Genomic DNA, 50,988 nt, shown 5'->3' with positions numbered 1-50,988 from the left:
CGGTCCCGGGCTGACAATTTCGACTGTAATGGACGTTCTTAAACGACTAGTCATTAAAGAACGTCCCTAACGACTACTTTGCTAGAGCATATTTCTTACCATTAGTCAAGCACCATCTGTTTAAACGAAATAGCCTCAACGCGAGCACATTTGTGTCTGTTTAAAACCGGCAATAATGAACAGCGTGCTCAATTCGGTCATGTAAATAGATCAGCTATCAATCCTCAGCAGCAAATCAGCCAAAATACTGGAATGTAATCAACTTGTAACAAAACAAGACGTTTAAACAAATAATGCTACCTTTTGCAGTTTTTCAAACAATTCTGCTGTATTTGCAGCTATACTCCATAACTGTCGTGTAGGAATTACGTAGACAAAAAGGAGGTTATGTGATGGTAAGTATTGTTCTTGCTAGCCATGGTGACTTGGCGGCTGGAATCAAGCAGACGGGCTCGATGGTCTTTGGCGATCAGCCGTCTGTTGCCGTGGTCTCGCTCGAGCCGAGCATGGGCCCCGACGACTTCCGTGCCAAGGTCGAGGAGGCAATCGCTTCCTTCGAGGACCAGGAGCAGGTGCTCTTCCTCGTTGATCTGTGGGGCGGCACGCCGTTCAACCAGATCAGCGGGCTCATCGAGGGCCACGATTCCTGGGCTATCGTCACCGGTGTCAACCTGCCTATGCTCATCGAGGCATATTCGCAGCGCTTTGACGCAAAGAACACTGCACATGCGATCGCAAAACATCTCGTGACTGAGGCTAAGGCCGGCGTGCGCGTCAAGCCCGAGTCTCTGGAGCCCGAGGAGAAGAAGCCGGCTGCGGCCGCCGCTGCTCCTGCGGGTGCCATTCCTCCGGGAACGGTGATCGGCGACGGGCACATCAAGATCGCCCACGTCCGTATCGACACGCGCCTGCTGCATGGTCAGGTGGCCACCACGTGGACCAAGCAGATCAACCCCAACCGCATCATCGTGGTCTCCGACGGCGTTGCTCACGACGAGCTCCGCAAGACCATGATCGAGCAGGCTGCCCCTCCGGGAGTCCACGCCAACGTCGTGCCTATCAAGAAGATGGCCGAGGTCGTCAAGGACACGCGCTTTGGCGACACCAAGGCGATGCTGCTGTTCGAGAACCCGCAGGATCTGCTCAGGGCCATCGAGGCCGGCGTCGACATCAAGGAAGCCAACATCGGTTCCATGGCCCACTCCAAGGGCAAGGTCGTCGTCACTAACGCTGTCGCTATGGGCGATGACGATGTCAAGACCATCGAGGCTCTCAAGGCCAAGGGCGTCAAGTTCGAGGTCCGCAAGGTTCCTTCGGATTCCTCCGAGGATCTCGACGCCATGTTGAAGAAAGCTAAGGCCGAACTGGCCGCTCAAGCATAGTAAAGGAGGGTCCGATACATGTCTGCAATCACTATTCTGCTTGTTGCGATTGTCGCGTTGCTTGCCGGTATGGAAGGCATTCTGGATGAGTTCCAGTTCCATCAGCCGCTCGTGGCATGCACGCTTATCGGTCTCGTAACCGGTCACCTTCAGGAGGGCATCCTCCTGGGCGGTTCGCTCCAGATGATGGCCCTTGGCTGGGCTAACGTCGGCGCCGCCGTCGCGCCTGACGCCGCTCTGGCCTCGGTCGCTTCTTCGATCATCATGGTGCTCGCCCTCAACGGCGGCGCCACCGATTCGGCCAAGGCCGTTACCGCCGCCATCGCCGTCGCCGTCCCGCTGTCGGTCGCTGGTCTGTTCCTGACCATGATCTGCCGTACCCTGGCTACCGCTATGGTTCACGCCATGGACGCCTGCGCCGAGAAGGGCGACTTCGCCGGCATCGAGCGTTGGCAGTACGCCGGCATCCTCATGCAGGGTGTTCGTATCGCCATCCCGGCAGTACTTCTGTGCATCATCCCGGCCGAGGCCGTTACCAACGCGCTTAACGCTATGCCCGATTGGCTGTCCGGCGGCATGGCTGTCGGCGGCGGCATGGTCGCTTCCGTCGGTTACGCCATGGTCATCAACATGATGGCCACCAAGGAGACCTGGCCGTTCTTCATCCTCGGCTTTGTCCTTGCTGCCATCCCTCAGCTCACGCTGATCGCCCTTGGCCTCATCGGCATCTCCCTTGCCCTCATCTACCTTGGCCTTAAGGATCTGGCCAAGCAGGGTGGCGGCATGGGCGGTGGCTCCGGTGACCCGCTCGGCGACATTCTGAACGATTACGAGTAGGAGGGGAGTGATACATATGGCAGAGAACAAGATTCAGCTCACCAAGGCTGACCGTAAGAAGGTTTGCTTCCGTCATCAGTTCCTTCAGGGCTCGTGGAACTACGAGCGTATGCAGAACGGCGGCTGGTGCTTCGCAATGATCCCTGCGATCAAGAAGCTCTACACCAGCAAGGATGACCAGATTGCCGCTCTTAAGCGCCACCTGGAGTTCTATAACACCCACCCCTATGTTTCCGCCCCCGTCATTGGCGTTACCCTCGCCCTCGAGGAGGAGCGCGCCAACGGTGCTCCGATTGACGACGTCGCCATTCAGGGCGTCAAGGTCGGTATGATGGGCCCGCTCGCCGGCGTCGGCGACCCCGCCTTCTGGTTCACCCTTCGCCCGATTCTGGGTGCACTGGGCGCTTCCCTGGCCCTGTCCGGCAGCATCGCCGGTCCGCTGCTGTTCTTCTTCGCGTGGAACATCATCCGTTACGCCTTCCTGTGGTACACGCAGGAGTTTGGCTACAAGGTCGGCTCCTCCATCGCCAAGGACCTCTCCGGCGGTCTGATGGGCAAGGTCACCGAGGGTGCTTCCATCCTGGGTATGTTCATCATCGGCGCCCTGGTCGAGCGCTGGGTGTCCATCTCCTTCACCCCGGTCGTCTCCAAGGTCACGCAGTCCGCTGGCGCCTATATCGACTGGGCCAACCTGCCCGCCGGTTCTGAGGGCATCAAGCAGGCATTGACGATGTACAGCTCTGTCGGTGCCAACGCACTCGACCCGGTGAAGGTCACCACGCTTCAGGCCAACCTCGATCAGCTCATCCCCGGCCTTGCCGCCGTGTGCCTGACCCTTCTGGTCTGCAAGCTCCTCAAGAAGAAGGTCAGCCCGATCGTCATCATCCTGGCTCTCTTCGCCGTCGGCATCATCGGTCGCGTCTGCGGCTTCATGTAAGCACGCTTCGGCTTAAGACCGAGAGTTGCTAGGCAAGGGCTTTTGAGCCATTGAAACGGGCCGCACCCGGTGGGTACACTGGATGCGGTCCGATTGTTTTTATTGGAGGGCGAGGCGCGTATGGCGCAATCTCAGAACAGCACGGTCGATCTGGCAACGCCGGCAACCTGCCTGATGGGGCTTACCAGTCACGGTAACGTGATGGTGGGCAATAAGGCGTTTGAGTACTATAACGAGCGTAATCCCGAGGATTATATCCAAATCCCGTGGGACGAGGTCGACTATATTGCCGCCGAGGTTTTGCGCGGCACCAAGAAGATTACGCGTTTTGCCATCTTTACCAAAGAGAATGGCCACTTTACGTTTTCGACGCGCAATGACAAGGAAACGCTTCGCGCGGTGCGTAAGTACATTGACGAGGACAAGCTCGTTCGTTCGCCCGACTTTATCGATGTGACGGCCAAGGGCGCCAAGAGCATCCCCTCCGTCATCAAGAACCTTTTCCACAAAGGCAACTAGCCATTAAAGAGCGCCCCCCTAAAGTGTGACGCGGTTTCCCATGAGGCTCGATCGGGAAAGTGCATCCCGGTTCGAGTGCCGATTGCGGGATGTAGTTTCCGGAACGGGCCCGTTTGGGAAACCGTGTCCCGTTTCGAGTCGAAATTCTGGGACACAGTTTCCCAGCGAGGTCCCATGGGGAAAGTCTGACCCAGAATTTGCCTGGATAGTGGGACGCACTTTCCGGAGGGCTGTTCCACCGCAACTTCGAAGAGTGGCTACACGCTGCATCACAACGTGTAAATCTGCTACACTAGTACAACATGCCTCCGTAGCTCAGGGGATAGAGCACCGCTCTCCTAAAGCGGGTGTCGACGGTTCGAATCCGCCCGGGGGCACCAGAGATTTGCCGAGCCCGGTACCGCTACGGTGCCGGGCTCTTCTGGTCTAAGGGCAGGGTTCGAGCCGTCGACACCCGCGTCACCAATTTCCCCGCGGGGGGAGTTTTCGAATCAGCCCGGGGACACCAGAGATTGATCGAGCCCGGTACACCGTCACGGTACCGGGCTCTTCTGGTTCATGTCATGTCAAAAACGAAGCGCCCGCTTGCTGGGGGAGCAAGCGGGCGCCTGTGAGCGAATATGTTTGCGGCGGGAGCCGTAATGGGCGGTGGGGCGGCGACTAGTTGGTCGTACCAGAATCGTCGCCCGTGCTCGTGCCCGAGCCAGAGCCCGAACCCGAGCCAGAAATCGAAACCGTCAGCGTAATCGTGTTGTCGGTGGACTGCTTGCCGGTGGGGGAGACGCCCGTAACGGTGGCGTTTTCGTTGCCGCTCACGGGGTTGCCGTTCTGGTCGCAGAACGCGATGTTGTAGAACCCGGCGTTGTTGAGCGCGGTGACGGCGGCGGAGATGCTCTTGCCGTACAGGTTACCCGGAACGCTGGCCTTGCCGGACTTCTTGGCAATGACGACGGTAATCGTGGCGCCGGGCTTCTGCTTGCCGCTGGGGTTCCAGCTGATCACGGTTCCCTCGGTAACTGAGTCGTTCTCCTGGTAGCTCACGTCGACGCCAAAGCCTGCCATATCGAGGGCGTTGCGCGCCTGGGCCTCGGTCATGTCGGTCAGGTCGGGGACGGACGTGGTATCAGGACCGCTGGAGACCTTGTACGAGATGGTCGTGCCCTTCTCGACTTCCTTACCGGGTTCGGTGCCCTGCTCAAAGACCTGGCCCTCATCGGCCTCGTTGGCCTCCTCGGAGGCGTTGCCCTTCAGGCCAACGCTTGCCAGCGCGGCTTCTGCCTGGTCCTTGGTCAGGCCGACAAGCCGGGGAACCTCAACCTTCTCGGAGGGCTTGGGGCCCTTGGAGATTACCAGGTTCACCTTGGTGCCCTTGGCCTTCTTGGTTTTGCCGTTGGGCGTCTGCTCGGCGACCTTGCCCTCGTCGATATCGTCGTTGTAGCTTTGGTCGATGGTGCCGACCTCGAGGCCGGCTTCCTTGATCTGCTCGACGGCAGTCTGCTGGTCCTTGCCCAGCACATCGGGCACGGTGACCTGCTCGCCGCCAAAGAGTCCTGTGGCAAAGGCCACCACGATACCGATGACGGCAACGGCTGCCACCACGGCGGCGATGATCTTGTTCTTGTTGGATTTGGGCTTTTCGACCTCGTAGGAGCCGGTGGAGCCCGAAACCGAGCTACGGGCGGTATTCTGGCCGCTCACGCCCGAGACGGGACGCACCATGGCGCGCGTCTGATCGGAAAGCTCGCGAGTCTTGGTGGCGCCCAGCTCGCCGGGGGCACCGATGATGCGCGTGGGCTCCGAGATGTTGACGGCACGGCCCGACAGGTAGCTGTTGAGCACCTGACGAAGCTCTTCGGCGGTCTGGAAGCGGTTTGCCGGGTCCTTCTCCATGCACTTGAGGATGATGCGCTCAAGGTCGGCGTCGACACCGGAGTTGATCTGGCTCGGTGGAATAGGCAGCTCGTTGACCTGCTTGAGTGCGACCGAGATAGCGTCGTCACCGTCAAAGGGAACGCGGCCGGTGGCACACTCATACATCACGACGCCCAGCGAGTAGATATCCGAGGTGGGGCCGAGGTCCTGACCACGGGTCTGCTCGGGGCTGACGTAGTGGGCGGTTCCCAGCACGTTGTTGTCTTGCGTGAGGTGGCTGTTCTTGGCGCGCGCGATGCCAAAGTCCATCACCTTGATGTTGCCGTCTGGCAGCACCATGATGTTCTGCGGCTTAATGTCGCGGTGGATGATCTCGTGCTTGTGGGCGACCGAAAGCGCGGAGCTGATCTGCGAGCCGATCTGGGCGACCTTCTTGGGGTCGAGGGCGCCGTGGCTCTTGATGCCGCTCTTAAGGTCGGTGCCGCGCAGGTACTCCATGACGATGTAATAGGTGTCGCCGTCCTTGCCCCAATCGTAGACGCCCACGATATAGGGGGAGGAGAGACCGGCTGCTGCCTGGGCCTCCTGCTTAAAGCGTGCGGCGAAGGTTGCGTCGCCAGCATACTGCGGCAGCATGATCTTGACGGCTACCGTGCGGTCGAGGACCTGGTCCTGCGCACGGTAGACGGTCGCCATACCGCCTGTCCCCACCTTATCCTTGAGGAGGTATCTTCCCCCGAGGACCCTCTGTTCCATTCCTGCTCCTAACATAACTATTCGCTCAACGATGTGTGTAGTACCTACGATGTGGCCGCTGGGGCCGTGTGGCGCGTTGCCGCTAACTCTTCGGCCGCGGCGCGCCTCGGGTGTCCGATTCGATCATGGGCATCACGCTCCCTGTGCGGCGAGCGCCGCGGTCAGGACGATGCCGGCAATCTTGGCCGCCTTGACGTCGTGTTTGTCGTAATCCTCCAAGGCCACCGAGATGGCGACCGTGGGTGAATCGTAAGGTGCAAAGCCAACGAACATCGAGTTGACGTTGGTGCCGCCGGTCTCGGCCGAGCCGGTCTTGCCGGCGACCTTGACGCCGGGGACCTGGGCATCGGTGCCGGTACCGGACTGGACGACGGCGAGCATGGCCTGCTTGACCTGGTCGGCCGTGGCGGAGCTGACGGCCTGACCCAGCGAGCGGGACTGCGTGGTCTTGACCACAGTTCCGTCCGGGGCGAGTACCTGGGCTACAAAGTACGGGTCCATGACCACGCCACTGTTAGCGATGGCGGCGGCAATCACGGCGTTTTGCATGACGGTGGTCTGCGGCCCGGGCGTGTGGTCCATGCCGACAGGCTGGCCGGCGCCGGCCCAGGCGGTCTCCCACTCGGTCATGAGCGACGGGTCGGCCATGATGGAGGCCGCGGAGGTCAGGTCTTGGCCGAGCTTTTGGCCGTAGCCAAAGGCGTTGGCAAACTGCACGAGCGTGTTTGCGCCAACTTCGTTTGCCACCTGGCCAAAGACGACGTTGGAAGACACGGCAAAGGCCTGCTGCAGGCTGATGGTGCCGTAGCTCTCGTTGGCATAGTTGGTGACCGGTGCGTTGCCGATGTCCATGGAGCCGGGCGCCTGGTAGGTGCTGGTAAGGCTGGCGGTGCCGGTCTCGAGTGCCGCGGAAAGCGTAACGACCTTAAACGTGGAGCCCGGCGTGTACAGCGCGTCCATGGCGCGATTGTACATGGAGCCGTCCTCGCCGCCGCCCGCCTGCAGCAGGGCGTCGATGTTGGTGTTATCATAGGTGGGCGAGCTGGCGCATGCGAGCACCGCACCGGTACGCGGGTCGATGACCACTACAGCGCCCTTAAAGCCCTTGAGCGCCTGCTCGGCCGCCGTCTGGATACGCGAGTCGATGGTGAGCTTGGCGGTGTTGCCCGGCTGGGTCTGGCCCGCGAGCGAAGCGATGGCGTTGTTCCAGCTGGAGTAATCCTTAGAGCCGGTGAGCGTGTCGTTCATGACACTCTCGATGGCGGTGGTGCCATACTGCTGGCTCACGTAGCCAACCACGTGCGCTGCCAGGTTGCCGTTGGGGTAGGAGCGTACGTAGGTGCCGTCCTCCTGCTGCAGCGACTCGGCCAGCGTCACGCCGTCGGACGTGATGATGGAACCGCGCTGGATGTACTTGGAGCGGGCGATAGTGTGGTTGTTGGTCGGCATATCCTGATAGTCCTTGGCCTTGATGACCTGGACATAGGTGAGGTTGCCGATAAGGATGGCGAACAGCGCCGTAAAGGCGAGCACCGCACGGGTTAGACGGTTGGCGAGCGCAACGCGGCCGAGCACACCGGATTCAGGCGTGTCGAGCAGGCGACGGCGCATGCGCGAGCCGACGGAATGGCTGCCGCTGCCGTAGGAAGACGAGGTGGCAAAGCGCGTGCCCGTCGGGGCGGCGGCAGATGCGACCTGATCATCGGTGATGGCGGCCATAGTGCCGGTGCCGGTAAGCTCGGCCTCGCGTCCGGTCGCCTCGTCACCGGCGCGCAGCAGGAGCGCGACGATGATAAAGCTTGCCAGCAGCGAGGAACCGCCCTGGCTCATAAAGGGTAGGGTGACGCCGGTCAGCGGGATCAGGCGGGTAACGCCGCCCACGATTAAAAAGGCCTGGAAGCTGATGGCGGCCGTAAGGCCCGTGGCGCTAAAGGCGGCGAGGTCGGATTTAGCGCGGGCAGCCGTGGTGAGGCCACGCACGGCAAAGAGCATAAACAGGATGAGCACGGCGCCGCCGCCCAAAAGGCCCATCTCCTCGCCGATGGCCGAGAAGATAAAGTCGGACTCGACGACAGGGATGTTGTTGGCCATGCCGTTGCCGATACCAACACCGACCAGACCGCCATCGGCAAGCGAGAAGAGCGACTGGACGATCTGGTAGCCCTGGCCCTGGGCGTCCTTAAACGGATCGACCCAAACCTGGAAACGCACCTGAACGTGAGACAGGAACTTGTAGGCGCCCACGGCTCCAACGGCTAAGAGCGCAAGGCCGATAACGACATACGAGAATCGTCCCGTGGCAACGTAGAGCATCAGCAAGAAGATGGTGTAGAACAGCACGGCCGAACCCAGATCGCGTTCGAAGACGACGACGAGCAGGCACACACCCCACACGGCAAACAGCGGCAGCAGCAGTCGCAGGCGAGGGATCTTAAAGCCCAGGATCTTGCGGTTGGAGATGGAGAGCAGCTCGCGGTTCTCGGCCAGGTACCCGGCCAGGAACAGCACGATAAAGACCTTGGCGAACTCGCCGGGCTGGATGGTAAAGCCCGCGATGCGAATCCACAGCTTGGAGCCCGAGATCGTGGTGCCGATAAAGATAGGCAGCATCAACAGAATGATGCCGATAATGCCAAAGGTGTACTTGTAGCGCATGACTACGTCGAGGTTCTTAACCAACGCGAGCGTTCCCACCATCAGGGCCACCGAGACAAACAGGATGATGAGCTGTGAGATGGCGAGAGCGGGGGCGAGACGCGTCACGAACGTGATGCCGATGCCCGAAAGCACAAAGACAATGGGCAGGATGGCGGGGTCGGCACCGGGCGCCAAGATGCGCACGGCAATGTGGGCCGCGGCAAAGGCGGCAAAGAGGCCGATCGGTACGGCGAGCGTCTCAAAGGAGATGGCAGCGCCCGTGGTGAGGACGTACATCGCATACAGCAGGATGACGGGGAACGCCGAGGCGATGAGCAAGAGCAGCTCGGTGTTGCGGCGACTCATAAGCGGCACTCCCTTTCTAGTTCTTTTCGGAGGCTTCGGCCTCGGCGGACTGTTCGGCGGTTTTCTCGGAATCTGATTCGGAGGTCGATCCCTGGTCGGTGTTGTCGCGAATCGTTTGCGCGTCGATCACCTGGCGGGTCTGCTCCTCGTCGATCTGGTGGCGGTACTTGGATATCGTGTCCTGCGCATCGTCGACACTTGTTTGCGGAATGCCCGCCTTGAGGCGGTTTTGCGTGTCTTCGGGCAGGTCGGACAGCTTGATACTGGTTTCGCTTTCGAGCCAGTGGAGCTTGAGTCCGAGCGGCTTGCCGGGCAGGCCGCGCCAGACGGCGACATTGCCCTGGTAGGTACCCAGGTAGTACGAGCCGGTGACACCCGTGTAGGCCCAGATGGCAGCCGCCAGCACCAAGACGAGACCTAAGACGACGCCGATGGTGACGTTGCGGCGACGCACGCGTTGCGCCTCGCGCATAACGCCATCGTCAACCAGGTCAACGACTACTACGGTCACGTTGTCGTGGCCGCCGGCGGCAAGCGCCGCGTCCACTAGGTTGTCGACGCAGATTTGCGCGGTTGAGGACTGCGTGGCGATGTTCTCGATATCGCTATCGGGAATCATGCTCGAAAGGCCGTCGGAGCACAGGATCAGGCGGTCGCCTTCCTCGATATGCAGAGTGAAGTGGTCGGCATACATGGCGGGGTCCGAGCCCAGCGCACGGGTGATGACCGAGCGGTTGGGGTGGACGCGAGCCTCGTCTGCCGTAATCTCACCGGCGTCCACGAGCTCCTCCACGTAGGAGTGGTCGCGGGTCACGCGGATGAGCGTGCCCTCGTGGAGCAGGTAGGCGCGAGAGTCACCCACGTGGGCGATGGCGAGCGTGTCGTTTTCGATATAGGCGCAAGTGGCTGTGCAGCCCATGCCGGGCTTGCCCAGGCCGTTCAGGGCCGCCTCGATTACGGCGGCGTTGGCTGCCTCGACGGCTGCGGCCAGGCGTGCTGCGTCGGCGGACTGCGGGGCCGTCTTGGCAATAGTCTCGACGGCAATGGAAGAGGCTACCTCGCCGGCGGCGTGACCGCCCATGCCGTCGCATACGCAAAAGAGCGGCGACTGCACCAGGTAGGAATCCTCATTGTGCGGGCGTACGCAGCCAACGTCAGAGCGGGCGCCCCACATGAGTTGCGTGGTGGTGCCGGCATCATAGGTCGAGTCGGTCTCGATGCGCTCCTCGGTCAGGGGCTCAAAGCTCATGGTCGAGCCGGGGTCTTTGAGCTTGGTCTCAACGGCGGCAACGTCGATCTCGGCTGTGTCACCGGGAGAGACGGTGTCGGTCTCGGCGTTTGATTCGGAATCGCCGGTGTCCGGGGAGCCGGGCTCCTCGGGCGCGCGGGCGGTCGACTCGTCGTCTTGCGGGCTGACGTCTATAGGCTCGGGCGCCGGCGTAGACGCGGGCGCAACCTCGGATGCCGGGGCTATGGGAAACGCCGGCGCGGCGGGCTCGGGTGCCGCAAACACCGCAGCGCTCTCGTTGATTGCCGCGGCGACGGGCTCTGCAAAGTGAGCCGGCGCCGGGGTTGCTTCGGGCGCTGTGGGCTGTTCCGCAGCATGTGCGCCGATGGGCGCCGCTACGGCATCCTCTTCGTCCTCGTTATCGGCGAGATCCGAAATATCATGCGTTACATGCGAAAGAGGCAGGGAGAACACGGTGTCCTCGGGTTCCACGGGTGCGGAGCCCGCCGGAGCGGCGTGGGCCGGCGCAGCTGTGGCGGCAGCCGGTGCCTCGGTCATAGTTGCGGACTTGTTCTCCTCGTCGATCATCGACGGTTCACCTTCATGACCACGTCGCCAATCTGGACTTCGTCGCCCTCACGCAGCGTCGCGGGCTCCACGAGCTGGCGGCCGTTGACGAGCGTGCCGTTAAGCGAGTTGAGGTCCTCGATGATGAGCGCCGGGCCCTGCAGCGAAAAGCGCGCATGCGAGGCCGAGACGAACGGTTCGTTGATGCAGATGTCCGAAGATGGCGAGCGACCGACGATGACGGGGCCGAGCATGTCTACGTGGATGCCACGGATGCCGCGCGGGCCCTTGTCCACATCGATCGTCCAGATAGCCGAGTCGCGGCGCTGTCCGCGCACAAGTCCCACGCCGGTCTTCATGACGGCGAACAGGAAGATATAGAGCAGGGCGACCAGGACGATGCGGCCTGCAAAAAGGACGATATCGATGTTCATAAGCGACTATCCCCTAAATTCAAAGGTGCTCAGGCCAAACGTCAGCAGATCGCCGTTGCGCAGCGGGCAGCGCGTAATGCGGCGGTTGTTGACGAGCGTGCCGTTGGTGGAATTGAGGTCCTCGATCGACCAATCCGAGCCCGTAAAGGTGAGCTGGGCGTGGCGGCGCGACACGTTGGGGTCGCGCAGGGCAATATCGGAAACCGAGCGCTCGCGACCGATAGTCACCTGTGCGGAGGTGATGCTATGGCTCTCGCCGCTCACGACGTCGACGAGCTGGGCGAGCGGGCGCTGCGGGGCGCGAGTGCTCGCCATGTTGGAGGCGATGTCGGCTGCGGCGCCTAGGCCCACGGCGGCACCGGTCGCGGCGGCTCCGCCCATGCCGGCAAGCGCGTCGCGCGAGACGGTCTGCGGCACCGGGATGGGTGCTGCGGCGGGGTCGGGGACGCTAGGCGCGAAGGGGTCTGCCACGGCAAGCGGGTCGGGAGCGGCGGCGCGAGGCGTCGGCTGCTGCTGGGGCATGGCGGCGGGGCGCTGCTGCTGCGGGGCAGCAAACTGCTGCTGGCCGGCGCGCGGGGCGCTGGCGGCACGGCTTGCCGCGGAGTTGTTTTGGCCCAGACCGTTTTGATAGGCGCGCTCTTCTTCGTACAGGCGGCCGAGCGTGGGGGCATCGACGTTCTCGGCAAAGACCGAGAACTTGCCGGCGCGCAGCTGCGGATCGATCATAAAGCGCACGAGGGGCTCGCCGACAAAGACATAGCGGCGCTTTTCGGCCTGCGCCTTCACAAACTCGCGGACCTCGCGCGAAAGCTCGGGGTAGAACGGGGCGAGCATGGGATCGTCGTCGGCGGCGATCAGGATGGTATAGAGTGCCGGCGCCGTGTTGACGCCGTTGATCACCAGAGTCTGATCCTCCATGTCGCGAGCGGCCTGCTTGGCAAGCTTCTTAAAGGAGAACGGGGCACGGGTGGCACCGAAGATGCCGGCCACGTGGTCCTCGAAGATGTTCAGGAAGTTCACGAAAGATCACTCTCCGTATAGGTTCTTTGGTATCCGAGCAAATATAGGCATATCCCAACGATTATAGAGGATAGGGTTCCCGCAACCGCCGCCTTGGCGACGACCGCGGCTGCAAGGCTGGCAATTTCCATATGGTGTGCAAGACAGGACGCCGCTGCGCAGCCGATGCCGGCGACAGCGATGGCGGCGATTACGGCAAGGTTTGAGCCCTGATCGGCACGCTTGGCATGGGCGTTGAGCAGCGCAGATGACGCCGCGGCAGTTGCCGCTACCAGCACAAAGGCAGCCCAAAGGAGTGGGTCTCCCAGCGCTGCGGCAACGTTACCGAGCCCCAGCACGCCTCCGGCTGAAAGCGCGACCGTGGCCAGACGGGCGAAAAGTGCGCCCATGCCCGTTGCCGCGGCGGCGCTTGCCGGGCCGAGCCAAAATGACGCGACGCCGGCGGTGACCCCAGCTGCCAGGAAGGTATTGCCGGTCAGACAGCCAAGCGCGAGTGCACAGGTGAGTGCGGCGCTCGCGGCAGCCTCGGTGCGACCCCAGGCGATCCACCAACCGGACATGGCGGCGGCAAAGATCACCGCAACGGGCAACATCGACAGGACGCCCTGTGCCTGCATGGTGGCGTTTGCCATGAGCACCAAAAAGCCCACAGCCGAGATGGCCGAGCCAATCTGGGGGGCCAGGCCGGCCGCCGCTCCGATCGCGATAGCCGCAATGACCAGGCCGGGAAGCGCCGCGACGCCGGCCGTCTGCATCAGCAAAAAGCTAAAGGCGCCGCACGTTAGCGCCGAGATAGCGTGCATGGCGTAGTCGCGCGCATGGCTCCAGCGCGTGCCTGCCCAGCCGAGTGCGGGGTCGACTTCGATGGTGTCGTCCTCGTAGTGCGACGGCTCGATATCGTCGAGCTCCTGCTCGTCATCCGAAAGTTCGCCAACCATTTGCTCCAGGCTGCGACGGCCTTCGCGCACGCTGCCCAGACCGGCAAGGAGCTGGTCGCAAAATGCCTCGATGCTGTTGGGGCGGTCCTGCGGCATGGGGGAGAGCGCGCTCATGAGCGCGGCCTCGGCTCCCGGGGGAAAGTGTGGTATCAGCTCGCTGGGATAGGTGGCGCCGCCGATGATGCGGCCGAGCGAGTCGGCGGGCGTGGCCGCCATAAAAGGAGCGCTGCCGCACAGGCCCTCGTAGATCACACAGGCGAGGGCAAAGACATCGGCGCGCTCGTCGACCGTGCCGGTCTCGATATCGAGCTGCTCGGGCGGCATGTAGCCGATGGTGCCGCCGCGTGAGCCGCCAAAGCCACCGGCGGACGACAGCCGCGCCATGCCAAAGTCGGTGAGCTTTACATTGCCCGAGTGGTCGATGAGCACGTTGGCGGGCTTAATGTCCAGGTGGAGTACGCCATTACTGTGGGCGAAGGTGAGCGCCTGGCCCAGGGCATCGGCAATGGCCGCGGCCTCGTCAAAGGTAAGTGAGTGGCCGTCCGCGCGGTGCAAAAACTCGGCCAGCGACATGCCATCGACATATTCCATAACCAGGTAGGCATAGGCTGTGTCGTGCGTAAAGTCGATGACCTGCACGATGTTGGGATGTTGAAGCATGGCGGCAGTGTGCGCCTCGCGCAGGACATCCATGATGTCGCTAGCGGGCATGCCGGCACCGTTGATAAGGGGGATGCGTTTAATGGCGACGCGGCGGCGCAGGTGCGTGTCGCGGCAGATCTCGATGGAGCCAAAACCGCCGGTCGCAAGTGTCTCGAGCGGCTGGTACCGCTTGAGCAGCTCGCGAGAGCTGGTGCCCTCCAAAGGAACGTCCGGCGAGAACCGGGCGGTATGTTGCGAGAAAAGCGGCATGGCCAACCCTCGTGCGTTTAAAGTTCGTTTGCGAGCGGCGGGCGCGGGGCCGAGCCGTTCGCGGTGGCATAGATGCTGCTAGTGTAGCACGCTCGGGCAGATGGCGAGGAAACGGGGATGAGGTGGTCCGATCGATTCGGGCCGTTTCGGCTCGTTCGGAAAGCGCACCCCAGTTTTCAGCCAAATAATGGGATGCGCCTTCCAAATGGGGTGGGCTGCGGAAACTGCATCCCAGAATATTGGCCTGGAACGGGACGGACTTTCCGAATCGGCGCTCAAAAGGAAACCGCATCCCGCTTTGGGGCGGGGGCTGCGGACAAAAGCCGGACCGTGACCTGGCTCGGATTGGAGTTAGCGTGAATCGTTGATGTTGGCCGGTGTGGGCATGGAGATAGATGAGCGGATCGAGCGATATAATGACATGCTATGGAGGCCATATGCTTTTTTCCCGCCGTTCTGCTACGTCTGCCTGCGCCATTGCGCTTGTCGTAATGGCGGTCACCCCTTATCACCGGTTTTCATCTTCAATCGGCCTAGCGTCAGGTGCAATGACCTGGCTCGTTATCCTGGGCGCATGCCTCGCGGCGTTTGTTCATGGTGCTGCGCTATGCAAGGGGGGAATGAGAAGGCCGAGGCATCTCGGTGCCATCGGTGTTTTCCTTGGTGTTATTGCAACGGTTCCCGAATGGGCCGACCTGGCTTTCTATGCTCGCGGAGACTCTATTCCAATCGTGTTTGCACCGATTTGGTTGTTACATGGCGTTTCGTGTGTCTCGTGCTTTGTTGGGTCGCTGCTTCTCTCATATGTTATTTGGGGCACGGCGGACTCTCCTTTGACGCAGAGGTCGACACGGACTGACGAAAGGGAAACTCGTCACCCGCAGGACGCGATTTTTACAGAAACAATAGCCGTCATGTCTTGCCTGCTGTTTTGCTGTCGAGTTTCATGGAGAGTCGTTCCCGAGCCATGGGGGATGCCCCCTGTAACGGCCGCGTCAATTGGCCTTGCGCTTTTAATTCCGTTGGTCTATCTCGCATTGACTGTGGCCCCGCCGTTTTGCCGCCCTCGTGCCTTTGGCCATGGGCGGCGCGACGTGTTTGCCTGTTCTGTGCTCGTAGCAGTTCCTATTGGTCTTATTCCGGCTGTTGAGGCGGCATACTTCGCAAGCGATGCCGTGGTCATTGCATTGCTGGCGATGGGGTCCGTTATCGCTGCTGCCTTCGTATGCATGTTGCTAAGGGGGAAACGGGACAACAATTCGGATATCGCCTGTGCGTCCGACCCATTCGATGCGGGGGCGTTTTCCCCCGCCCTGTCGCCTAGAGAAGAGCAGTTTGTTCGACTGCTGCTCAAAGGGAAAACGCCGGCGGAAATTGCCAAGGAGACGGATACGAAGCCATCGACGGTGAGAACAACGCTTCACCGAGCATACGGGAAGGCGTCGGTTGCGGGCTCACGCGAGCTCGTGGCGCTGTTTGCGGGTGAGGGCGATACTGTAGGGCATGAGCTACCGCAGCGGCATGCTGACGATATAGTGGCATCAGCTCGAACGCGCCGGCTGTTTCGATACCTGCTCACATTATTCTTTATCCTCCTTGCGGCGGGGCCCTTGGTAATGGCGGATAGCGATTGGGGGTCCGGTGTTTCGCGGGCTGTCGCCTTTTCCCTCTTAAGCTACGCATTGGGTCTCGGACTGCTTCTGTCGCTACGCTACGCGGGTGGAAAAGCGAATCGTGGCGCTGCGCTGGATAGAGCGGGTGAAGCGATTTGGCTCGGAAGCCCGTACGTATGGGCGGTGCTATCTGCTGTGGAATGGTCTTTTATCTATATCGCGGCATTGATGTGCATACGCGTTCCGTTGATGGCTGTGCCGGTCCTGTTTTGCGGCGTGGCGTCTACGGCTTCGCTCGCTGTTGGGCTGCGTCCGTTTAAGGTGCATGCCCATGCTCGGGCTATCGTGCCGTTGGTGTCAATGGGCATGGTTGCCTTAATCTATGCGGTCGCTAGGGGGCGAATCCATGGACTTGCGGTGCTGACGGGGGTGCTGCTCACATATATAGTGATGCGAAGCTGTCCGCAGCGCAAAATGCTTGGGATATGGATGCTTTGCTTCGGGGCGACGGCTCCTGTTTGGGCTGTCTTGCTCAATATGGTGCAGGATCTGACGGTTTTCGAGCCGTTGTTCCTCGCGTCGTTGTTGGGGCAAAGTTCGGCTGTCAATGTCGTCGTGGCAACGGTGATTGTTTGCTGGTCTGTGCCCATGTTCGTTACGCACATCGCGCTCGCCCGCTCGGTTGAGGACGAGAAGGCCGTCTTGGAGTACCGGGCGAACGGGTCCACCGAAACGGCCCGCGTGCGCCAGCTGGCCCTGCTTACGTCGCGCTCCCTTTCTGATGTTCAGTCGCAAATTTTGCTGATGACGGCAGAGGGGGCAACGACAAAGGCCATTGCGGAGGATGTCGGTTACGCTGCATCTACGGTGCAAGCGCTGCGGTCTGCATCTTACCGCCAGTTGAAGATCAAGAATAAGGCGGAGCTAATTTTATTGTTATCGCAGGTAAATAACGTGTAAACGCCTGAGCAATCAACTCAATAGCGGGTGTTTACAGACATCTTTCTCTATTCATGCGAAGGTTGCCGTGCGTCGACGCATTGTTAACCGCTTTTGATTGGAGAAGGCCATGATTAAGCCAAGGAGCGCTATTGCTCGAATCGGAGTCGGCTTGGTGATTGCAGCTGGTCTGTCCCTAGGGGTTCCCGCTGCATCGTTTGCACAAGAGGAGTTTGACACCTCTCAGGTTTCCAGCATTACTCAAAACGCCGATACGGGAATTACGACCTGTACGAACAATGCCGATAAGGCATTTAGTTTTCAATGTGCCGGGACGAGTGCAACTGGCTACCGTCAAAAGGATGATTCCTCATCGCTCTATCTGGATATCCAGGGCCATACGGGAAATCCGCTTCGGTTATATACAGACGGTGCGTATAACACAAGCGGTAGCGGCAGCATGAATTGTACTCAGGGAACGTATCGTTCGAATCACAAGGGACAGTGGGAAATGTATAACCTCGTCCGTGAGAACGGGCGATCTGCGGCGCGACTGACTGCATGGGCGGAGTCTGGCTACGGCACTGTTATTGGTGTATGGAGCCCCGACTGCGTCGGGCATTTTCACAAGCTTCCCGCATAGTTGTTTGAAATGGCTCCCTTCCGGCTTTCTGGGTCGGAAGGGGGAGGAGGACGTATGAACCAAAAGCTCGCAAGATACGAACTGTCGAAAACGATTAGACGTCCAGCTTTTATCCTTGCTCTCTTGATTGCGGTCGCAGTTGCAATAGCTGCCGCGCTGGAGCCGTGGGCAAATTTGGAAAAAGAGCGCCACAACCTTCTTTCTTTTGGTTACGGCGTTGGCGTGCAAGCCGAAAATTATCTCGGTCAAACACGTGAAAGCAGCTTCGGTAACTGGATTGTTGTGAGCGCGAACGCGCCACTGTCTGCGTCGGTGTTTTTCTATGCACTGCCCCTGCTTGCAATGTTGGCTGGATCTTGGTCGTGTCTCTTTGAGCGTTTGAGTGGTTATGACATGCAGATATGCACGCGCGTTTCCAGAAAGGCGTACGTGAACGTAAAGATGCTGTCTGCTTTCCTCTCCGCGTTTACAGTGACTGCCATTCCTCTGCTCGTCAATTTCCTGATCGTCTCGATGCTTTTTCCTGCGTATCTTCCTCGGGTCGATGAGTCGACTTACGTAGGACTTTACCTGCATAGCTACTTCTCCGGTCTATTTTATTCGCATCCTTTGTCATATGTGCTCGCATACACGCTGTTCGATGCTGTCACGCTCGGGACTTTATCCATGGCTGTAACTGGCTTCTCAATTTTGTTTCGTAGCAGAATCAAAGCGATAATTGTCCCGTATCTGCTAATGGTTGCGTGGCATTTTGCAAATGGCTGGATCTTCGGCGTAATGGCTTGTGTGGGGTTTAACTGCAATATCCTCAACAGCATCAGGTCGGAATCGCTGAATAACTGGCCAGACATTCGAGCCGGTTTTGCGGAAATCATATTATTGACCCTTGCTTCGTTGGCTTTTTCTGGGGCGTGGAAAAGACGCGAGGTGGTCTGATGCTGTTTAGGCTGGTCGCCGCGGACCTGAGGACCGTTTTGAAGAAGAACATCATCACTTTTATTGCAATTGCGGCAGTGACCGTTGCGAACTTGGTGTACGCCTACGGATTGTCTTCTGTGTATGGGGTTAGAACGGATACCTTGGGGTTTGCGGATAATCTTGCGCTCGTGTTTGCCGGATCTGCTCCGTTTGAGCCTAGGCCCGGGGTCATGTTTGTGCCTCCGCTAGGATGGCTATTTCTCATTCTGCTTATTCTCTATACAACACTCGACTATCCGACCGAATCGTTGCACGGGTTTGGTTTGCAAGCGCTTGTTCGATGCCGGGCAAGAACCCTTTGGTGGGTCTCGCGTTTTATCTTGGTGGCGGCAGTAACGGCATTTTCACTGCTCGTGGTGGTTTGCTCTGTTGTGATTTGGAGCTTGGTGGTGAGCTCCTCGTTCAGCGCGGTCATTCATGGTGAGTCGCTTCAACTGGCTAATTTGGCGCCGTGGTTTCTCAAAGCTGCCGAGGCAGATGCGCTGCCGTTTTTCATAGGTCTCTTATTTGCTTTTGAGGCGCTTGCGTTTGCGCAGGCAGCGGTTGGGTTTGTGCTTGGGTCGTCAGTCTCGTTTGTGGTTTTAATGAGCTACCTGATCTGCTCGGCATATGCACGACATTGGGCGCTATTGGGTAACGCCTTGATGCTGTTGCGCTGGGGTGGAATTGTCAAAGAGGGAATCGCGGCGGGCTCGAGTGTCTTGTCATCAATTGGGCTTATGTCGTTATGCCTATCGTTGGGTGGACTGTGGTTTCGAAGGGCCGACCTTATAGAAAAGGGGGACAAGATATGAGTGTGATCGTAAGGGGCGTATCGAAGCGCATGGGTAAAAACGATGTCCTGCGCAACGTGTCCATCGAGGTTGACCCTGGGACTGTGGTCGGGCTTCAGGGGATAAACGGTTCGGGTAAGACCATGCTCATGCGAGCGGTTTGCGGGTTGATCAAGCCTACCGAAGGCGAAATCTCTATCGATGGCCAAAGGCTTGGGGCGGACATCTCGTTCCCGCCGAGTCTGGGGATGTTGATCGAGGCGCCTTCCTTTTTGGGATATCTGTCTGGCTACGACAATCTGAAGCTCATCGCTCAGATCAAGGGCGTTGCCACCCCCGAGGACATTCGCTCTGCCCTGCGGCTCGTGGGGCTCGATGCAGACGAAAAAAAGAAGTTCCGAGCATACTCGCTTGGGATGAAGCAGCGTCTGGGGATAGCTGCGGCAATTATGGAGAAGCCGAAGCTGCTTGTTCTCGATGAGCCAACGAATGCCCTCGACGAAGCGGGCGTTGAAATGCTCAAGCGCGTTGTGGCGATGGCGGCATCAACGGGTCGTGAGGTCCTTCTGTCCAGCCATGACGGAGAGGTGCTCGAGGAACTGGCCGATCGGGTTTACTGCATGCGCGACGGTGCCGTTGTGAAAGTTCGGGAAAGGTCGTGAGCGCGATGAAGAAGACCCTGTGGACGAGAAGATCGGCGCTCGCGCTTTTTTGCTGTGCTGCTGCCGGCCTTGCGGGCATGAGGGTGAGCGTCGTTAACGGGAACCGGACGGTCATTCCTGAGAAATATTACGCGGAGGGCGAATGGCTCTCGATGGATGGAGCGTTTCTGGGGTCGAAGGATGTGGTGACTGATGGGTATTCGTTTTGCATAGACGGGGCAGAGTTGCTCACGCCGCGCGAGTATCTCAAACGAGCACATGACGATTATTCAAAATATGGCACCGTGGATACGAAAACGAGACTGAAGGATGCCGACATCACGTGCGTTATCGCCGTAAAGATGCGTGTCAGAAATAGGGATAATATCGACGGTGGAATCAAAGCGTATGTTTGGCATCTGGTTCCGGAGTCTGCGCCAAACTATGATTTTGTAGTCAATACCGATCTGATAACGCAAGCCATGCCGGTCCTTGGCGGCTCTGCTGCGTTTGCCGTGGAGGTTGGGGCAGAAAACGAGTTGCTCGTCCCATTTATGATGCAGAACACCAACGACTATTTCGAAGGTTACGAGACCGTCCGTTTTGAGAAAGCATTTCCCGGGACTTACACGATGAAGATGACCGATCTGCCGGAGCGGAGGCTCTTAAGGTTTGAAGTGAAATAGCTCGAGAGCAAGGCAAAACGGGTCCATTGGCGGTACGCGCGCCCGATTCCAGGCGCCCCGGCCCGGAATCGGGCGCGGGACGAGGCGCCTTCGGTGTCGGCCGGCCTACCGCTTCTTCTTGCTCTTCTTCTGCTTGCGCTGCTTGCCCTTGGTCTCCTGGGGCTTGTCGCCCTGTTTTGCTTCGGCAGCGGCCTTTTCTGCCTTCATCTTCTTGCGTTTGGTCTCGATGCGGAGTTTTTTGTTGATGCGCGCCTTAAGGAAGGGACCGAACTGCTCGGCATCGCCGCGGACAAAGGTGTCCTTAGGGATCGTCACGCCCTGGTCGGCGAACATGGCCACAAAGATGCGCTCGCCGTCGAGCACGTGGTCGAGCTTTTCAAACGGGAAGAACTGCGACTTGCCGCTCGTGCCCCAAACCATCAGGCCGTCCTCGTTGGCGGCGACGCGGCGATAGCGGCCACCCATGGACTCGTCGGCCTCAACGGCGTCGATAAAGTCGCGGGCGAGGGTGTGGTGCAGGTTTTTGCTCCACCAGGCCAAAAAGGCGCCGAATACGATCAGGACGACGCCAAACTTGATCCAGTTACCGCCGGCCAACAGCATGCCAATACCGAGCAGCGCGGCAATTGCCGCGGCGACATACAGCGAGCCGCGACGCCTGGGCGAGGCGACCAGGCGGGCGAAGTCGGTGACGAGGTCGTTTTCGTATTGGTACTCGTTGAGGTACAGGATGCCGTCGTCGGCTGCGGCCTGCTCCTCGAGCGCGACCTCGACCTGGTCGGCTGCTTCGGAGGGAACGAGGTTGCTCTCTGCGTCTGCCATGCTCTTTGGACTCCTATCGCGGCGGGCTCGCCGTACGGGTTATTATGGAATGCAGTATGCCGTGCGACCGCATGGCCGCCGCGGCAACAAGACTCAGTATACCCCGGGGAGCACCCATGGAATCGTTGTACCGAAAGTATCGCCCGCTCACCTTTGACTCCGTGGTGGGCCAGCAGCATATCGTCTCGACGCTCGAGCACGCCATCACCGAGGGGCGCCTGTCCCACGCCTACCTGTTCTGCGGACCGCGCGGCACGGGCAAGACCACCATGGCGCGCATTCTGGCCAAGGCGCTGCTGTGCCGCAATGCCGAGGCGGCGCGCGCCGAGGGTGCAAGCGGCTGCATGCCCGACGGTACTTGCGAGGAGTGCGAGCTCATTGCCGAGGGTAACCACCCCGATGTCTACGAGCTCGATGCCGCCTCCCGCACGGGCGTGGACAATGTGCGCGAGGAAATCATCAACTCCGTCAACTTTGCCCCGGTGCGCGGCAAGTACAAGATCTATATCATCGACGAGGTCCACATGCTCACGACGGCGGCGTTCAACGCGCTGCTCAAGACGCTCGAGGAGCCGCCGGCACACGTGATCTTTGTGCTGTGCACCACCGACCCGCAAAAGATTCTGGAGACCATCCTCTCGCGCTGCCAGCGTTTCGATTTCCATCGCATCGGCAACGAGGATATCGAGCGTCGCCTGGCATACGTGTGCGAGCAGGAGGGCTTCGATTACGACGATGAGGCGCTGGCTATCGTGGCGCGCCATGCCAAGGGCGGTATGCGCGACGCGTTGTCCACGCTGGAGCAGCTGAGCGTCTTTGGCAACGGTTCTGTGCATGCGGACGACGCCCGCTCGCTTTTAGGCGAGGTTTCGGACCAGATTCTGGGCGAGTTTTCCCGCGCCATTGCCGATCGCGATGTTGCCGAGCTCTATGGACTGATCCGTGCGCAGGTCGAGGAAGGAAACGACCTGCTGGAGCTGACGCGCGACCTGGTGGCGCATGTGCGTGACGTGTACGTTGCCTGCGTTGCCGGTGCCCGTGCCGAGCTGTTTGAGGGCGGCTCCGAGCAGGCCGAGGCGCTTGCTGCCGAGGCCGCTGCCTTTGGCGAGCATCCTGCCGACCGCCTGGCCCGTGTGCTGACGGTGCTCGACGATGCCGCACTGGAGATGAGGGGCGCGAGCGACGTGCGCCTGGTGCTCGAGATCGCCTGCACGCGCCTGGCACGTCCCGAGGCCGATTTAACGATTGAGGCATTGGCCGAGCGCGTGGCCCGCTTGGAGGCCATGGTTGCCAACGGCGCCGTGCCGGCGAGCGTGGCTGCTGCTCAGGCCGCCGCGCCTGCAGCATCCGTACCCGCTGCTGCCCAACAGCCGACGCTCATTTCGGGCGCTCGTGCTGCCGCTCCGGCGGCATCCGCTGCCCCCGCTGCTACGTCCGCGCGCCAGGGCGGTATGCCTTGGGACCGTGGTGCTGCTGTTCCGGCTGCCCAGCCTGCGTCCCGTTCTGCGTCCGTGTCAGCTTCCAAGCCTGCAGCGCCTGCACCTCAGCCTGCGCCGACTCCGACGCCTCAGCCCGTTGCGGCTCCCGCGCCTGCCACCGCTCCGGCACCTAAGCCCCAGTCCAACAATGCCGCCCAGGTTGCCGCCGCCGGTACTGCCGAGACGCCCGCGGTCGAGGATGCCGGAGAGCTGCAGCGCAAATGGGCCGAGGTTGTCGAGCGTGTCAAGGCGCGTCAGGCTTCCTACGCGGGGCTTTTGCTCAATGCCCGCGCCACGGCTGACGACGGCTCCAGGCTCACGGTCTCGTTCCCCGCGGGCTCGACCTTTGCCATCAAGATGCTTGGACGCGCCGACACGCAGTCGGTGGTCCTGCCGACAGTCAGTGTGGTCTTCGGTCGTCGTACCGTCGACTATGTCCTGGATGGGGGTGGCACGCCGGCTCCTCAACATGAGGAGCATTCTCCATCTGCACGGGCTGCGGTATCTGCGGACCCGCAACCCGTGTCCTCGGCGGCCCCTGCATCCTCGAGCGCCAGCGCGACGCAGCCAAAAGCAGCACCGATAGCGGCGCCGACCCCGTCGGCGCCTAAGCCCGTCATGGCCAAACCGGCTGCTCCGACACCCGCGCCCAAGCCTGCCTCGCCCGCGCCCAAGTCGTCTGACCTGGGCAAAGCCCCCTGGCTGCGCTCCGACAACCCCGCCGGCGCTCCTGCCACGGGCAAGCTCCCGACCGAGCCCGCGCCCCGAGCGCCCGAGCGCGCGTCCGCTCCCAAGGCTCAGCCCGCCGCGCCGTCTGCGCCATGGGAATCCGAGCAGGTTCCCTACGACGATGCCATGGTTGGCGGTTTTGTTGCCGATGCTGGTGGGGACGATCTGTCTCCGTTCGACGTGCCGGGTGCGGCGTCCGCGCCCAAGTCCGCTGCAACTGCCCCCAAAGAGGAGGACGCTCCTGCAGCTCCCTGGGAGTCCAACTCCGGTGCGGGCGGCCCCTTCGGCCATCAGGGTGCAGCCCCGAGCATCCCGCAGACCGAGGACGAGGCCAAAGCCCTCATCCGCAGCGTCTTCGGCCAGTCCACCATCTTCAAGCCGGTGGAGTAGCTGCGCAGGCGGGTATACTGCTCAAGAAGAGAACCCTTTGAACGGAGCGAGCTTATGATGTGGGAATATGTCCGCCTCGAGGACGATACGCAGGTTTCGTATTCCGAAGTCCGGGAGGACAACACGGTGAAGGTTGTTGTGGAGCGCCCGCGCGATTGGGGTTTTGACACGGCGGAGTGTATCTTGCCGGCATTCAATTGGGTGTCACACGAGGGCTTTAGCGAAGCGAACCTCAAAGAACTCGATGATTTCGTGCGCAACAATGCCCCGCCCATCCTGCGTTTTGCCTACGAAGGCGGACGAGTCTATGCCTAGTCTCTTCCGACTCGGCCATATATCACTTTCTTTTGTCCGGGCGCATCTGTATTTCGGACATGTGTAGTGTGGTGCCGCGTATATCGCATTCGAGCAGACAGGCGCGTGACGGTCGGCCTAGGATGCTGAGGTCGATACGATACGTCGCATGGCTGTCCGTGTACTCGACTTGCTCGGCGTTGACGGTTGCTCCGATTGTAAATAAAGAGCCCAGTTCGGCATCGACAATCTTGGAGTCCTTTATCTTGACCTTGAACTCTTGGTAGAGGGACGGGCTGTTGTAGTAAATGGTTCGGGTTCCGTCGGTGCATTCATCGGTCGTCTCCCATTTGACGACGGGCTGGTCCGAGCTGGCTATCAGCAGTTCTGCTCCAAAAGCTATGGCATGGGTGATGATAACCAGTAATACCCAGACGACAAAGAGATAGAGAACCACATATGCAACGGGGTGTTTTGAGCGGATGTTTTGGAGTACGGCTGGGACATTCACGAGGGCACCTCCAAATCGTCATCTATGACAATCAAATTATACCCAGCCGCCATGCGTGCCGCCTCGAGCAGCGGCTCGGCATTTTGCCATGTAGCCTTGTAGCCCTACGCATAAACTGCCTGGTTCCAGCTCTGCTAGATGTAGCTTGAGATAATTAAGCAACCTTGCATAATTCGACCTTGCATAATCTTGGGCGTGCGTCACGTTCAAGGACATGTATATCGACTGAGGTAGCGTGTCCGCCCCGCTTGCTTGCCCCGCGCCGTGGTACGATTTTTGAGTTTGAAAGTCCCGTCGCGCTCCGGCTGCCCTTGCAGCTTGTCGCGCGGCCGCACGTAAAGGAGCCATCATGGCCGGTATGAACATGCAGCAAATGATGAAGCAGGCTCGCAAGATGCAGGAGCAGCTTGCCGCCGCGCAGGAAAACCTTAAGTCCCAGACCGTCGACGCCTCTGCCGGCGGCGGCATGGTCAAGGTGACCGTTAACGGCGAGATGGAGCTCGTCAACCTCACCATCGACCCCGATGCCCTCGATCCCGAGGACGTCGATATGCTGCAGGACATGATCATGGCTGCCGTCAACGAGGCCGTCCGCGGTGTCAACGAGCTCGCCAACAAGCAGATGGGCGCCATCACCGGCGGCCTCAACATCCCGGGCATGCCGTTCTAAGACGCGCATATATATGAGTGCCAACCATAGCCTGCAAAAATTGCTCGATGAGCTGGGCCGCCTGCCGGGCATTGGCCCCAAGTCGGCTCAGCGCATCGCCTATTACCTGCTCGAGGCCGATGCCGAGGAAGCGCGTCGCCTGGCCGAGGCCATCCTGGAGGTTAAGCAGGAGGTTCACTTTTGCAGCCGCTGTTTTAACTACGCCACGGCCGACGAGTGCTCCATCTGCCAGGATTCGATGCGCGATACCACTCGCATTTGCGTGGTGGGCGAGCCGCGCGATGTCCAGGCGATTGAGCGCACGGGCAGCTACCATGGTCTCTACCACGTATTGGGCGGCGTGATCAGTCCCATGGACAAGATTGGCCCCGAGCAGCTGCACATTCGTGAGCTGTTGGCGCGCTTGGGGCACGAGGATATCACCGAGGTCATTATCGCCACCAACCCCAATATCGAGGGCGAGACCACGGCGAGCTACCTGGCGCGTACCATTAAGCCGCTGGGCGTTGAGGTGTCGCGTCTGGCGAGCGGCCTTCCCGTGGGCGGCGACCTGGAGTATGCCGACGAGCTTACGCTTGGGCGCGCCATCGAGGCCCGTCGCACGATTTAGGTGGCGAGCCTGCTCCTGCCGTATGTCTTCATCGCGACGCACGGGGTAGTCATAATTCTCCGTGCGACTATAAGTTTGTTGTGCAACAAAGATGCTTTGTATCCGCTTATCGCATGGATGCTTCCACTCGCATCCTTAATTTGCCCATTCGTTGCGCAACCTTTTGGGTTCGCTGATACACTCAAATATGGATTCGAATGAATGCGCCGCTCCCGAGCGGCGTGTTTTTGTTGGAGGAGAACGCATGCGGCCCGGTGGCACTCAGACAAAGCGCGGCGCCGCGGTGCGCATGCGACGCCGACTGGGCTTGGCGCCGCGGGCGTACGCACTGCTGTCTTGCTCGCTGGTGCTGGTCATAGCTGGCGTTTCTGCCTATGGCATGACCGTGCCGTCCATGATGCAGGCACATGCCGCACGCGAACCGCGCGTGGGGCATGAGGTCAAAAGTGACCTGGGGACCACGACTGGATATGCTTGGGCAAGTGTGGTCGCGCATATTGTGTTTGGCACCGGCGACGCGGACGGCGCCGAGGCCCCGGACAACGAAGTCACGCTTGCCAATGGCAAAACCATCGTGCTCACCAACACCAAGATCATCGATCGGTTGTCCAACAATAGCGTGGCGGCAACGGTGAATAAGGTCGAGCAGCAGAAGGAGCAGGACGCCCAGCAGTCCGGAAAGCCCGGTAGCTCGGATACTTCTGGCTCCGGCTCGGATTCGTCGAGTTCGGGCGGTGGCTCTGGGTCGGGTTCCTCTGCCGGAGGGTCTGGAAACGGCGGCTCGACGGGCGGCAACACTGACAACGATGCAAACTCCGGGGGCCTTTCCGCTGCTGAGGAAGAGAGCATTCACAGCTGGCTTGTGACCAAGTACAACATGCTCGACGGCTATGTTTCTCGTGCCAATGACGTGGTCTCGACCTATAACTCTACGGGAGATCCCAGGCCGTGCGACAGCCTGGTCGGGGAGATGTTTGTCATTCGAGCCGAGTTCGGTCGTCAGACATTCTCGCCCCGGTCAAAGTGGTATCAGCAGTATGCCAATCTGTGGGGCTGTTACACCAACCTATGTCAATGGGTCGGCCATTACGGCGATGATGACGTCGCGCTCGGTAACTTCAACAATAACGTGGCGGCGCTTGCCCTATGATGACCGATCTTGCATCCACCACACCACAATCGCTCGGTCGCGATCCCATGGTCGGCCTGCGCCTGGCGCGTGTCGACGGGTTTGAGCCGGCCATTGCGCTCGGTCAGGACGAACTGCCTGCCTATCTGCGTCGTTTTACGATACTGTTTGCCGACGATGCCACCATGCGCCGTGGCGGTATCGGCCGCGTGATGCGTGCCGTCAACGCCCAAGGCGAGGCCGTGGCACTCAAGCAGCTCATCTTGCCAACGTGCGATGAGTTTGACGATGCCGCCGCCCATGAGGCGCTGGTCGCCAAGTTCAAAGCGGCGTTTCGCGAGGAATACGAATGCCATCGCGCCCTTTCGGGCCTTAAGGGCTTTCCCCGCCTCTATGGCTGGGGCGAGGTCGACGGTGTGCCTGCAATTGTCATGGAATGGGTCGAGGGCGAGACGCTCGCCCGCTTGCGCTCGCGCTTTGCCGTGGACGATGCCGGCCGCCTATCGCCGCTTGTGGCGGCGCGTCTGGGTCGCGACCTGTTCGATCTGCTCTGCCGTATGAGCCTGGTGGGCGAGGGCTTTGCCCACCGCGATATCTCGCCCGCTAATATTATGGTGCGTACGGCGCGTCTACCGCTTGACCGGCAGCTTGCCGAGGGCACCTTTGACCTGTGCCTGATCGACTTTGGCTCGTCGCTGGCGCTTGAGCCTGCGTCGGCCGTGGCCGGTACCGGCGGCAAGGCGTCGTTTACGGAGCGCTATGCCACGCTGCGTCGCGCGACGGTTGCCTATGCCCCGCCCGAGATGCTCACCGACGATATTCCCGACCTGCGCGCTTTGCGTATGTCGCCGGCGATCGACGTCTATGCCGCAGCAAGCACGGTTTACGAGCTCATTGCCGGCGCCGCGCCATACGAAGCCGCGCCGAGCACTTCGGGCACCTCGGGTTCGCGCAAAAAGACGCGCGACATCGCCAGCCCCTACCGTCTCAAGATGGACACGCTGCCCGACTATCCCATTGGTGCCCATGCGCCCGGTTGCGATTTGACTCAGCTGCTTCGTCGTGAGCCCGATGTGGCGCTCGCTGCGGCCGAGCAGGCCCAGCAGCTGGGGCTTGAGCCGGATTCCGAGGAGCTACGCGATGCGCTGGCGTTTGTCGATGCCCAGCTGTTCGACGTGGTGATGGCCTGTCTGTCCAGCCATCAAAAAGATCGTCCCGAGCCGGCGGCGGTCGAGGCGGCGCTCTCGGCGTTTTGTGACCACTATGCGCAAAATGTCGGTCGTTCGCTCCGCGGCGAGCCGCTCACGCCGTGCCCCATGGATGCGTCTGGCCGCGCGGTTCGTCGCGCGCTGATGGTCGGCGCGACGGTCGTCTGTGGCGTGGTTTGGGCTGTGGTCGTGGTTTCGGCCGCGCTGCTGGCGTCGGGCGCTCGCGTGACGGCGACTTTGGGATCGCTCGTGTGGTCTGGGTCGCTACCGGGTATTATTGCCGCACTGGCGTTGGCGCTGCCAGGCATAGCCGGCGTTGCCGCGGGGGCACTTGCGCGCGATCGGCGCTCGGGCTTCCTGCAGGGTGTGCTTGCGCTTTCTGCCTGCGAGGTTCCGGTGCTGGTTGTGGCTGCATGTAGCGTATTTTCCCAACGCGCCGTGATGGGCGGCCTTGTTGCCGCTCTGGTTGCAACCTATACGCTTACGTGGTTTTTGCTTGCGATGGGCTTTGCCTTTGAACTTCCCGTTTCGGCACCGCGACGCACAAAAGCCCAGATGGCGACTCCGCTTGCCGGTGGAGCCGCAGCTGTCCGTACTTTTGGCGGACCTGTCGAAGTATCGTCCGATTCTATTTCTACGACCAAGGAGGCCTAGGTCATGGCATCTCAAGTTGAGCTCACCCCATGCGGGGCCATGTTTGACATCTTTAAGCGCGCAGCGCATCTGAGCCATATCGAGCTGTGCGGCTTGGTGCTTTCGTCCCGTCCGCTCGCCGACGGCCGCAGCCCGCAGAGCCGAGCCGCCGATCGCTCTTGGGTTTCCCGCTTTATCGTTCGCGCGCCGGTCGGCACGCTTCAGCAGCGCTACTTTGCCGAATACGGTACCTCGGCTGCGCGTATTATGTCGCAACTGGCCCTGCGCCAGCGCAATCCCATGGACTCCACGGCTGTAATCAATATGGTGTGCGGTCCTGCAGGTGAACCGATGGTACGCGCGCTCGAAGAGTGCCACCAGGACACGAATCTCTATCGCAACGCGCTCGATCGCCTGTCCCAGGCGGCGGAACTCATGCCCGCCGAGCGCGCCGAGGTCGTGCTGGTGCTGTTTGTCGCCGTCGGTTGTTCGGCGGATGTGCGGTCCTCGGTGAACTATGCCATCGACTACGCGAACGCGACCTGCGGCGGAGGCACATCCACGCCGCGTTCGCTTGGCATGTCGCTGACTGCGGGCGAACGCGAACCCGCCCCGGCGCACCCTTTGGGCTTGCTGCGCGTGCAAAACAGTTTTGTCGTGAGCGCCCCGCGCTGGATTCAGCCGAGTGAGCAGGGTGTTGAGATTGGCGCGCTGGCCACTGGTGAGGGCGATATTACCGACGTCGGCGACGATGTCTCGGCCCGCCATGCCCATATCTGGTGCGATGCTCAAAATATCTGGCACGTCGAGGACTTGTCGTCCACCAACGGAACCGTGGTGGTAAACGGGGCCACGCGCGTTTGCATTCAGGTCGAGCCCGGCCGTTCCGCCCAGCTCAATCCCGGCGACGAGCTCAAGCTCGGCGAATCCACTACCTATGCCATCCTCTTCGGTGCCCTCTAGCCGGCAGTTAAGGACGTTCCTTTTCTGCCGGCACTTGGGGACACTCCTCGGCGCGCCAGAGCCGGTCGCCTGGGGATGGAGAGGCCATTTTGGCCCTTGGCGGTCAGTCGGGGCGAAACTAGAAGATCTTTCCGATTCGCGGCTGTTCATGCTTGTAGAGCATCTAAAACAATAGGATGTTATTCTGGAATATGCCGGGTGCGTGAACTTGCCTGTCTTAGCCTTAATAAGGTATAGGGGAGTTTGGCTCAGGGGTTCCGTGTTGTTCTTCAGCGCAGTATTGTGGGACAGATTTGCTGAGATTGGCGCCTTACACCGCAGAGCGCACGGAAGGCTCTCGATTTGTGTTCTGGCCCCAGAATACAGGGCCTGATACTTACCAACTGTGGCATGGATGTAACATCTGTAGAAATCAACCCTTTTGTTGTCGACCTTTGTAAGAAAAACACTGCCATCAACTCTTTGGATGACGAAACTAGGGTGCTTGAGGGGAGCCTTTACTCCCCTCTGAGAGATGACTCATGTTTTTCGCTTGTCGTTGTGAATCCTCCGTTACTGCCGATTCCGGATGAGATTCCTTATCCCTTCGTTTGAGATGGAGGACAATCGGGTCTGGATAAAACACTTCGTATTCTTAAGGGTGGCGATACGCATTTAGAGAAAAACGGTAAATACTGCTAATAGGGGTGACGACGATGGTGCGGGGGCGACCCGCGATGCTCTCATCAATGCGTCGGATACTTGGGAAATCAGGTCTAGATGCATGTATGATGATGCTGTGTGGCTATTCAATTAATCCGCGTTCCGAATGGGTGCAGGGTATAGCTGCGACATCGTATGCTTTTGACCCGGCGCGATACTCAGATATTTCTGAGGCGGTTGACGAAGTTTATACGCACTATGCCGCGCAAGGCGTTTCGGAAGTTTGCACATCTACGTTACGGGCTTAGGTTTCTTCAAGCGAGCAGGCCGGTTGCGTTATTTCGAGCGATTTTTCTAGTCTAGACGACAAAAGGCAAAGGATTTGATGGGTATAAAACGCGGACGTTTGTGGGCGGATGCTCAAATCTATTGTGGCAATCGGGCGGTTGAAAAAGATATTTCAACCGCCCGATTGCCAGGTTCGTCGGAGGAGATGTCCGATTCCGACTCTCTTGTAGGAAGAGCTTGAGATCGTATTGGCCCAAGGCAATCTTAAAGCAGTCTCATTGGCAAATCTTCGCTCCTGTTGTGTTGAGGTGTAAGGTATCAGTGATTGATGTTTTGTGGCGGGTAGATTGGGGCCTTCCTTGATTCGATGCGTTCTCTCGAGGTTCATCAGAGCAAAAGGGGCTTTCGTCTTCATTGCTATCACGGTGATTGGAACCGCTCTCTCCTATGCCATGCCATACGTGAACGGGAAATTCTTAGATTTTCTTCTCGGTAACCGCAGCGAAAGAGACGCCGTACTCTTCGCGCTCCTGGTTGCGTCAATAGGAGTTTTCTCCACCCTCTTTACTTATTTTGCAGGAACACTTTCCATTCGCATAACCACGAGACTTTCCTTTGATCTTCTCAGGGAGGCCGTCTTGCGTTTTGAAAGAGACGATTACTTGGTGAGTCGGACCATCGATCCAGCCTATACAACGCAACGGATTATTTCCGACTCTAGCGTGGTCTCATCCTTCGTTTTGGCGAATTTTATCAGTGCGCCGCTGTCCATTGTAGCCATTCCCATCGTATTGCTTATCATATGGTCAATTGATTCAACTCTCGCGGTGTTTTCCATCATTCTCCTCATCGTGTATTTCTGTGTAATTACTGGGTTGAGGAAACTTTTGTATAGGGTCACGTATGAGAAGAAAGAGGCGGACAGCGCCTTTTACGCCGCAATTGCATCGCAGCTTAATCAGATTCTCAACATTCAACTGACATCTTCGTACGGCAAGAGCGAACAAGCGCTCGACGCTGGGTTTAAGAGCTATTTTCCCAAAGTTTTGCGCTCCGGAAAGCTATCATATTCTCTGACATCGCTCGATGGTCTTTTCGCAGCGTTGTTTCAAGCGGTGATACTTGTTGTTTCCGGAGTACGAATCATTAACGGAACTATGTCAATAGGCGAGTACACTATCATCGGTACATACTTCGCGGTTCTCTTTAAGACTTTGAAAAGTATGATGTCATTGTTCAAATCCTATCAAGATGCCAAAGCATCATGGGATAGGACGGCTATCGCGACGAGAGAAAAGGAGAGATCGGGGTGGAATCGGACCGATTTAGCTAAACTCGATGAAATAAATGACATTTCGGTATCTGATTTGGAATTCTCGGTTGCCCTTCCAGACGGATCTGTCCGAGAGGTCCTCGGCGGGTTTTCTTTCAAGTTTTCCGGTCCTGGTACATATTGCATAGTTGGGGAAAACGGAAGAGGCAAGACGTCACTTCTTTACTTGATGCTCGGGCTATACTCATCGAAAGGCAAAGTAAAATACAACGGCGTGCCAATCGAAGAATGCGACTTGGATTACATACGTGCGAGAGAGATATCGTGCTGCCCACAGTCGTGCTTCGCGCCGGACGAAACGGTGAAAGAGCTGTTAGAGTATTTCGACACGCCCTTTTCTTCCTATCACCGGGGTGTAGATGGCCTACTTTCGCTGGAAAACAGCGTGAAGGAGTTGCTCGGGAAACGTTGCTCCGCGCTTTCGGGCGGTGAGCTGCGCCGAGTGTACTTATGGTCGGCGATTTCACGCAAGTCGTCAGTTTTGGTACTCGACGAGCCCACGACTGGGTTAGACGCTGTAAGCCGCGCCGAGCTTGCGGCCTATGTTAAGCGCAACAAGCAAAGCCAGCTGATCATCATTGTCTCTCACGATGACGAGATGGTCGGCGCGGTAGAAGGGGTAGTGGATTTAGGCAGCATGTACCGGGGTAAATGCTGACAAGTGTAGTGCTACCCAACTGACAGAGATAACAAAAAAGCGATGCAGATGCACGTAGCATTCAGTCGGTTCGGACTCGGTGCCTTCACGCCATCGCAACGCTTTCAGATATAGTTCTCATTCTCTTACTAAAGGAAACTTTAGTCTACGTTGTCTTGTCGAGACAGAGGTGAAGCGAAGTGTTGTCGCGACGTATCTTATTCCAGGTGGCTCAGTATCATCGTGAGAATCACACCAAAGTGTACTTACAATTCTCGTGTCCCACGGACAACATGAGCTGAGCATTGAGGTTCCACCCTTTGCTGCAACTACACGGGGTTGGACGGCAATGAATATGCCGGGCCGCATGCCACGCGCAGCGGGGGTCCATGCCCCAGTATGTTGCCTACAGCAGCCTCGATGTCCACGCACACATCATCTCTGCCTTCGTGTTCAATCCGTTTGCCGGAGAGTGCGAGGGTTACAAGGCCGTAGAATACGAGCCGAACAAATGAAATGCGGTATCGACGCATAGGATTAAACTGACGATTGCTTTGCACCGAAAATACGCCCGGAAAGCCGCTATGGGTGGCGGCCCGGGTTAAATTGAGAGGCCCGTCCGATCACTTTCATGTGACGAACGGTCGGGCTTCTTATTCCACTTGCCAATGCTCGGCTCATATTGGAAGAAAGCTACGCTAATGTTTGCGTGATACTCCTATTTTTTCCGAAGAAAGAATCGGATAATGAAGAATAACAATAAAAAAGGTGCCAGATATAAAGCAAGTACAAAGGTTAATCCAACGAGACCTTGCAATAATGGCATAACTCCTCCCAGACACGAGATTTTGGTATTTGTCCCCATCTTATTTTGAATTGGACCAAATAGTTCCTAGACACAAAAACTACTCGTCAACTGGATCGCACCAATCTGCTGGCAAAACACAGCTTGATTCTTTATCGACATAGCACCAATCCGCAACAGGGCACTCGGCGATGTCGTAAAAATTGCATATATCAACTCCAAGACAACAAGGCTCAACGGGAGTATGTTCATTTGAACCAACAGGATGGATATGCTTCATAACAGCTCCTCACCTTAATCCAATTAGAGACTACGTTTGATCAATGCCACAGTGATCTACAACGCAGATGCTGCCGCCATCCATGTCATAGTCGCAGTAATCGTATGCACCACAGCCATCTGCTTTATCATAAACAGTACAGATGTCAGTAATGCCCAAGAGGCAGTCAAAAGACATCGGCTTCACGCCTGCCTCGTCGCCACTTCCTGGATTAATCGGATGAATATGCTTCACGACTACCTCCCTTTGAGTGCAGAAAAACCTCAATATTGTGTATAACAAACCAAGATGTCTAGTTCACCATATTTCTAGAATGGTTTCGGCGAACGTAGCAATAAGCTTCGCAGACGGTAATCAGAAGAACGAACACCTCCACAATGGTGACAGCAATGCGCTGAACCGCTTATTCCGATACAGTAGCTTCTCGTTGATTTTTCTCCTGCGAAGATGAGTGGCGGGAAATAAGGTCAAAAGCCATCTCGTAGCACATTTTTCTATATTCACATGATGCAGGGTGTAGACTCTTGGGCAAGTAGCCGTGCTCGTCTGCAGCCTCCCAGCTACAGCCCCCACCACAGAAAGACCGAGCCCAACAGTCCGTACAGTCAATTCTTTTTTCGACACCCTGACTCCAGTTTTCAATATACCTAGTTTCGTCAATTCCGGTGACGATGTTGCCCATTTTGAATCGCATCATCCCGACAAACCTGTGACAGGGGTATACGTCCCCTTCGGGAGTCACGGAAATAAAACGCCTGCCAGCCCCGCATCCGACAAAGGCGATCCTGTTGCTCATAATCAAATCAACTGCAGTTTTCAATGTTCTAAACAAGGGCTTTTCCCCTTGATCAATCTGTTTGAGATATTGATCCGCCAAATCTATTAGGCCCGCCCTGATTTTGTTTAATGAGTGTTCGTCGAGTTTGATATTCTCATCGAATGAGCTCACGGGCGAGAAGTAAATCCTTCTGAAGCCCATCTCTTTAAACTGAAGATAGTCTTCAACAAGGTTACAGTTATTATTTGTTAAGGTCGCTCTTGCGCCGAAGGGGAACGACTCGGAAAAACGACGAACGTTTTTGTCGATATCGGAGAAAGAGCCGCCTCCCGTCTTGTACGGGCGCGATGCATCGTGCTTGCATCCTGTACCATCGAGACTAATCAGAACAGAAAACCCGTGCTCCTTGAAAGAATTCACAGCAGTGTCATTCAAAAGCGTTCCGTTGGTCGTAATAGAATAGGTAAAGTTTCTATTGGGGTATATTCTTTTTGAATAGTCGACCGTTTTCCATATCAGCGGCTCGTTAATCATGGGTTCCCCACCAAAAAAGACGATTGCAAGCGTTTCGTTTTCCGATGAACTTGCGACGAGGTAGTCGACCGCCTTGAAGGCTATCTCGTCTGTCATCAGCAGAGGAGACGTTCCATAATCTCCTTTACCGGCAAAACAGTAACTACAACCAAGGTTGCATGCATGTGAAACGTGGAGTTCGATGGATCTAAGTTTTCGAGGCGTGTCTTTTGTTAAGAAAGTCCGCTCAGACAATCGTTGATACTCATCAATGTCGTCTTCAAGTTCTGCTATGGTCGTTTGGTCGTAGCCTTTCGCAGCAAGTGACTTTGTTAGCAACTTCGAGTTGACCGTTCTTCCCGATGCTTCAAATATGCGAAGCGCATCTTCTGATGCTTGGTCAACCTGAAAGCAATTGCGAGTGACCTCATCGAAGCAGTAACGACGATCACTTACTGAGAAAAAATGCATACGTTCCTCAATTTCATGCTGGACTGGCACTAACCTTGTTTATTGTTACGCAGCTATAAAAAACCACCAGCGGGGATTCGGTGTGCGGCCCAATCGGACTCCCAAAAGGTTCTATTTGAGACTGGCAAGCTTTGTGTTGTTGGCACTTCGACAGCGCTCTTTATTCCAACATGGAGCCTCGCAGTTTGAGTCGACTTGCCTCTGGAAGGTCCGATCTCAACTTGATTTAGGATGAAAACAGATTACAGGCGCGCTCCTCTAGAAAGAAAGGAAACCAATCGCCGCCTTTCACCAGGAAAGTTTTTATAGCCCACCTCGAGCAAAATGAAAGATGCGAGAGCGATTGGGGAACAACGCGAATCTCCCCTTTTGGGTGGGAGCGAGCCTTCAGCCACCGGCGAACGACTCGCCCTGGTCAGAATCTGGAAGTGGTGCCGGGCCGCTTGGGCCTCCCCGGTGACTTCGTGGGGCTTACCTGCCTGACGTCGAGGAGTACATCCGCAAGATTCGTTCCCTATGCCGTTTGCTCTCACGCCCGCCTTGGTTCCAAGTCGGGCGAGCACGAGGTCGCGCCGGCGCATCCGCTGGGACTGCTGCGCGTGCAAAACGGCTACGCGGTGAGCGTCCCGCGCTGGATTCAGCCGAGTGAGGAAGGCGTCGAGATCGGCGCGCTGGCAACGGGGGAGGGCGGCATCACCGATGTGGGCGATGACGTTTCGGCTCGCCATGCCCACGTGTGGTGCGATGACCAAAATGTCTGGTACGTTGAGGACCTGTCGTCCACCAACGGAACCGTGGTGGTAAACGACGCGACGAACGTCTGCACCCAGGTCGAGCCCGGCCGCTCCGCCCAGCTCAACCCCGGTGACGAGCTCAAGCTCGGAGAATCCACAACCTACGCCATCCTCCTCGGCGCCCTCTGACTCATCTCCTAAATAAGTTGCGGTGAAATAGGGGCTGTTTAAGGCTACGGCCGGCAAAAACAGTTCCTATTTCACCGCAGCTGCCATTTGGTCCCTCGGTGACGGAAGGATCAATTTTGCCCTTGATGGTCACCCAAGGTAAACCTTTACCGCCCGCCTATATTTGCCGAAATTACACTTGACGGCGGGGTACAATAAACCCGCATGCGGATTTCCGTTGCGGGCGCTTCCCATCGCCGGGGCGTGCCCGGGAGCATCCGGCATGCGGCCTTTGCGGCGCTCGGTCATGTGCAAGACGGGTAGCTGGGCTTGTGGAGCGCGTGCAGCCCTCCTCGCCTCGGCATGCCTTCTCTCCACGCCATGTACCTGCTGCTGAGCCTGCCTGCCAGATGATTGGAAGCAACAGCGAAAATCCCATCACGCCAACATCCCGGCGATCGCCGGGGCCTGTATACCTATATGAGAGGAGAGGGGTATATGGCGCGTAAGTTTAAGTCTATGGACGGCAACGAGGCGGCCGCATATGTTTCGTATGCGTACACCGAGGTAGCGGGAATCTATCCCATTACGCCGTCCAGCCCGATGGCCGACCATGTCGACCAGTGGGCGGCCCAGGGTCGCAAGAATATCTTCGGCACCCCGGTCAAGGTCGTCGAGATGGAGTCCGAGGCAGGTGCAGCCGGTACCGTTCACGGTTCGCTGGGCGCCGGTGCTCTGACCACCACCTACACGGCTTCTCAGGGTCTGCTCCTGATGATCCCGAACATGTACAAGATCGCGGGCGAGCAGCTCCCGGGCGTCTTCCACGTCTCCGCGCGTTGCGTCGCTTCCCACGCCCTGAACATCTTTGGCGATCACTCCGACGTCATGGCCTGCCGCCAGACCGGTTTCGCCATGCTCGCCGAGGGCAACGTCCAGGAGGTCATGGACCTCTCGCCGGTGGCTCACCTTGCCGCCATCGAGGGTAAGACCCCGTTCCTTAACTTCTTCGACGGCTTCCGCACCAGCCACGAGATCCAGAAGGTCGCCATGTGGGACTACAAGGATCTGGCCGAGATGTGCGACATGGACGCCGTCCAGGCTTTCCGCGACCACGCGCTCAACCCTGAGCACCCGCACACCCGCGGCAGCCACGAGAACGGCGATATCTTCTTCCAGAACCGTGAGGCCTGCAACAAGGTCTACGACGAGCTTCCCGCCGTCGTCGAGGGCTACATGAAGAAGATCAACGAGAAGCTCGGCACCGATTACGGCCTGTTCAACTACTACGGCGCTCCCGATGCTGATCGCGTCGTCGTGTGCATGGGCTCCTTCTGCGACGTGCTCGAGGAAGTCATCGACTACCTCAACGCTCACGGCGAGAAGGTCGGCCTGGTCAAGGTTCGCCTGTTCCGCCCGTTCTCCATCAAGCACTTTGTGGACGTTCTCCCCGAGACCGTCCAGAAGATCGCCGTCATGGACCGTACCAAGGAGCCGGGTTCCATCGGCGAGCCGCTCTACCAGGACGTCGTCTCCGCTCTCTACGAGGCCGGCAAGACGGGCATCAAGGTCGTCGGCGGCCGTTATGGCCTGGGCAGCAAGGACACGCCTCCCGCGTCCGCGTTCGCTGTCTTCGAGGAGCTCAAGAAGGACGAGCCCAAGCGCGAGTTCACCATCGGCATTGTCGATGACGTGACCAACCTGAGCCTGCCCGAGGCCGAGGATGCGCCCAACACCGCAGCCCCCGGCACCATCGAGTGCAAGTTCTGGGGTCTGGGTGGCGACGGTACCGTCGGCGCCAACAAGAACTCGATCAAGATCATCGGCGACCACACCGACAAGTACGTCCAGGCCTACTTCCAGTACGACTCCAAGAAGACCGGCGGCGTCACTGTCTCGCACCTGCGCTTTGGTGATTCCCCGATCCGCTCGCCGTACTACGTGACCAAGGCCGACTTTGTCGCTTGCCACAACCCCAGCTACATCGTTAAGGGCTTCAAGATGGTCCGCGACGTCAAGCCGGGCGGCACCTTCCTGGTCAACTGCCAGTGGAGCGACGAGGAGTTCGCCGAGCACATGCCCGCCGTGGCCAAGCGCTACATCGCGAACAACAACGTCAACGTCTACCTGATCGACGCTATCGACCTGGCGGCCAAGGTCGGCATGGGCAAGCGCACCAACACGGTGCTCCAGTCCGCCTTCTTCGCGCTGGCCAAGGTCCTGCCCGCCGAGAACGCCCTGCAGTACATGAAGGACGCGGCTACCAAGTCCTACATGAAGAAGGGCCAGGCTATCGTCGACGCCAACCACAAGGCCATCGATGCCGGCGCTACCGCCTTCCGTAAGTTCGAGGTTCCGGCCGACTGGGCTACCGCCGAGGATGCCGCTCCCGTCGAGCTCTCCGAGGAGACCAAGTCCGCTATCGCCCAGCAGGTCAAGAACCTGCTCGAGCCCATCGATCGCATGGACGGCGACAGCCTGCCTGTTTCCGCCTTCGTCGATTGCGCCGACGGCCAGTTTGAGCTGGGCGCCTCCGCATACGAGAAGCGCGGCGTCGCCGTGGTCGTTCCCCACTGGGACGAGACCAAGTGCATCCAGTGCAACCAGTGCGCCTACGTGTGCCCGCATGCCACCATCCGTCCGTTTGCGATGACCGAGGACGAGGCTGCCGCCGCGCCCGAGGCTACCCGCACGCTCGACGCCATGGGCCCCAAGGCCAAGGGCATGAAGTTCACCATGGCTGTGTCCCCGCTCGACTGCATGGGTTGCACCAACTGCGTCAAGGTCTGCCCCAAGGGCGCCCTCGAGATGGTTCCCACCGAGCAGGAGATGGACCAGCAGCCCGTTTGGGACTACATGGTCGAGAACGTCTCCGAGAAGAAGGAGCTCATCGCGGCCAACGTCAAGGGCAGCCAGTTTAAGCAGCCCTACCTGGAGTTCTCTGGCTCCTGCGCCGGCTGCGCCGAGACCGCCTATGCACGTCTGGTGACCCAGGTCGCCGGCGACCGCATGTTCATCTCCAACGCCACTGGCTGCTCCTCCATTTGGGGCAACCCCGCTGCCACCGCTCCTTACTGCAAGGACAAGGACGGTCACGGCCCGGCGTGGAACAACTCCCTGTTCGAGGACAATGCCGAGCACGGTCTGGGCATGGCCGTTGGCTACGAGGCCGTTCAGCGCAAGCTGATCGCCGCTACCCAGGACATCATCGCTGCCGATGGTCCGTCCGATGAGCTCAAGGCTGCCGGCCAGGCTTGGATCGACTCCGTCAACGACGCCGAGGCCTCCAAGACCGCTGCCGCTGCCTACGTTGCCGAGCTCGAGAAGTGCGGCTGCGATGCTTCCAAGGCGATCCTCGCCGACAAGGCTTACCTCACCAAGAAGTCCTTCTGGATCTTCGGCGGCGACGGCTGGGCCTACGACATCGGCTTCGGCGGCCTGGATCACGTCCTGGCTTCCGGCCACAACGTCAACGTCTTCGTCTTCGACACCGAGGTCTACTCCAACACTGGCGGTCAGGCCTCCAAGGCTTCGAACCTGGGCCAGGTCGCTCAGTTCGCCGCTGCCGGTAAGGTGACCAAGAAGAAGTCTCTGGCCGAGATTGCCATGAGCTACGGCTACGTCTACGTGGCGCAGGTCGCCATGGGCGCCAACCCGGCTCAGACCCTCAAGGCCATCCACGAGGCCGAGGCCTACGACGGCCCGTCCCTCATCATTGGCTACAGCCCCTGCGAGATGCACTCCATCAAGAAGGGCGGCATGCAGAACTGCCAGGCCGAGATGAAGAAGGCTGTCGAGTGCGGTTACTGGAACCTCTTCCGCTTCAACCCCGAGGCTGCTGCCGGCAAGAAGTTCTCGCTCGATTCCAAGGAGCCCGCGGGCGGTTATCAGGAGTTCCTGATGAACGAGGCCCGTTACGCTTCGCTGACGCGTTCCTTCCCCGAGCGCGCCGAGGAGCTCTTCAAGGAGAATGAGCAGGCCGCTATGGATCGCTACGCTCACCTGCTGAAGCTCAAGACGGTGTACAACGAGGCCTAGGTCTCCCACCGCAGGATCTGAGGGCTAACCTTCGCGGACGTCCTCGGACATGAAAGAACCCCCGCTGCGCACTACGTGCGGCGGGGGTTCTTTCGTCCTGCGGAGTGTCCGCGAAGGTTAGACCTCAGATCCTGCTACGACTACGTCCTCGGATTGTGGGGCTGAACGAGGGGCGTGGTTGGTGGGGCCTTTTATCCCGGTCGCTGTTTCGCGGCTTTGCCGCGAAACCACGCGCTGCTTTGGGCATAGAGGGGGACCTGGTTGCGGACTCAGATGACCTAGAGAGATATGGGTGCAAACGAGAAATCGTTGTTGGGGTCGTCCTTTTCCATAAACTCATCGAGACAGAATGTCATATAGATTGGAACGTAAAGGATCTTGCCCTCTTTGCAAAGGTTTTCGTGGCTCAGCACAACGGCCTCGGGAATTTTGTACTCGCCCACACTCATCAAACGGTCGAGGGCTGCATGTGCTCGAACTTTCTTGCCCGATTTGACTTCGATTGGGACAACATGCCCGCGGGCACCTTCGATTACAAAGTCGACTTCACCGACCTCACGCGTTTGGTAGTACCACGTATCTGCTCCGAGGGCAACGAGTTCCTGTGCGACCACGTTCTCATAGAGGCCGCCGAGGTTGGGGGTTTTCATGTCAAGGTAGACGGCGCGTGCCGTGCTGCCGGGATACCGCGATGCGAGCATACCTGTATCGGACTCGTATAGTTTAAAGGCCGTCGTTTTCTCCGTCCTCTTGAGAGGACTTCGTGCCTCCGTCACCTGGGGGACCATCAATCCAACGCCTGCGTTCACCAGCCATAGGAAATCCTGCTCGTATTTTTGAAGACGAGCTCCCTCGCCTAGAGACGAGACGATAAAGCGATGGGACTCCGCCTCAAGCTGAACGGGAATTTGCTCGAAAATGGAGCGAACGTTAAACGCTCGAGTCGATGCATATTTAGAGATATCGCTTTTGTACTGATCGACTAGCTGAATTTGAAGCTCACGCGTTCTCACGAGCGAATAGCCCGAATCGATATAGTTCTGAACGACCTCCGGCATGCCGCCGCAAACGATATAGGCTCTAAAGTTTTTGAGCATCGCCTCATGAATATAGTTTTCGACGGGACGTCTCTCGACAAGGCGGCTGCGAATATCTGCAAGCACATTTTCGCTGACGCTGTTTGCCCAACAAAACTCTTCAAAATCCATCGGCCGCATAACAATGTGCTCGACATACCCTACCGGAAAAGAAGAGATCCCCTTAAACTCAGTCCCAAGCATAGACCCCGAGAAGACATAGCTAAAGCGTCCGTCCTCGACCAGCGCCTTCATAAGTGTAACGATCTGCGGATACTCCTGAATCTCATCGACAAAGATAAGCGTATCTCCCTCAACAAGCGGTGCATCCGCAAGAAGGGCCACACGGTTGATGAAGTCAATGGAGTTCTTAGCGCCAACAAGTACGTCTCTTGCCTCGGCATCAAGTAGCAGATTGACCTCATAATACGAAGCGTAGTTGCTCTTTCCAAACGCGCGAATCGCATAGCTCTTGCCAATCTGACGCGCACCGGTAACAAGCAGGGCCTTATGGGAGTTATTCTTCCAGCTCAAAAGCCTATCAGTGACTTTGCGGCGTAGCATTAAAACACCTCATTGACAAAAATTGGCAAATAGATTTGCCCATAATCATACAAAAATTGACAAATAGATTTGACCCAAATCATACAAAAATTGGGAAATAGCAAAGCTCACTTAGGCCTCAAAGCCAGCGAGCCAGCACGGTACTTTGCGAAAAGGCTGGCGGCGCCGTTGTTGAGGGTGGCCAGGTTGACAGTGGCGCCGTTAGCGTTCTCGGCTGCTTGGGCGCGCAGGAGCGAAAGGGCGTCGGCAGCGTTCATGCAGAAGCCGACGGTAAAGTTCCATACTGCGAACTCGCAGTCGCTTGCCGCGGGGTGAAGCGCGATCGGCTATCCCTTATGTTGGATGAAAAGCCCCATGTTTTTGCAGGGGTGCATACTCGTCAAATTAATGTATAGAATCGCGTATAGTGCGAGTAAGATATTGCGCTGTCCGTTTTGTGTTTAGCAAAGATATAGTTTGCATAATCTGGTCTAATCCCTGCTCTATTTAAATAAAGTTGCACGTAAATGGCGTAGATGTGCCTGAACTGGGCTTCTTTACGCTGAGCGGGTAAAATCGACCGTTCGCCGCTTAGGTATTTTCAAAATGAATAAAATGAGCGATAAAGAGAATATAAACCTTAATAAACTCGCGTATCGCACGGACGCGGGTTATTAATGGGTTGTAGGCCTTTTACAGAAAGGATTCCAGCAATGTCTAAGCCTCTTGGCAAGCCCGATCGTATTGTCGTCGCCCTCGGCGGCAACGCCCTCGGCAACAACCCCGTCGAGCAGATCGAGGCCGTGAGCAACACCGCCCACGCTCTCCTCGGTCTCATCGAGCAGGGCAACGAGATCATCATCACCCACGGCAACGGCCCGCAGGTCGGCATGATCCAGAACGCCTTCGCCGCCGCCCACGACGCCATCGGCACCCCCGAGATGCCGCTGCCCGAGTGCGGCGCCATGTCCCAGGGCTACATCGGCTACCACCTGCAGCAGGGCATCGGCCGCGAGATGCACAAGCGCTATAAGCGTTGGCACGCCGCCACCGTCGTCACCCAGATCGAGTGCGATCCGGACGATCCCGCGTTCAAGAACCCGACCAAGCCGATCGGCCCCTTCTACACCGAGGAGCAGGCCAAGGAGTTCATGGCCGAGGATCCTTCCAAGGTCTTCGTCGAGGACTCCGGCCGCGGCTGGCGTCGCGTCGTCGCTTCCCCTGATCCCAAGAAGATCGTCGAGGCTGACTCCATCCTCAACTTGCTCGACAACGAGTTTATCGTCATCGCCTGCGGTGGCGGCGGCATCCCCGTCGTCCGCGACTACGAGAACAAGGGCTGCTACAAGGGCGTTCCCGCCGTCATCGACAAGGACCTGGGCGGCGAGCTGCTGGCCGAGGACTGCGACGCCGACGTCCTGTTCCTGCTGACCGCCGTCGAGCACGTCGCCATCAACTTTGGCAAGCCCAACCAGGAGGAGCTCGAGGACATCACCGCCGACGAGGCCGAGCGCCTGGCCGACGAGGGCCAGTTCGGCAAGGGTTCCATGGAGCCCAAGGTTCGCGCCGCCATCAAGTTCGCCCGTTCCCGCAAGGGCCGCACCTGCATCATCGGCGCCCTGGACAAGGCCGCCGAGACCATGGCCGGTCTCTCCGGTACCCGCATCCACGAGTAGTCTCTACTCTGTTGCCTCTCCCGTGGGCGCCAGGCAAAGCGCCCACAAACTAGCCTCTCTTCATGAGCCCCGTAGTCCGCTCCGGCTGCGGGGCTTTTGCTATCGGTAGTCATTGGGGACAGACTTAAATGAGTGGTCGCCCAATGACTACTCATTTAAGTCTGTCCCCAATGACAAGATCCGATCCAATTAGATGCTCAGGTCATGGGATGCCTGAAACCAGACGATGACTCCGAGAATCCTGATTCGGCGTTTGTCCAGCACAATATCCGGTTCCGATGTGCGATATGAGTAGGATGACAGCATCACTGTGTTCGTGCCGGTGCTATACCGCCGTATGACCACTCTGGAATTATCGGACAAGGCGAGGACGGAGCATCCGTTCCAGGGCTTCAGGTTGGGGTCCACTAGGAGAAAGGATCCCATCGGATAGCATTTGGACATGGCAGATGTGTCCATTTGAACAAAGAAACACCCACGATGTTTTTTGAATACGGATGAGGGGAGCGCCGTTGTTCCGGTCTGCTTAAGTCCTGTTCTGCCTCCATTCATCTGGATTTTAAATACATCGCAAAGGGAGTCAGTAGCAGTTTCCTTGGAATTCGGCTTCCGTCCTCCGTGGTCGAGCTTTGCGGCAAGCCCTGCGGTTTCTGATGCGAGGTCGTCAAGCTGCAGATTGAATTTCGAAACGATCTTGAGCAGTGTCGACCGGCGGATGGCATAGCGGTCCTTTTCCCAACGGCATACCGTTTCTTTGGAGACGCCGACGAGTGCCGCGAACTCCTCCTGCGTGAGCTGGTCGCGCTTGCGAAGCGCCTTTATGTTTTGACCCGTTCCCATGTTATGAAGCGCGGACGAGGGGAAGGCAGAGGCAGTTGGGGCCGCCAAAGCCGTTTGTCAGCTCGAAGATGGAGATGGGAACAAGTTCAATACCGGCCTGCTCCAGTGCCTTGTTCGTCTCGGTGTTCTCTTCGTATACGCAGACCTTGCCGGGCTCCAGGCAAAGCGTGCTTATAGCATTGTTGGTTCTTTCGACCTCTGCCGCTCCGGGATTTGAGCCGCCGCAAGGGATAAATTGCGGTGAACTTAAACCCAGGGCTAATCCCAGCGCTTCTTTTAGTCCGCCTTCGACATGACGCGCCCGGGTTGTCCTTTCCGATCTGCCTCGTGTAATGCAGTAGACCCGCGCTTGGTCCAGGAGCTCCCGGTCAATGAGGAATGTCTCATAGTTAACACGAGCAAAGTATGTGTCGAGATGAATGCAGAGATCATCGTAGGGAACCTCAATGGCCCATACGGACTCAATAGTCGAGTTCTCGTCCCAGAGCAAGTTGTTCGCTAGGGTGTCTATAGCTGCTGGCTCGGTTCGTTGAGAGATGCCAACGGCTACATTTTCGCTGTTGAGGTTGTGAAGGTCGCCGCCTTCAATGTGGTAAGTCGATTCATGCTTGAAGAACTGAGGAGTCTCGCGGAAATCCGGATGATAGTTAAAAATCGTTTTATAGGCGATAACCTCACGGTTGCGCTCTGGCCAGTACATATGGTTGAGCGTGACACCTTCGCCGATGACGCTTGCTGGATCGCGCGTAAACCACATGGTGTTAAGGGGGGCTATGAGAAGGTCGTCGGGTGAGTATGCGTCTCCCGTCAGCTTTGAGAGGCTGAACACCTCCTTGTTCGTGTCGAAGACCTGGGAGTAGCGAACGCCGTTGACGGCTGCCTGGACCAGGTCGCGGGAACCTTCGATATGCTCAAGATACTCGCGAATGGCGGACTCGAGCTCCATGCCCCTCGCGCCGCATTCTGAAATGTAGCTATCGATAAAAGAGCGACGCGCTTGCTCTGTCGCATCAAGGGCTTCGGTAAGAAGGTTCTCGAGATAGAGAATCTCTACTCCTTCGTGCTCGAGCATTGCCGAGTAAGCATGATGCTCCCCAAGAGCCTTTTCAAGATCAAATGAATTGCTAGAAGGGCGTAGCGTAAAGACTTGATTGAACTGGCCGTCGGGGTAGTTGCGCGTTTCGGGGCCGGGGCAGTGCAGCAGGACCCTTTTTAGCTTTCCTATTTCGTTTTGAACATGCAATGCGGACATGTGACCTCGCTTTGGCGATGAGTATTGATCGCTTCCATAGTGTCACATTAGAAGCTTGTTTCAATTTACATCATGTTTGCCACAGGAGAATGGCACGATCCAAGTAAATAAGTGACGTTAAACATCTATCAAAAGTGATAATTGATGAATTACGTCAATCTAAAGTCCGTTTACGGGTCGATGCGCTTCGCTGGCGGGCGAAGAGACGGAAGGGTGTTTTGCGCGATGACACAATGGCTTTGCCGGCAACGAAAAACCCCTGAATTAAGGAGGAGAGATGGCAGAGACAGAAAAGAAGCGCACTCTTCGAGTCCCGCACGTGTACACCATCATTCTCGTCTTGATGGCCGTATTTGCCGTTCTGACCTGGGTCGTGCCTTCGGGTTCGTTTGAGCGCCAGGAGGTTAACGGTCGCGAGGTAACGGTCTCGGGCACCTATGAGCCTGTCGATAAGGTCTATACGGACGAGGACGGCAACGAGGTCGATCTTCGCCAAGGCATCTTCGAAGTACTTGAGGCCCCTGCGATCGGCATCCAGCAAGCGGTCGAGGTCGTTGCATTCATTATGATCGTGGGAGGTTCCTTCCAGGTCATCACGGCGACCGGAGCCATCACGAGCGGCGTCGCCCGAGTGGTGAAGAAGTTCAAGAGCAAGGACGTCCTCATCATTCCGATCCTAATGGTGCTTTTTGCCTTGGGCGGCAGCACCTTTGGTATGGCAGAGGAGACGCTTCCGTTCTTTGCGATTCTTATGCCGATCATGATGGCCATGGGCTTCGACTCAATTACAGCGTTCATGACGGTGTTTGTGGGTGCCCGTATCGGATACATCGCATCTACCGTAAACCCGTTCAACGTCCTGATTTCCCAGGGCATCCTCGGTATCCAGGGCAACCCCCAGCTTTGGTTGCGTACTATCGCCCTTGTCGTGCTCACTGCAGTTGCCATCGCATGGGTTGTGATGTATGCCCTCAAGGTTAAGAAGAATCCCGAGGCATCCCCAGCTTTCCACGATGATATCGAGAAGCGCAAAGAGTTTGGTGCGGACGAGAATCTCCTCGATAGCGAGTTCACCGGTAGGCAGAAAGCCGTTATGGTTATTTTCGTGCTTGGACTTGCCGCCATCATTTGGGGTCTGGTGGCCCAGGGCTGGTACATGAACGAAATCTCTGCGATTTTCTTGGCCATGGCCCTTCTTTCGGGTGTTGTTTCCGGGATGAATGAGAAGGAGATCGCTGGCGAGTTCGTTAAGGGAATTGCAGACTTCGCGTTCTCTGCCATCGTTGTTGGCCTCGCCCGCGGAATCCTCGTAATCGCCAATGACGGCCTCATCATCGATACGATTCTCAACACGCTCGCCACGGCTCTCTCTGGAGTTCCGGCAGTTATCTTTACGAGCATTCTCTACGTCGTGGATAACCTTCTGTCGATCCTCGTTCCGAGCTCCTCGGGCATCGCTGCTCTTACGATTCCCATTTTCGGCCCGCTTGTTGAGCTGATGGGCTTAAACCCCGAGGCTGCAGTTACCGGCCTTTCCATGGGCAGTGCTGCCATGTCTCTCATTTCGCCGACAAGCGCGATGCTCGTTGCCGGTCTTGGCGTCTGTAAGATTCCGCTTGGCCAGTGGTGGAAGGTCGCTTGGAAATTCTTCCTGGTCGTAAGCGTTATCTGCATGGCATTCACTGCGGTTTCGGGTCTTATCCCCCTGCCGTAAATGCAAAACCCCACATACAAGTTGTGAGAAAGAAGGATAGAGATGAACAAAGGACTGAACGTTCATAGCGAGATTGGCGCCCTCAAGAAGGTGTGCGTCCATCGCCCCGGTATGGATCTTGTAAACATGAAGGCGGAGGATTTCGACCGCGTTTGGATTCACGACGCGTTCTATCTGGACTATGCCCAGAAAGAGCACGATCAGTTTACCGGCCTTCTTCGCGGCGCTGGCGCCGAGGTCGTCTATATGGAAGAGCTGCTCGCTGAGACGTTTGACAAAGTCGAGGGCACTCGCGCAGAGTTCATGACGAAGTTCATGGGTGAGTCCGGCATCTCCAACGCGGCCCTTCGCCAGGCCGTTGTCGAGAAGCTTGATTCGATTAAGGACAACAAGGAGTTTGTCCTTGCTGCCATGGGCGGCCTCTACGTTCGCGACCTCGAGATCCCCAAGGTTGGCGGTTCTCTTGCCAGTATGGACGGCGAGGAGTTGAAGGCTGACGATATGGTGCTGTTCCCCATGCCGGCCTCGTATTTCTCCCGTGACCCTCTGGCTGTCGTGGGCAAGGGCGCTACCATGAACCGCATGTACTGGAATCAGCGCAACCGCGAGGTAATCTTCTACGAAACGGTGCTGCGCAACCATCCCGATTACGCCGGTAGCCCCATCTGGTACGACCACAACAGCGAGTGGCATATCGAGGGCGGCGATATCCTCAACATCAACGCCAAGACGCTCGCCATCGGTATTTCCGAGCGCACCCAGACTGCGGCCATCGATGAGCTCGCCAAGAATATGTTCTGGGGTTCCGATGAGGCCGAGATCGAGAACATCTATGCCATCAAGATCCCGCACGGCTACGCCTACATGCACCTCGACACCGTCTGCACGCAGGTCGATCGCGATAAGTTCACGGTCTATCCCGGCATCTACCAGACGCTTCGTGCCTACCGCCTGACCAAGGGCGATTCGGAGGGGGAGGTGCATATCGAGGAGCTCGAGGGCACCCTGCAGCATATTCTCGAGCTTGCGACGGGTATGGACCACATCACCATGATTGAGTGCGGTGGTGGCGATCCGATCGAGGCTTCTCGTGAGCAGTGGAACGATGGTTCCAACACTCTTGCGGTCGCACCGGGCAAGGTCTGCGTGTATGAGCGCAACGTTGTCACCAACGATGCTCTTTACAAGGCCGGCGTCGAGCTGCTCGTCGCCCCCTCCGAGGAGCTTTCTCGCGGTCGCGGCGGCCCGCGCTGCATGACCATGCCGTTCTGGCGTGAGGAAATCTAGTCAGCGTTAGCGTATCTGGGCGGCGCGTGTGCGTCTGCGCCGCCCATCCCTCCTTGTGTGTTCCAACAACCGAAAGGACTCAAATCATGGCTCTTAATCTTTCTGGTCGAAGCGTTCTTACCCTGCTTGACTTTACGTCCGAGGAAATCGAGTACATGCTCGACCTCTCAAAGAACTTCAAGGATATGAAGCGCGCCGGTTATCCGCACCGCTTTCTCGAGGGCAAGAACATTGTCCTGCTGTTTGAGAAGACCTCCACGCGCACGCGCTGTGCCTTCGAGGTCGGCGGTATGGACCTGGGTATGGGCGTGACCTACCTCGACCCCGGCTCGTCGCAGATGGGCAAGAAAGAGTCCATCGAGGATACCGCCCGCGTGCTCGGTCGCATGTATGACGGTATTGAGTATCGCGGCTCCGACCAGTCGATCGTCGAGGAGCTTGCCGCCAAGGCTGGCGTTCCCGTCTGGAACGGTCTGACCAACGAGTACCATCCCACCCAGGCCCTTGCCGACATTCTTACCATGCGTGAGGAGTTTGGTGACACGCGCGGCATGAAGCTCACCTATATGGGCAAGGAGCAGGGCAACGTCAGCGACTCCCTGATGGTTATCTGCGCCAAGCTCGGCATTAACTTCTGCTCCTGCGGACCCAAGGGCGATGTCGAGGGCGCCACGCACTTCGATCCCGAGCTTCTTGAGCGCTGCCAGGAGATCGCCGCTCAGAATGGCTGCACAATCCAGCTTACTGAGGATATCGACGAGGGCGTCAAGGATGCAGACGTGATCTATACGGACGTTTGGGTCGGTATGGGCCAGGCTGAGGAGCTGTGGAAGAGCCGAATCGATCTTCTCTCTCCCTATCGAGTAACGCCCGAGGTCATGGCCAAGGCAAACCCCGGCGCCATCTTTATGCACTGCCTGCCGAGCTTCCACGATACGCAGACCACCATCGGCGCCGAGATTGCCGAGAAGTTCGGCGTGACCGAGATGGAGGTTTCCGATGAGGTCTTTGAGAGCGCGCAGTCTCGTGTGTTCCAGGAGGCCGAGAACCGCATGCATACCATTAAGGCCATGATGTACGCGACGCTTCGCTAGTAGCTGGGAAGTGAACGAACACTATGAGTAAACCGTACGGTAAGCCCGATCGTATTGTCGTCGCCCTTGGCGGCAACGCCCTCGGCAACAACCCCGTCGAGCAGATCGAGGCCGTGAGCAACACCGCCCACGCTCTCCTCGGTCTCATCGAGCAGGGTAACGAGATCATCATCACCCACGGCAACGGCCCGCAGGTCGGCATGATCCAGAACGCCTTCGCCGCCGCCCACGACGCCATCGGCACCCCCGAGATGCCGCTGCCCGAGTGCGGCGCCATGTCCCAGGGCTACATCGGCTACCACCTGCAGCAGGGCATCGGCCGCGAGATGCACAAGCGCTATAAGCGTTGGCACGCCGCCACCGTCGTCACCCAGATCGAGTGCGATCCGGACGATCCCGCGTTCAAGAACCCGACCAAGCCGATCGGCCCCTTCTACACCGAGGAGCAGGCCAAGGAGTTCATGGCCGAGGATCCCTCCAAGGTCTTCATCGAGGATTCCGGCCGCGGCTGGCGTCGCGTCGTCGCTTCCCCCGATCCCAAGAAGATCGTCGAGGCTGACTCCATCCTCAACCTGCTCGACAACGAGTTCATCGTCATCGCCTGCGGTGGCGGCGGCATCCCCGTCGTCCGCGACTACGAGAACAAGGGCTGCTACAAGGGCGTTCCCGCCGTCATCGACAAGGACCTGGGCGGCGAGCTGCTG

General features: G+C 58.3%; 41 protein-coding genes, 1 tRNA gene and 1 pseudogene. 28 read left to right on the top strand and 15 right to left on the bottom strand.

Annotated elements, in window-relative coordinates; genetic code table 11:
- Positions 1–392: 392 nt before the first annotated feature.
- The 5 genes from DXB53_RS09055 to DXB53_RS09035 all read left to right on the top strand — a co-directional run bounded on the left by DXB53_RS09055 (position 393) and on the right by DXB53_RS09035 (position 4,055).
- Positions 393–1,382: a PTS sugar transporter subunit IIB gene (locus DXB53_RS09055; protein WP_089573275.1), complete on the top strand. Its 990-nt coding sequence runs from the start codon at positions 393–395 to the stop codon at positions 1,380–1,382.
- 18 nt (positions 1,383–1,400) lie between these two features.
- Positions 1,401–2,219, top strand: coding sequence for a PTS mannose/fructose/sorbose transporter subunit IIC (locus DXB53_RS09050; protein WP_117564943.1), 819 nt, complete (start codon positions 1,401–1,403; stop codon positions 2,217–2,219).
- Between the two features lie 16 nt (positions 2,220–2,235).
- Entirely contained in the window at positions 2,236–3,156 is a 921-nt protein-coding gene (locus tag DXB53_RS09045; RefSeq protein WP_117564942.1) for a PTS system mannose/fructose/sorbose family transporter subunit IID, read from the top strand.
- Between the two features lie 120 nt (positions 3,157–3,276).
- Positions 3,277–3,675, top strand: a complete 399-nt coding sequence (locus DXB53_RS09040; protein ID WP_117564941.1) for a DUF956 family protein — start codon at positions 3,277–3,279, stop codon at positions 3,673–3,675.
- A 304-nt stretch (positions 3,676–3,979) separates the two neighbouring features.
- Positions 3,980–4,055: transfer RNA gene (locus DXB53_RS09035), tRNA-Arg, on the top strand.
- Between the two features lie 280 nt (positions 4,056–4,335).
- On the opposite strand, the gene pknB is transcribed toward DXB53_RS09035, so the two are convergent.
- The 6 genes from pknB to DXB53_RS09005 form a co-directional block, all read right to left on the bottom strand.
- A complete protein-coding gene (gene pknB / locus DXB53_RS09030; protein ID WP_117584200.1) occupies positions 4,336–6,303 on the bottom strand; it encodes a Stk1 family PASTA domain-containing Ser/Thr kinase in 1,968 nt (655 codons plus the stop codon).
- Positions 6,304–6,435: 132 nt separating this feature from the next.
- Positions 6,436–9,306, bottom strand: a complete 2,871-nt coding sequence (locus DXB53_RS09025) for an FtsW/RodA/SpoVE family cell cycle protein (protein ID WP_117584199.1) — start codon at positions 9,304–9,306, stop codon at positions 6,436–6,438.
- Between the two features lie 16 nt (positions 9,307–9,322).
- Positions 9,323–11,122 (bottom strand): Stp1/IreP family PP2C-type Ser/Thr phosphatase, encoded by a 1,800-nt coding sequence (locus DXB53_RS09020; RefSeq protein WP_117584198.1) that lies wholly within the window; start codon positions 11,120–11,122, stop codon positions 9,323–9,325.
- Positions 11,119–11,535, bottom strand: a complete 417-nt coding sequence (locus DXB53_RS09015) for an FHA domain-containing protein (RefSeq protein WP_006235180.1) — start codon at positions 11,533–11,535, stop codon at positions 11,119–11,121. Before DXB53_RS09015 ends, DXB53_RS09020 begins: the two co-directional genes overlap by 4 nt.
- 6 nt (positions 11,536–11,541) lie before the next feature.
- A complete protein-coding gene (locus tag DXB53_RS09010; RefSeq protein ID WP_117584197.1) occupies positions 11,542–12,555 on the bottom strand; it encodes an FhaA domain-containing protein in 1,014 nt (337 codons plus the stop codon).
- Entirely contained in the window at positions 12,552–14,405 is a 1,854-nt protein-coding gene (locus DXB53_RS09005; RefSeq protein ID WP_117584196.1) for a serine/threonine-protein kinase, read from the bottom strand. Before DXB53_RS09005 ends, DXB53_RS09010 begins: the two co-directional genes overlap by 4 nt.
- A 974-nt stretch (positions 14,406–15,379) precedes the next feature.
- Between DXB53_RS09005 and DXB53_RS09000 the strand changes: the two genes are divergently transcribed.
- The 6 genes from DXB53_RS09000 (at position 15,380) to DXB53_RS08980 (ending at position 20,678) form a co-directional block, all read left to right on the top strand.
- Positions 15,380–16,978, top strand: coding sequence for a LuxR C-terminal-related transcriptional regulator (locus DXB53_RS09000; protein WP_158556522.1), 1,599 nt, complete (start codon positions 15,380–15,382; stop codon positions 16,976–16,978).
- Between the two features lie 109 nt (positions 16,979–17,087).
- Complete coding sequence (locus DXB53_RS09910; protein WP_124785772.1) at positions 17,088–17,600, top strand: hypothetical protein; 513 nt, start codon at positions 17,088–17,090, stop codon at positions 17,598–17,600.
- A 54-nt stretch (positions 17,601–17,654) separates the two neighbouring features.
- Complete coding sequence (locus DXB53_RS08995; RefSeq protein WP_089573265.1) at positions 17,655–18,536, top strand: hypothetical protein; 882 nt, start codon at positions 17,655–17,657, stop codon at positions 18,534–18,536.
- A gap of 38 nt (positions 18,537–18,574) precedes the next feature.
- The gene (locus DXB53_RS08990; RefSeq protein ID WP_147326479.1) at positions 18,575–19,372 is read left to right on the top strand and encodes a hypothetical protein; all 798 of its coding nucleotides are present in this window, start codon (positions 18,575–18,577) and stop codon (positions 19,370–19,372) included.
- A 29-nt stretch (positions 19,373–19,401) separates the two neighbouring features.
- Entirely contained in the window at positions 19,402–20,013 is a 612-nt protein-coding gene (locus tag DXB53_RS08985) for an ATP-binding cassette domain-containing protein (protein WP_231500810.1), read from the top strand.
- Between the two features lie 5 nt (positions 20,014–20,018).
- Positions 20,019–20,678, top strand: a complete 660-nt coding sequence (locus DXB53_RS08980; protein WP_117584193.1) for a DUF5028 domain-containing protein — start codon at positions 20,019–20,021, stop codon at positions 20,676–20,678.
- 105 nt (positions 20,679–20,783) lie between these two features.
- Here DXB53_RS08980 and DXB53_RS08975 read toward each other — a convergent pair whose 3' ends face one another.
- Complete coding sequence (locus tag DXB53_RS08975; RefSeq protein WP_117584192.1) at positions 20,784–21,500, bottom strand: hypothetical protein; 717 nt, start codon at positions 21,498–21,500, stop codon at positions 20,784–20,786.
- A 116-nt stretch (positions 21,501–21,616) separates the two neighbouring features.
- Between DXB53_RS08975 and dnaX the strand changes: the two genes are divergently transcribed.
- Both dnaX and DXB53_RS08965 read left to right on the top strand, forming a co-directional pair.
- The gene (gene dnaX, locus DXB53_RS08970; RefSeq protein ID WP_158556521.1) at positions 21,617–24,097 is read left to right on the top strand and encodes a DNA polymerase III subunit gamma/tau; all 2,481 of its coding nucleotides are present in this window, start codon (positions 21,617–21,619) and stop codon (positions 24,095–24,097) included.
- A 54-nt stretch (positions 24,098–24,151) separates the two neighbouring features.
- Positions 24,152–24,412, top strand: a complete 261-nt coding sequence (locus tag DXB53_RS08965) for a hypothetical protein (protein ID WP_117584190.1) — start codon at positions 24,152–24,154, stop codon at positions 24,410–24,412.
- 22 nt (positions 24,413–24,434) lie between these two features.
- Here DXB53_RS08965 and DXB53_RS08960 read toward each other — a convergent pair whose 3' ends face one another.
- Positions 24,435–24,902 carry a hypothetical protein gene (locus DXB53_RS08960; protein ID WP_117584189.1) on the bottom strand — a complete coding sequence of 156 codons (468 nt, stop codon included), beginning with the start codon at positions 24,900–24,902 and terminating at the stop codon, positions 24,435–24,437.
- Between the two features lie 349 nt (positions 24,903–25,251).
- Between DXB53_RS08960 and DXB53_RS08955 the strand changes: the two genes are divergently transcribed.
- The 8 genes and pseudogenes from DXB53_RS08955 to DXB53_RS10185 all read left to right on the top strand — a co-directional run bounded on the left by DXB53_RS08955 (position 25,252) and on the right by DXB53_RS10185 (position 33,530).
- The gene (locus DXB53_RS08955; RefSeq protein WP_006235174.1) at positions 25,252–25,572 is read left to right on the top strand and encodes a YbaB/EbfC family nucleoid-associated protein; all 321 of its coding nucleotides are present in this window, start codon (positions 25,252–25,254) and stop codon (positions 25,570–25,572) included.
- A gap of 13 nt (positions 25,573–25,585) precedes the next feature.
- Positions 25,586–26,182, top strand: a complete 597-nt coding sequence (gene recR, locus DXB53_RS08950; protein ID WP_117584188.1) for a recombination mediator RecR — start codon at positions 25,586–25,588, stop codon at positions 26,180–26,182.
- A gap of 244 nt (positions 26,183–26,426) precedes the next feature.
- Complete coding sequence (locus DXB53_RS08945; RefSeq protein ID WP_117564927.1) at positions 26,427–27,332, top strand: hypothetical protein; 906 nt, start codon at positions 26,427–26,429, stop codon at positions 27,330–27,332.
- The gene (locus DXB53_RS08940; protein WP_117584187.1) at positions 27,329–29,173 is read left to right on the top strand and encodes a hypothetical protein; all 1,845 of its coding nucleotides are present in this window, start codon (positions 27,329–27,331) and stop codon (positions 29,171–29,173) included. Before DXB53_RS08945 ends, DXB53_RS08940 begins: the two co-directional genes overlap by 4 nt.
- Before the next feature lie 3 nt (positions 29,174–29,176).
- Positions 29,177–30,115 (top strand): FHA domain-containing protein, encoded by a 939-nt coding sequence (locus tag DXB53_RS08935; RefSeq protein WP_117584186.1) that lies wholly within the window; start codon positions 29,177–29,179, stop codon positions 30,113–30,115.
- A gap of 327 nt (positions 30,116–30,442) precedes the next feature.
- A pseudogene (locus DXB53_RS10220) lies at positions 30,443–30,709 on the top strand (methyltransferase); the annotation flags it as partial.
- A gap of 695 nt (positions 30,710–31,404) precedes the next feature.
- Complete coding sequence (locus DXB53_RS08925; RefSeq protein WP_055310069.1) at positions 31,405–33,036, top strand: ABC transporter ATP-binding protein; 1,632 nt, start codon at positions 31,405–31,407, stop codon at positions 33,034–33,036.
- Positions 33,037–33,404: 368 nt separating this feature from the next.
- Positions 33,405–33,530 (top strand): hypothetical protein, encoded by a 126-nt coding sequence (locus DXB53_RS10185; RefSeq protein WP_255413194.1) that lies wholly within the window; start codon positions 33,405–33,407, stop codon positions 33,528–33,530.
- A gap of 390 nt (positions 33,531–33,920) precedes the next feature.
- Here the strand turns inward: DXB53_RS10185 and DXB53_RS09905 are convergent, their stop codons facing one another.
- The 3 genes from DXB53_RS09905 to DXB53_RS08920 all read right to left on the bottom strand — a co-directional run bounded on the left by DXB53_RS09905 (position 33,921) and on the right by DXB53_RS08920 (position 35,862).
- Complete coding sequence (locus tag DXB53_RS09905; RefSeq protein WP_128620790.1) at positions 33,921–34,100, bottom strand: hypothetical protein; 180 nt, start codon at positions 34,098–34,100, stop codon at positions 33,921–33,923.
- Between the two features lie 30 nt (positions 34,101–34,130).
- A complete protein-coding gene (locus DXB53_RS09900; protein ID WP_124785779.1) occupies positions 34,131–34,334 on the bottom strand; it encodes a hypothetical protein in 204 nt (67 codons plus the stop codon).
- Positions 34,335–34,503: 169 nt separating this feature from the next.
- Complete coding sequence (locus tag DXB53_RS08920; protein WP_082421808.1) at positions 34,504–35,862, bottom strand: radical SAM protein; 1,359 nt, start codon at positions 35,860–35,862, stop codon at positions 34,504–34,506.
- 431 nt (positions 35,863–36,293) lie between these two features.
- Between DXB53_RS08920 and DXB53_RS08915 the strand changes: the two genes are divergently transcribed.
- Positions 36,294–36,785 (top strand): FHA domain-containing protein, encoded by a 492-nt coding sequence (locus tag DXB53_RS08915; RefSeq protein WP_187365023.1) that lies wholly within the window; start codon positions 36,294–36,296, stop codon positions 36,783–36,785.
- A 477-nt stretch (positions 36,786–37,262) separates the two neighbouring features.
- Positions 37,263–40,802 (top strand): pyruvate:ferredoxin (flavodoxin) oxidoreductase, encoded by a 3,540-nt coding sequence (nifJ, locus tag DXB53_RS08910; RefSeq protein ID WP_117584184.1) that lies wholly within the window; start codon positions 37,263–37,265, stop codon positions 40,800–40,802.
- Positions 40,803–41,080: 278 nt separating this feature from the next.
- On the opposite strand, the gene DXB53_RS08905 is transcribed toward nifJ, so the two are convergent.
- Both DXB53_RS08905 and DXB53_RS09980 read right to left on the bottom strand, forming a co-directional pair.
- Positions 41,081–42,442: an ATP-binding protein gene (locus tag DXB53_RS08905; protein ID WP_117584183.1), complete on the bottom strand. Its 1,362-nt coding sequence runs from the start codon at positions 42,440–42,442 to the stop codon at positions 41,081–41,083.
- Positions 42,443–42,549: 107 nt separating this feature from the next.
- Complete coding sequence (locus tag DXB53_RS09980) at positions 42,550–42,699, bottom strand: hypothetical protein (RefSeq protein ID WP_156333784.1); 150 nt, start codon at positions 42,697–42,699, stop codon at positions 42,550–42,552.
- 435 nt (positions 42,700–43,134) lie between these two features.
- Here DXB53_RS09980 and arcC (DXB53_RS08900) point away from each other — a divergent pair, with 435 nt between their 5' ends.
- Entirely contained in the window at positions 43,135–44,097 is a 963-nt protein-coding gene (gene arcC, locus DXB53_RS08900) for a carbamate kinase (RefSeq protein ID WP_055310076.1), read from the top strand.
- A gap of 189 nt (positions 44,098–44,286) precedes the next feature.
- On the opposite strand, the gene DXB53_RS08895 is transcribed toward arcC (DXB53_RS08900), so the two are convergent.
- Positions 44,287–44,937 (bottom strand): LexA family transcriptional regulator, encoded by a 651-nt coding sequence (locus DXB53_RS08895; RefSeq protein WP_117584182.1) that lies wholly within the window; start codon positions 44,935–44,937, stop codon positions 44,287–44,289.
- A 1-nt stretch (position 44,938) separates the two neighbouring features.
- Positions 44,939–46,189, bottom strand: coding sequence for an arginine deiminase family protein (locus tag DXB53_RS08890; RefSeq protein WP_117584181.1), 1,251 nt, complete (start codon positions 46,187–46,189; stop codon positions 44,939–44,941).
- A 277-nt stretch (positions 46,190–46,466) separates the two neighbouring features.
- Between DXB53_RS08890 and DXB53_RS08885 the strand changes: the two genes are divergently transcribed.
- The 4 genes from DXB53_RS08885 to arcC (DXB53_RS08870) form a co-directional block, all read left to right on the top strand.
- Complete coding sequence (locus DXB53_RS08885) at positions 46,467–47,903, top strand: YfcC family protein (protein ID WP_187361863.1); 1,437 nt, start codon at positions 46,467–46,469, stop codon at positions 47,901–47,903.
- 42 nt (positions 47,904–47,945) lie between these two features.
- Complete coding sequence (locus DXB53_RS08880; RefSeq protein WP_117584180.1) at positions 47,946–49,190, top strand: arginine deiminase family protein; 1,245 nt, start codon at positions 47,946–47,948, stop codon at positions 49,188–49,190.
- 86 nt (positions 49,191–49,276) lie between these two features.
- Positions 49,277–50,284 (top strand): ornithine carbamoyltransferase, encoded by a 1,008-nt coding sequence (gene argF, locus DXB53_RS08875; RefSeq protein WP_117584179.1) that lies wholly within the window; start codon positions 49,277–49,279, stop codon positions 50,282–50,284.
- A gap of 23 nt (positions 50,285–50,307) precedes the next feature.
- Positions 50,308–50,988, top strand: a 681-nt coding sequence (gene arcC / locus DXB53_RS08870; RefSeq protein ID WP_147330907.1) for a carbamate kinase, incomplete at its 3' end; no start/stop codon positions are given.

The sequence above is a fragment of the Collinsella sp. OM04-5 genome, assembly GCF_003439125.1.
GTDB lineage: Bacteria > Actinomycetota > Coriobacteriia > Coriobacteriales > Coriobacteriaceae > Collinsella.
Note: the sequence above shows the minus strand (reverse complement) of the source record. Positions and strands in the feature narration are given on the sequence as shown.

What these genes read in the sequence shown, in the direction of transcription:
- DXB53_RS09055 (WP_089573275.1), top strand. Translation starts at nt 393, where the DNA reads ATGGTAAGTATTGTTCTTGCTAGCCATGGTGACTTGGCGGCTGGAATC.
- DXB53_RS09050 (WP_117564943.1), top strand. Translation starts at nt 1,401, where the DNA reads ATGTCTGCAATCACTATTCTGCTTGTTGCGATTGTCGCGTTGCTTGCC.
- DXB53_RS09045 (WP_117564942.1), top strand. Translation starts at nt 2,236, where the DNA reads ATGGCAGAGAACAAGATTCAGCTCACCAAGGCTGACCGTAAGAAGGTT.
- DXB53_RS09040 (WP_117564941.1), top strand. Translation starts at nt 3,277, where the DNA reads ATGGCGCAATCTCAGAACAGCACGGTCGATCTGGCAACGCCGGCAACC.
- pknB (WP_117584200.1), bottom strand. Translation starts at nt 6,303, where the DNA reads ATGGAACAGAGGGTCCTCGGGGGAAGATACCTCCTCAAGGATAAGGTG.
- DXB53_RS09025 (WP_117584199.1), bottom strand. Translation starts at nt 9,306, where the DNA reads ATGAGTCGCCGCAACACCGAGCTGCTCTTGCTCATCGCCTCGGCGTTC.
- DXB53_RS09020 (WP_117584198.1), bottom strand. Translation starts at nt 11,122, where the DNA reads ATGATCGACGAGGAGAACAAGTCCGCAACTATGACCGAGGCACCGGCT.
- DXB53_RS09015 (WP_006235180.1), bottom strand. Translation starts at nt 11,535, where the DNA reads ATGAACATCGATATCGTCCTTTTTGCAGGCCGCATCGTCCTGGTCGCC.
- DXB53_RS09005 (WP_117584196.1), bottom strand. Translation starts at nt 14,405, where the DNA reads ATGCCGCTTTTCTCGCAACATACCGCCCGGTTCTCGCCGGACGTTCCT.
- DXB53_RS09000 (WP_158556522.1), top strand. Translation starts at nt 15,380, where the DNA reads ATGCCCCCTGTAACGGCCGCGTCAATTGGCCTTGCGCTTTTAATTCCG.
- DXB53_RS09910 (WP_124785772.1), top strand. Translation starts at nt 17,088, where the DNA reads ATGATTAAGCCAAGGAGCGCTATTGCTCGAATCGGAGTCGGCTTGGTG.
- DXB53_RS08995 (WP_089573265.1), top strand. Translation starts at nt 17,655, where the DNA reads ATGAACCAAAAGCTCGCAAGATACGAACTGTCGAAAACGATTAGACGT.
- DXB53_RS08985 (WP_231500810.1), top strand. Translation starts at nt 19,402, where the DNA reads ATGGGTAAAAACGATGTCCTGCGCAACGTGTCCATCGAGGTTGACCCT.
- DXB53_RS08980 (WP_117584193.1), top strand. Translation starts at nt 20,019, where the DNA reads ATGAAGAAGACCCTGTGGACGAGAAGATCGGCGCTCGCGCTTTTTTGC.
- DXB53_RS08975 (WP_117584192.1), bottom strand. Translation starts at nt 21,500, where the DNA reads ATGGCAGACGCAGAGAGCAACCTCGTTCCCTCCGAAGCAGCCGACCAG.
- dnaX (WP_158556521.1), top strand. Translation starts at nt 21,617, where the DNA reads ATGGAATCGTTGTACCGAAAGTATCGCCCGCTCACCTTTGACTCCGTG.
- DXB53_RS08965 (WP_117584190.1), top strand. Translation starts at nt 24,152, where the DNA reads ATGATGTGGGAATATGTCCGCCTCGAGGACGATACGCAGGTTTCGTAT.
- DXB53_RS08955 (WP_006235174.1), top strand. Translation starts at nt 25,252, where the DNA reads ATGGCCGGTATGAACATGCAGCAAATGATGAAGCAGGCTCGCAAGATG.
- recR (WP_117584188.1), top strand. Translation starts at nt 25,586, where the DNA reads ATGAGTGCCAACCATAGCCTGCAAAAATTGCTCGATGAGCTGGGCCGC.
- DXB53_RS08945 (WP_117564927.1), top strand. Translation starts at nt 26,427, where the DNA reads ATGCGGCCCGGTGGCACTCAGACAAAGCGCGGCGCCGCGGTGCGCATG.
- DXB53_RS08940 (WP_117584187.1), top strand. Translation starts at nt 27,329, where the DNA reads ATGATGACCGATCTTGCATCCACCACACCACAATCGCTCGGTCGCGAT.
- DXB53_RS08935 (WP_117584186.1), top strand. Translation starts at nt 29,177, where the DNA reads ATGGCATCTCAAGTTGAGCTCACCCCATGCGGGGCCATGTTTGACATC.
- DXB53_RS10185 (WP_255413194.1), top strand. Translation starts at nt 33,405, where the DNA reads ATGCCCCAGTATGTTGCCTACAGCAGCCTCGATGTCCACGCACACATC.
- DXB53_RS09905 (WP_128620790.1), bottom strand. Translation starts at nt 34,100, where the DNA reads ATGAAGCATATCCATCCTGTTGGTTCAAATGAACATACTCCCGTTGAG.
- DXB53_RS08920 (WP_082421808.1), bottom strand. Translation starts at nt 35,862, where the DNA reads ATGCATTTTTTCTCAGTAAGTGATCGTCGTTACTGCTTCGATGAGGTC.
- nifJ (WP_117584184.1), top strand. Translation starts at nt 37,263, where the DNA reads ATGGCGCGTAAGTTTAAGTCTATGGACGGCAACGAGGCGGCCGCATAT.
- DXB53_RS08905 (WP_117584183.1), bottom strand. Translation starts at nt 42,442, where the DNA reads ATGCTACGCCGCAAAGTCACTGATAGGCTTTTGAGCTGGAAGAATAAC.
- DXB53_RS09980 (WP_156333784.1), bottom strand. Translation starts at nt 42,699, where the DNA reads ATGAACGCTGCCGACGCCCTTTCGCTCCTGCGCGCCCAAGCAGCCGAG.
- arcC (WP_055310076.1), top strand. Translation starts at nt 43,135, where the DNA reads ATGTCTAAGCCTCTTGGCAAGCCCGATCGTATTGTCGTCGCCCTCGGC.
- DXB53_RS08895 (WP_117584182.1), bottom strand. Translation starts at nt 44,937, where the DNA reads ATGGGAACGGGTCAAAACATAAAGGCGCTTCGCAAGCGCGACCAGCTC.
- DXB53_RS08890 (WP_117584181.1), bottom strand. Translation starts at nt 46,189, where the DNA reads ATGTCCGCATTGCATGTTCAAAACGAAATAGGAAAGCTAAAAAGGGTC.
- DXB53_RS08885 (WP_187361863.1), top strand. Translation starts at nt 46,467, where the DNA reads ATGGCAGAGACAGAAAAGAAGCGCACTCTTCGAGTCCCGCACGTGTAC.
- DXB53_RS08880 (WP_117584180.1), top strand. Translation starts at nt 47,946, where the DNA reads ATGAACAAAGGACTGAACGTTCATAGCGAGATTGGCGCCCTCAAGAAG.
- argF (WP_117584179.1), top strand. Translation starts at nt 49,277, where the DNA reads ATGGCTCTTAATCTTTCTGGTCGAAGCGTTCTTACCCTGCTTGACTTT.